Source organism: Rhodoferax sp. WC2427, assembly GCF_040822085.1.
In the GTDB taxonomy this organism is placed as follows: domain Bacteria; phylum Pseudomonadota; class Gammaproteobacteria; order Burkholderiales; family Burkholderiaceae_C; genus Rhodoferax_B.
On sequence record NZ_CP162006.1, the window covers coordinates 279,895 to 336,672 of the forward strand.

Sequence of the window (56,778 nt, forward strand, 5' to 3'; positions counted from 1 at the left end):
TCAAGCTCAAGCCCGAAGCCGCCAGCCCCCCGAAGGCGGCGGAGAAACCGGTGGAAAAACCCGCCGAAAAGGAAGAAGCCGCTGCCGCCGAGGCCCCCGCCGCGCCCGGCATCGTCGATCCACTCCAATGGTGGGGTTCGCTGACCGAGCAGTTCCAGCAGATCGCCGGTGCGGCACTCAAAGATGCCAACACCCAGGCCGCGCTGGAAAAGAGCAAAAACCTGGCCACCAACTTCGCCGCCGAAGCCATGAAGAGCGTGGGCGAAATCGCCAATGCCGCGCGCAAAACCGTGGTGCCATCGACCGCCCCCAAGGCCGGTGCCACCCCACCCGCTGCCAAAAAGACCCCTGCTAAAAAGGCCGCACCCAAGAAGGTGGCGGTCAAGAAGCACCCGGGATAAGCTCCCCCACCCATCCACGGAGGCCGCCATGCAACTTTTCCCCCACGGCCATGCCACGCACCCCGACTGGCGTATGGCGGCCGGGCTGGTGCTGGCCCAACTGCGCGCCCACATGGCGCTGCCCGACTACGCCAGCGCGCCCACCCTGGGCCTGCTCTACATCACCGACCACTACGCGGCCCAGGCGCAGGACATCCTGGACCACCTCAGCGGCGAGCTGCCCGAGGTGACCGACTGGACGGGTACGGTGGGCATCGGCATCTGCGCCAACAACGTCGAGTACTTTGACGAACCCGCCCTGGGCGTGATGCTGTGCGACCTGCCCGCCGACCAGTACCGCGTGTTCTCCGGCGTGGCCCCGCTGGGCCTGGGCTTCGAAGCCCACACCGCCCTGGTCCACGCCGATGCCAGCACCCCCGACCTGACCGAGCTGGTGCTCGAGATGGCCGCCCGCACCGACACCGGCTACCTGTTTGGCGGCCTGGCCTCCAGCCGCTCGCGCTCGGTGCAGTTTGCGGTAGGTGGCAACGGCAACATCAAAGGCCACGGCGCGGCGCGCGGCGTGTTCAGCGGCGGCCTGAGCGGCGTGGCGTTTGGCCCCGCCGTATCGCTGGTGTCGCGCGTCACCCAAGGCTGCCAGCCCATCACCGCCAACCGGGTGGTCACCGCGTCAGACGCCAACCTGGTGCTGGAGCTGGACGGTCAACCCGCGCTGGCCGTGCTGCTGGCCGACCTGGGCGTGGACCTGGAGCATCCGCAACAGGCACTGGGCCGGGTGCGCGCCACGCTGGCCGGCCTGACCCGCGCCACCGCGGGCGACGCACCGTTACGCACCGCCCATTTCGGCAGCGAGGTGGTGGTGCGCCATATCATCGGCCTGGACCCGACGCGCAAGGGCGTGGCGATTGGCGACCACGTGGCCGAAGGCACCCGGCTGGCGTTCTGCCAGCGCAATGTGGCCGCGGCCAAGGCCGACCTGGTGCGCATCTGCGCCGAAATCCGCGAAGAGCTGGAGCCCGAGGAACTGTCGGTCGAACTGGCCACCGCACTCGCTGCCCCCGAGGCCGAATCCGCCCCGCACCCGGCCCGGCGCATCGCGGGCGCCATCTACGTGAGCTGTACAGGACGGGGTGGCAACCACTTCGGCGGCCCCAGCGCCGAGCTGCAGATCGTGCGCCGCGCCCTGGGCGACGTGCCCTTGGTGGGCTTCTTCGCCGCCGGTGAAATCGCCCGGCAAAACCTGTACGGCTACACCGGCGTGCTGACGGTGTTTACCGACGCAGGGCGGTAGACACCGCAAACGCCCAGCGCCGCACGCCCAGCCACCAGGGTGTAGCTCTCGCGGGCGGCTTCGGCAACATCCAGCTTCAGTGCGCTGCAGATGGCATCCACCATGGACAAGGCATACCGCCCGTGGCCCGCATGTGCAAGACGCATGACGCAGGACCCGGCCACGCCCCCGGGACGGCCAGGTCGGCATAGAGGGAGGAATGCGCCGTGAACCGATTTGAACTGACTCTGCTGTGCGCCGTGGCGCTCTCCGCCGTAGCCGCAGCCTGCGGCCCCACTGTCGCCCAACAGGCGCACTACCACGGGTTTGCCGACCAGCGGGCCTGGGCGGGCCTGCCAAACGCGCTGGACGTGCTGAGCAACCTGCCGTTTGCCGTGGGCGGCCTGTGGGGGCTGCGGGCGGTGCAGCGCCAGCCGCCTGGCGTGCAACGCGGGCTGGCGGCCCTGTTTTTTGTGGGTTTGCTGGTGGCCGCGCTGTGCTCCGGCATCTACCACTGGCAGCCCGACGATGCCCGGCTGGCCCTGGACCGCTGCGGCATGGTGCCCGTGTTCGCCGGTCTGCTGGGCCTGGCCGTGGCCGACCGCAGCAGCGACCGGGCGGGGCTGTGGACCGCGGGCGCGGTGCTGCTGTGGGGGCCGTTGTCGGTGGCGGTGTGGTCGGCCACGGGCAACCTGTTGCCCTGGGCGGTGTTGCAAGGCGGCGGCATGGTGTTGGTATTGGGCCTGGCTCTGTACCCGCCGCGGCCCGGGGCCTGGGGCATCCGCCTGGGCGGAGTGGTTGCCGCGTACGCCCTGGCCAAGCTGCTGGAGCAGGGCGACCACAGCGTGTTTGCCTGGACCGGCGGCGTGGTGTCGGGCCACAGCCTGAAGCACGTGGTGGCTGCATTGGCCGCCTGGCCGGTGCTGGCGGCGATGGCATCGCGCACGGCAGTGGGCACGGCGAGACATACCGCTGTGGCAGACTAATCTCTAAATGCTCTATTTTTTATAGCTGCTTGCGCTTATAGAATCAGCGCAAGCGCCTTATTTGGTTCATAAAAATGCAAGCCCAACATCCTGACACTACCGCCCACCCCAACCAGTTCGCTCTGCTCAAACAGCGCCGCTTCGCGCCGTTTTTCTGGACGCAGTTTTCGGGGGCGGCCAACGACAACCTGTTCAAGTTCTCGTTCACCGTGATGGTGACCTACCAGCTCAGCGTCAGCTGGTTACCACCCGCGCTGGCGGGGCTGGTGATCGGGGCGTTGTTCATTTTGCCGTTTTTGCTGTTTTCGGCCACCAGCGGGCAACTGACCGACAAGTTCCCCAAGACCGCCATGATCCGCACGGTGAAGAACCTGGAGATCGGCATCATGCTGCTGGCCGCCTATGGTTTCCTGTCGACCAACCCGGCGGTGCAAATCCCGGTGTTGCTGGCCTGCGTGTTTCTGATGGGCCTGCACTCCACGCTGTTTGGCCCGGTCAAGTTCGCCTACCTGCCGCAGGTGCTCAATGATGCCGAGCTGACCGGCGGCAACGGCATGGTCGAGATGGGCACTTTTGTGGCCATCTTGCTGGGCAATATCGTTGGCGGGCTGTTGGTGACGATCCCTGAGGTGGGCCACACCGCGGTGGCCATCGGCTGCGTAGGCTTGGCGCTGGTGGGCCGCTGGGTGGCGCAGGCGATTCCGCAGCTGCCGGCCACCGACCCCGGTTTAAAGATCAATTGGAACCCGTTTACCGAGACTTGGCGCAATTTGCAGCTGGCGCACGGCAATCTGGTGGTGTTCCGCTCGTTGCTGGGGATCAGCTGGATGTGGTTTTTTGGCGCGGTGTTCCTGAGCCAGTTCCCCAGCTTTGCCAAAGAGGTGCTGCACGGCGACGAGCAGGTGGCCACGCTGCTGCTGGTGGTGTTTTCCATCGGTATCGGCACCGGTTCGCTGCTGTGCGAGGTGCTGAGCCGCCGCCACGTAGAGATCGGCCTGGTGCCGCTGGGCGCCATCGGCATGAGCGTGTTTGCGGTGGATTTGTACTTTGCCGCGCGCGGCCTGCCGCCCAGCGCGGTGATGGGCCTGGCCGCCTTTACCGCCCAGGCCGCGCACTGGCGGGTGATGGCCGACCTGGCGCTGTTGAGCCTGTTTGCCGGGCTCTACAGCGTGCCCATGTACGCGCTGATCCAGCTGCGCAGCCAGCCCACCCACCGCGCCCGCATCATCGCGGCCAACAACATCCTGAACGCGCTGTTCATGATCGCCAGTTCGGTGCTGGCCGGGGCGCTGCTCAGCGCAGGCTTCACCATTCCCCAGATCTTCCTGTTCACGGCAATAGCCAACGCGGTGGTGGCCTTTTATATCTTCATGCTGGTGCCCGAGTACCTGCTGCGCTTTGTGGCGTGGCTGCTGTCGCACTGCGCCTACCGCTTCAAGATCACGGGCGACGAGCACATCCCCATGGCGGGGCCGGCCATTCTGGCCTGCAACCACGTCAGCTTTGTCGATGCCGTGCTGCTGATGGCCGCCAGCCCGCGCCCCATCGTGTTCCTGATGGACCACCGCATCTTCCAGGTGCCGGTGCTGGGATGGCTGTTCCGCCTGGCCAAGGCCATCCCGATCGCGCCCCGTTCTGAGAACCCCGCCGCCTACGAAGCCGCCTTCGCCGCCGCCGCCAAGGTGTTGCAAGACGGTGATTTGCTGGGCATTTTTCCCGAAGGCGGCATCACCAAGGACGGCACGCTGCAGGAGTTCAAGGGCGGCATCATGAAAATTCTGGAAACCGCCCCGGTGCCAGTGGTTCCCATGGCGTTGACCCACCTGTGGGGCTCGTACTTCAGCCGGATCGAAGACGGCACCGCCATGGCCAAGCCGTTTCGCCGCGGGGTGTTGAACCGGGTGGGACTGAACGTGGGGCCTGCGATGGCGGCGGGTGCGGTGCAGCCGGAGGTATTGCGGTCGCGGGTGGCGGGGTTGGCTGGCACCATGCCATAAATTGGAAAATTGGCCATGTTCCAAGCCACCATTTGCCTTGACGGTGAAGTGATGGCCTGCGCCCCCCATCGGCGCCTGCGACCAGCTTATCGCTGGCATCGCCTTGGCGAACGACATGACCTTGGTGACCCGCAACATTCGGGAGTTCGAGCGTGTGCACGGCTTGCGCGTGGAGAATTGGTACGGCTAAACCGTCCCGGGCAATAGCGGCTACCCCGCCATCCGTAGCCTACGCGCCGCATCTTCTGCCTTCGCATCGTCAATTTCACGCATCACGCTGCCCATGTCGACCGCGCCGCGCTGCGGCTGGTAGTGGCCGGTGAGCACCACCTCGGTGGAAAGCAGGCCGCGCTGGTAGAGCTCCCACATCTCGGGACCAAACTGGGTGCTCAGCAGTTCGGGGGCGAACTGGCCGAAGAAATCGCGCAGGTTCACCACGTCGCGCAGCAGCATGCGCTGGGCGTGGTTGTTGCCCGCAGCGTCCACCGCCTGGGGCAGGTCGATGATGACCGGGCCGTCGGCAGCCAGCAGGATGTTGAACTCGGACAAATCGCCGTGCACCGTGCCCGCGCATAGCATGCGCACCACCTCGGCCAGCAGGGTGGCGTGGTGGTGGCGGGCATCTTCGGGGCTGAAGGCCACGTCGTTCAGGCGCGGGGCGGCATCGCCGTGGGCGTCGGTTACCAGCTCCATCAGCAGCACGCCTTCAAAGAAGTTGTAGGGCTTGGGTACGCGCACCCCGGCATCAGCCAGCTTGTACAGGGCATCCACCTCGGCGCTTTGCCACGCTGCCTCTTGGGATTCGCGGCCAAACTTGCTGCCCTTGGCCATGGCGCGGGCCTGGCGGCTATTTTTGACCTTGCGGTTTTCGGTGTAGTCCACCGCCTGGCGGAAGCTGCGGTTCGTGGCTTCCTTGTAGATCTTGGCGCACAGGGTGTGGTCGCCGCTGCGCACCACGTAGACCATGGCTTCCTTGCCGCTCATGAGCTGGCGGACCACGGTGTCGATCAGGCCTTCTTCGACCAAGGCTTGCAGTCTGGGGGGTGCTTTCATGGGGTGGATTGTGCCTGCGCGGCCCTAAAAAGATCGTAAACACGTTCTTACGCCCAGGATGGCGCACTCTCCCGGATGTGTGTGCGCGGCCGCCAGCCCAGGCCGAAAACCAAGTACTATATTTTCCATAGCTGGTGGTGTTTGCCTGGTAGGCGCTAGCGTCATGAAAGGATTGGAAGTGAGCAAAGCATTGCGGTTGTCAGAAAAGTGGTTCCAGCGCGGTCTGTGGCTGGTGGCCTTGGTCTTTGCCGGGTTTTTGATCGGCCTGGGCAGCAGCGTGGTGGGCGATCTGCCGCAGGTGGAGCAAACCGTGGGCCTGGAGGACTTCATCGACAAGCCCGCTGCCGCCCAGGTACGGGCCACCATCGCCACCGGACACAAGGCCGAAGAAGCGGCCGATGCCGCCCTGGAGCAGGCCAACCTCAAGCACCAGACGGCCCGCGCCAACAGCAGCGCCGCCCGCGAAACCTTCGACAACTGGCTGGCCACCCGGGGCGCCACGGGCCGCGCCGACCAGGACCCCGAGTTGATCCGCCGCACCCAGGCGCTGGATGCCCTGGCCACCGCCGAGCGCCAAGCCCAAAGCGCCATTGAACAGCAAGAGCAGGTGGCCCTGGATGCCCGCCAGTCGGTGCAGGCCGCGCAAACCCAGCTCGACGCCTTGGAGCGCGCGGCGGATGTGGGCTGGCAGCAGGCCCAGCGGGCCCAGGAGCTGCGGGTGTTCGGCTACCGGCTGGCGCTTACCCTGCCGCTGCTGGCCATCGCTGGTTGGCTGTTTGCCAAGAAGCGCAAAAGCACCTACTGGCCGTTTGTGTGGGGCTTCATTTTCTTTGCCTTGTTCGCCTTCTTTGTCGAACTGGTGCCTTACCTGCCAAGTTACGGCGGCTACGTACGCTATGTGGTGGGCATTGTGTTGACCGTGCTGGTCGGACGGCAAGCCATCGTGGCGCTGAACCGCTACCTGGAAAAGCAAAAGCTGGCCGAAGCCCTGCCCGATGCCCAGCGCCGCGAAGAGCTCAGCTACGACGTCGCCCTGGCCCGCCTGGCCAAAGGGGTGTGCCCCGGCTGCGAGCGGCCGGTGGACCTGAAAAACGACAGCATCGACTTCTGCCCGCACTGCGGCATTGGCCTGTTTGACCACTGCGCGCCGTGCCACACCCGCAAGAGCGCCTTTGCCAAGTTCTGCCATGCCTGCGGGGCATCGGCCACCGTGCTGCCGCCGGTGGCGGCCACTCCGCCGTCGGTTTAGCCGCAAATACGGGAACTTGGGGGAAATTGTGTAACGCTTGCACATAGTTTGGCGTGTGCATTTAAGATGCGGGTAAACCCCAGTGTCTTCGCTTCTGCTTCCCAAAGGTCGCCCACCATGAGCCTGCTCACCCATTTGCGCGCGCGCATCCCCCTGTTGGCCCTGACCGTGGGCGCTTTCGGCATCGGATCCACCGAATTCGTCATCATGGGCTTGCTGCCCGAGGTGGCGGCGGATCTGAACGTGTCCATCCCCTCGGCCGGTATGCTGGTCACCGGCTACGCCATGGGCGTGGTGGTGGGTGCCCCGCTGATGGCTGCCGCGCTGTCACGCGCACCACGCAAGGGCAGCCTGTTGGCGCTCATGGCCATCTTCATGCTGGGCAATCTGCTCTGTGCCGTGGCCCCCAGCTTCGGGTTGATGATGGCGGCGCGGGTGTTTACCGCGTTTGCCCACGCGGCCTTCTTTGGCATGGGCGCGGTGGTGGCCGCCGACCTGGTGCCACGCGACCAGCGCGCCAAAGCCATGGCGCTGATGTTTGCGGGCCTGACCCTGGCCAATGTGCTGGGCGTGCCTGGCGGTACGGCCTTGGGCCAGGCGCTGGGTTGGCGTTATACGTTTGCGGTGGTGGCGGCGATTGGCATGGTGGCCCTGGTCGGCATTGCTGCCGTGTTGCCGCGCATGCCTGCCTTGGCCAGCCCCGGCCTGGCGCAAGAGTTCCGGGTGCTGCGCGACCCGCGTGTGTTGCTGGGCATGGCCATGAGCGCGCTGTCGGCGGCCAGCCTCTTTGCGGTGTTCACCTACATCCGCCCCATCCTCAGCAATGTGACGATGGTGACCGATAGCGGCGTGAGCGCGTTTTTGCTGCTGTTTGGCGTGGGATTGACGATTGGCAACATTGCGGGCGGCCAGCTGGCCAACCACCGCCCGCTGCGCCTGATCCGCATCGTGTTCTTTTTGGTGGTGCTGGTGATGGCCGCCTTTACCTACACCAGCCACAGCTACTGGCCAGCCATGCTGACCCTGCCTTTGTGGGGTGCGCTGGTGTTTGCGGTGGTGCCTCCACTGCAGATGCGGGTGATCGACGCGGCGCACAACGCGCCCAACCTGGCCTCAACATTGAACCAGGGCGGCTTCAACATTGGCTGCGCCAGCGGGGCCTACCTGGGCGGCCTGGCCATCCAGTCCGGCGTGCCGTACAGCCAGCTACCCTGGGTGGGCGCAGCGCTGGCGCTGGCAGGTTTTGGCCTGAGCTTTGTCGCCCGCGCCCAAGACCGCAAGCATGGTCGTACGCAGGCGGCGCAGGCGCAGCGGGAAGCAGCGGTGTTTGCGCACTGACATTTTTATGGGCAAAAAAGGCACTTTGCGCTGATGCCATAAGCAGCACAAGCTCTCAAAATGAGAGCGTTTGTCTGCTGCCTACACCCCGCGTGCGCGTTCGGCCTTGAACTGCGCCCGGAACGCGCCAAACGCGCCTGCGTCCAGCGCCTCGCGCATCTCGCGCATCAGGTTCAGGAAGTAATGCAGGTTGTGGATGCTGGCCAGCATGGGGCCGAGCATTTCGGCGCAGCGGTCCAGGTGGTGCAGGTAGGCGCGGCTGAAGCCGTCGCGGCCGCCATCGGCATAGGCCACGCCGCTGGTGCCCGCGCAGGCGTGGCAGGTGCAGGTGACGTCCAATGGCTGCTCGTCGGTTTTATGGCGGGCGTTGCGGATCTTTAAGTCGCCAAAGCGGGTAAATAGCGTGCCGTTGCGTGCATTGCGGGTGGGCATGACGCAGTCAAACATGTCCACGCCGTCGGCCACACCCTGCACCAGGTCTTCGGGCGTGCCCACGCCCATCAGGTAGCGCGGCTTGTGGGCAGGCAGGCGGTGCGGGGTGTGGGCCATGATGCGCAGCATCTCGTCCTTGGGCTCGCCCACGCTGACACCGCCCACGGCGTAGCCGGGGAAGTCCATTTCCACCAGCTGCTCCAGCGATTCCTGGCGCAGGTTTTCAAACATGCCGCCCTGGACGATGCCGAACAGGGCGTTGGGGTTTTCCAGTTTGGCGAATTCGGCCTGGCAGCGCTTGGCCCAGCGCAGGCTGAGCTCCATGGAGACGCGGGCTTCGCGCTCGGTGGTGATGTGGCCCTTGGTGTCGTAGGGCGTGCACTCGTCGAACTGCATCACGATGTCGGAGTTCAGCGTGGTCTGGATTTGCATGCTGATCTCGGGCGTAAGAAACAGTTTGTCGCCGTTGACGGGCGATGAGAACTTCACGCCTTCTTCGCTGATCTTGCGCATTTCGCCCAGGCTCCACACCTGGAAGCCACCGCTGTCGGTCAGGATGGGCTTGCTCCACTTTTCGAACTGGTGCAGGCCGCCAAATTGGGCCATCACGTCCAGGCCGGGGCGCATCCACAGGTGGAAGGTGTTGCCCAGGATGATCTGCGCGCCCATTTCCTCCAGGCTGCGCGGCATGACGCCCTTGACCGTGCCGTAGGTGCCTACGGGCATGAAGATGGGGGTTTGCACCACACCGTGGTTCAGCGTCAGCGTGCCGCGGCGGGCGTGGCTGCCCGCGTAGTCGCCGCGGGGCTGGTCGGTGGCGAGAAGGTCAAATTGCAACATGGTCGGGGCTCGTTTTGGAAAGCAGCATGGCATCGCCATAGCTGAAAAAGCGGTACTGCTCGCGGATAGCGTGCTGGTACAAAGCCATGATTTTCCCGTATCCGGCAAACGCGCTCACCAACATCATCAGGGTGGACTTGGGCAGGTGGAAGTTGGTCACCAGCAAATCCACGTGCTGGAACACAAAACCGGGGGTGATGAAGATGCGGGTGTCGCCCGTGGCCTGGCCGGATTGGGCCCAGGACTCCAGCGTGCGCACGGTGGTGGTACCCACGGCAACAACCCGGCCGCCGCGCGCTTTGCAATCCGCAATCGCTTTCTGGGTGGCCTCGGGCACCTCATACCACTCGCTGTGCATTTGGTGTTCGGCCAGGTTTTCGGTTTTTACCGGCTGGAAGGTACCGGCACCCACGTGCAGGGTCACGCTGGCGCGCTGTACGCCCTGGGTTTCCAGCTGGGCCAGCAGCGCATCGTCAAAGTGCAGGGCGGCGGTGGGGGCGGCGATGGCACCGGGGCGACTAGCGAACACGGTCTGGTAGCGCAGCGCGTCTTCTTCCGAATCGGTATGGGTGATGTAGGGCGGCAGCGGGATGTGGCCATGGCGTTCCATCAGGGTGTAGGGGTCGTCGCCCGCGTTGTTGCTCAGCACGAAGCGGAACAGCGTGCCGTGGGCATCGGGCCAGCGGCCCAGCAGGGTGGCGCAAAAGCCACTTTCCCCGTCTTTGCCGACCAGGGCGATGGTGGTGCCCGGTTCGGGCTTCTTGCTGACCCGCATATGGGCCGCCACCTGGTTGCCAGTGAGCACACGTTCAACCAGCAGCTCCACCTTGCCGCCGCTGGGTTTTTCGCCGAACAGGCGGGCTTTGAGCACCTTGGTGTCGTTGAACACCAGCAGGTCACCGGCTTTGAGCAGCTGGGGAAGGGTGTGGAAGATGCGGTCAACGGGGGCCGGGCCCATGCCGTCGAGCAGGCGCGAGCCGCTGCGTTCGGCAGCAGGGTGCTGGGCGATCAGTTCGGCGGGCAGGACGAAGTCGAAGTCAGAGAGCGTGAAGCTGCGGCTGGCGGTGCCAGAGGGGGTGTCAGGAGTAAGCATGGTCCCGATTGGAACCCAGAAAAGCCGCGGTGTTTACCAGCTCGCCTGCGCCATGCCGGACCAGAGCTCGTTCAGGTCTTTGAAACGCCAGAATTCGGGGTCTTCGCGGCCGGTGATCTTTTCCTTGCAGCCCGGTGCAGACAGATCGACCACCTCGGGTGGTATCCGCATGTCGGAGTTGGTGGAATAGAACACCTTGACCACGGGTTTCAGCAGCGAGCTGGCACATTGCTCCATCACCACGCCCAGACGGCCAGAAGTCAGCCGCACCAGCGAGCCCGTGGGATAGATGCCCAGGCTCTTGACGAAGGCCTGGAATATTTGCGGGTCCAGGTGGCTGTTGGTCCATTCGGCCATTTTTTTCAGCGATTCGGAGGGGTCCCAGCCTTTTTTGTAGGGGCGGTTCGAGGTGATGGCGTCGTACACATCGCAAATGGCGCCCATCTTGGCAAACAGGCTGATGCTGTTGCCCTTTTGCCGGTCGGGGTAGCCTGTGCCGTCCATTTTTTCATGGTGGTGCAGCACCACATCCAGCACGATGTCGTCCACGGCCTGTTTGTCCGCCAACATGCGGTGGCCTTTTACGGGGTGGGACTGGATGATGCGGAACTCGGCATCGGTCAGCTTGCCCGGCTTGTTCAGCACCTCCATGGGCATCACCGCCTTGCCCAGGTCGTGCAGCAGGCCAGCCAGGCCGAGCGAGCGGGTTTGTGCTTCGTCCAGCTTGAGCTGGCGCGCCAGCGAAATCATCAAGGCGCAGACCGCCACCGAATGCATGTAGGTGTAGTCGTCTGCGTTCTTCAGCCGGGCCAGGCTGATCATGGCCTCGGGGTTGCGGATCACCGAGTCGGATACCTCGTTCACCAGGTTATGGGCCAACTCGGTATTTACCGTATTGCCCATGCGCGCTTCCTGGAACATGGCGATGACAGCCTGCTTCGATTTTGCGCAGATCTGCGCGGCCCGCGCGTACTCGACCGCGACCGAGGTGGGGGTGGTGTCTCGCGCAGGTGCTTCCGCCTGCAAAATTTCCTGCACCACGGCCTGGATGGTTTCCACCTGCATGACCGTTTCGGTGCCGGGGGGAACGTCCAGGCCTTTGCTGGTGTCGATCCACACGTCCCGGATGTCGCTGGCCAGCACCCGGTCAATATCGAGGGGATCTGTCAGCACAAAGTGGTTGCGCCAGAAAGGATGGTCCATCCACGGACCACAGAAGCCGTCGATATGCATCCCCAGAGTCAGTTCTTGGACGTTAATTCGTTTGAGCATAAAACGCTGCTCGGGTGCGAGGCAGGCAAAAAAGAGTACAAAACACGGTCAGGTTGCGTCAATTTGACGCACCTTGCAACAAGATGATACGTTTACTTTGCGGGAGGACGTGCGGCATCTCCGCCCAACCACCCTGGTATGCGCTGCCCACCACCGGGCCAGTGGATGCAACAGGGCAAAATCCGCCCCCATGGCCGCCCCTCCATCCCCGTTGAATCCCGCACAAAAAGCCCTGCTCAAAATGGGTTTGCGCCGCGACATCGACCTGGCCCTGCACCTGCCCCTGCGCTACGAGGACGAAACCCGCATCACCCGCCTGGCCGACGCCCGCGAGGGCGACACCGTGCAGATCGAGGCCACCGTCACCCACAGCGAAGTCAGCCTGCAGTCGCGCCGCCAGCTGCTGGTGACGGTGGATGACGGCAGCGACACCTGCACCCTGCGTTTCTTCAGCTTCTACCCCTCGCACCAGAAAACCCTGGCGGTGGGTGCGCGGCTGCGGGTGCGTGGCGAGGTCAAAGGTGGCTTTCTGGGCAAGCAGATGCTGCACCCGGTGTTCAAATTGGCTGGGGGCGAGCTGCCCACCGCGCTCACCCCGGTCTACCCCAGCGTGGCCGGGTTGCCACAGGCCTACCTGCGCCGGGCCGTGCTGGGCGGCTTGAAGCGCGCCAACCTGTCCGAAACCCTGCCGCCGGACGGCCCGGACTACAACCCCCAGTATTTAAGCCAAACAGGCCTCCAGCGCCATTGCAGCCTGCGTGAGGCGCTATTGTTTTTGCACCATCCCGCGCCCGACGTGTCGCTGGCCGCGCTGGAAGACCGCAGCCACCCCGCCTGGCAGCGCCTGAAGGCCGAGGAGCTGCTGGCCCAGCAGCTCTCGCAGCTGCAGGCCAAGCGTGCGCGCGATCTGCTGCGGGCCCCGCCACTGGTACCGCTGGACGGTGCCCGTCTATTGCATGGTTTGCGCGCCGCGCTGCCCTTTGCCCTCACCACCGCCCAGCAGCGCGTGGGGGCCGAGATCGCTGCCGACCTGGCCCGGCCCGTGCCCATGAACCGCCTGCTGCAAGGCGATGTGGGTTCCGGCAAAACCGTGGTCGCCGCGCTGGCCGCCTGCACCGCCATGGACGCGGGCTGGCAGTGCGCGCTGATGGCCCCCACCGAAATCCTGGCCGACCAGCATTTCCGCAAGCTTGTCGCCTGGCTGGAGCCGCTGCTGGCCCCCTTGGGCAAATGTGTGGCCTGGCTCACCGGCAGCCAAAAAACCAAGCAGCGCCGCGAAATGCTGGCAAAAATCGCCAGCGGCGAGGCCGCCCTGGTGGTGGGCACCCATGCCGTGATCCAGGAAAAAGTGGTCTTTCACAACCTGGCCCTGGCGCTGATCGACGAGCAGCACCGCTTTGGCGTGGCCCAGCGCCTGGCCCTGCGCAGCAAGATGGTCGACGGCGCGCTGGAGCCGCACCTGCTGATGATGACCGCCACCCCCATCCCGCGCACCCTGGCCATGAGCTACTACGCCGACCTGGACGTGTCCACCATCGACGAACTGCCGCCCGGGCGCACGCCCATCGTCACCAAGGTGGTCAACGACGCCCGCCGCGACGAGGTGGTGGACCGCATCCGTGCCCAGATCGCCCAGGGCCGCCAGATCTACTGGGTCTGCCCGCTGATCGAGGAAAGTGAGGCGCTGGACCTGCGCAACGCCACCGAAACCCATGCAGCGCTGAGCGAAGCCCTGCCCGGCGTCATGGTCGGCCTGCTGCACTCGCGCATGCCGGTGGCCGAGAAGAAGGCGGTGATGGCGCTGTTCACCGAAGGCAGCATGGGCCTGCTGGTCAGCACCACCGTGATCGAGGTCGGTGTGGACGTGCCCAATGCGTCGCTGATGGTCATCGAGCACGCCGAGCGCTTCGGCCTGAGCCAGTTGCACCAGCTGCGTGGCCGGGTCGGGCGCGGCGCGGCGGCCTCGGCCTGTGTGCTGCTGTATTCCACCGGTGACGCGCCGCGCCTGGGTCAGATCGCCCGCGCCCGCCTGCAGGCCATGGCCGAGACCAACGACGGCTTCGAGATCGCCCGCCGCGACCTGGAAATCCGCGGCCCCGGCGAATTCCTCGGGGCCCGCCAGTCGGGTGCACCGCTGTTGCGCTTTGCCGACCTGGAAACCGATGCCGACCTGCTCGAATGGGCCCGTGCCCTGGCCCCGCACATGCTGGACCGCCACCCGCACCTGGCCGAACAGCACGTGCTGCGCTGGTTGGGCGGCAAGGCCGAGTATCTGAAGGCCTGACCCGACGCCTAAGCGAACGGCCCCAGCCCCGACCACAACGTGTTCAGGTCCTGGAAGCGCCAGTACGCCGGATCTTCGCGCCCGGCGATCTTGTCGGTGCAGTCGGGTGCCGACAGGTCTATCACCACCGGCAGGATGCGCATGTCGGACTTGGTGGAAAAGAACGCCTTGACGATGGGTTTGAGCAGGGAATTGGCGCTTTGCCCGGTCACCACCGCTATGCGCCCGCTGGCCAGCCGCACCAGCGACCCCGTGGGGTAGATGCCCAGGCTTTTGACGAAGGCGTGGAACACCTGGGTGTCGAGATGGCCGTTGGTCCATTCGGCCATTTTCTTCAGCGATTCGGACGGATCCCAGCCCTTCTTGTAGGGCCGGTCGGAGGTGATCGCGTCGTACACATCGCACACCGCGCCCATCTTGGCCAGCTGGCTGATGGCATCGGCCTTGTGCCCATTGGGGTAGCCGCTGCCATCCACCTTTTCGTGGTGGTGCAGCACGATGTCGAGCACCGCCGGGTCGTCCGTCAGGCATTCGACCAGCAGTTTGTGGCCCTGGGTGGGGTGGGCCTGGACGACCGCGAACTCGGCGGGCGTGAGCTTGCCGGGCTTATTCAGTACCTCCAGCGGCACCAGCGCCTTGCCCAGGTCATGCAGCAGCCCGCCCATGCCGGCCGAGCGGATCTGGGCCGCGTCCAGCTTGAGCTGCAGCGCCAGCCCCACCATCAGCGCGCACACCGCCACCGAATGCATGTAGGTGTAGTCGTCCACCGTCTTGATGCGCGCCAGGCTGACCAGGGCGCTGGGGTTGCGCATCACCGAGTCGCTGATCTCCTGCACCAGATGCTCGGCCAGCTCGGTCTGCACCATCTGGCCCAGCCGCGCCTCCTGGAACATGGTGGTGACGGCCAGCTTGGCTTTGGCGCAGATCCGGGCAGCCCGCGCGTACTCCTCGGCGGCCGTGGTGGGGGCGGTGTCGCGCGCAGGCGCGGGGGCTGGCGTCGCGTGGGGGGCGGCTTCGGGCAGGGCCTGCGCTGCCACCTCGGGTGCCACGTCCAGGCCCTTGCCGGTGTCGATCCACACTTCTTGCACGCTGCTGGCGCGCACCCGGGCGATGTCTTGCGGGTCGGTCAGCACAAAGTGGTTGCGCCAGAACGGGTGCTCCATCCACGGCGCACAAAACCCGTCGATATGCATACCGAGGGCCAGGTGGCGAACGCTGATCCGTTTGAGCATGGTGCGCAGCGGTAATCCGTGTGGGGGGCAGCAGGGTGGGCGTGCCACCAGTATGGCGCAGTATGCAGTTTTTCATGCACAAATTGGCAACACGTCGTCCCCACTATTGGGGATGAAAATGACCGCTTGTGCTTGTCTGTTAAGCGCCAGTAGCTACTTTTTTTGAAGTGGGCGGTCGGTGGTGCTGGCGGGCGCTCTAAGATGCAGCTTTTCTGGAGAAAGCGCGAGGGTGGGCTATGCGAGTCTGGGTATTGGGGATGTGTGTGGCGCTGGCCTGCAGTGGCTGCGCCGTGATCGCGGTGGCCGACGCGGTGGTGACCACCGGCGCAGTCATTGTCAAAACCGGGGTCAAGGCCACCGGGGCGGTGGTGGGCGCGGTGCTGCCGGATTAACCTTCGGCTGCCTTGTCCCTACGGCGGTGGCGGGTGGACAATAGCGCCCATGACCCTCACCGAACTCAAATACATCGTGGCTGTGGCCCGTGAGCGGCACTTTGGCAAGGCGGCCGAAGCCTGCTTCGTGTCCCAGCCTACGCTGTCGGTGGCGATCAAGAAGCTCGAAGAAGAGCTGGACGTCAAGCTCTTCGAGCGCAGCGCCAACGAGGTCACCATCACCCCGCTGGGCGAAGAAATCGTGCGCCAGGCGCAAAGCGTGCTGGAGCAGGCCGCCGCCATCAAGGAAATTGCCCAGCGCGGCAAAGACCCGCTGGGCGGCGCGCTGCGCCTGGGCATCATCTACACCATCGCCCCTTACCTGCTGCCCGACCTGGTGCGCCAGGTGATCCAGCGCACGCCGCAGATGCCGTTGATGCTGCAGGAGAACTTCACCGTCAAGCTGCTGGAGATGCTGCGCATGGGCGAGATCGACTGCGCCATCATGGCCGAGCCCTTCCCCGATACCGGCCTGGCCGTGGCCGCCCTGTACGACGAGCCCTTCATGGTCGCCGTGCCCACCCACCATGCGCTGGCCGCGCAGACCAGCGTCACCTCCGAGCAGCTCAAGGCCGAGACCCTGCTGCTGCTGGGCAGCGGCCATTGCTTCCGCGACCACGTGCTCGAGGTGTGCCCCGAGTTCGCCCGCTTCTCCAGCGGGGCCGAGGGCATCCGCAAGAGCTTTGAGGGCTCGTCGCTGGAGACCATCAAGCACATGGTCGCCGCGGGCATGGGCATCACCCTGGTGCCGCGCCTGAGCGTGCCCAAGGCCGCCCTGGTGGCCAAGCCCAAACGCACCCGCAAGGACGACGGGGGCGACCCGTTTGTGCGCTACCTGCCGTTTGACGGTGACCCGCCCATGCGCCGCGTGGTGCTGGCCTGGCGGCGCAGCTTTACCCGCTACGAGGCGATTGCCGCCCTGCGCAACGCCATCTACGCCTGTGAACTACCCGGCGTGAAACGCCTGTCCTGAAACCCGAAAACCCCTGTGGAGAGCCTTGTGAAGTTTGCGCAACCCGGCATTTTGGAACCCGTGCTCGCCCATGGGCGTTACCTGTTTTTGTCGCCCGCGGCCGGGGCTACGCCCGCCGCCCTGGGTGCGGCCTTGCAAGCCCTGGCGGCCCTGGCCGACGGCCGGTCGGTGGTGGTCGGCATCGGTGCCAAGCTGGCGGATGCGCTGGGGGCCGAAGTGCCCGGCCTGCGCGCCATGCCCGACTTTTCCGGTCACGGCGTGCAGGTGCCCAGCACCCCGGTGGCCCTGTGGTGCTGGGTGCGCGGCGCGGCGCAGGGCGAGGTGGTGCTACACGCCCGCCGCCTTGAGAAAGCCCTGGCCCCGGCCTTCCACCTGGACCGCGTGCTCGACGGCTTCCGCCACGGCGACTCGGAGTCCAACGACCGCGACCTCACCGGCTTCGAAGACGGCACCGAAAACCCCGAAGGCGAGGCCGCCGAGGCCGCCGCCTTGGTGCACGGCGCACCCGAGGGCATGGCCGGCTCCAGCTTCGCCGCCCTCCAGCAATGGGTGCACAACCTGGACGCCTTCGACGCGCTGGGCACCGCGGGCCAGGACAACGCCATGGGCCGCCGCAGGGCCGACAACGCAGAGCTGGACGATGCGCCCGCCTCCGCCCACGTGAAACGCACCGCGCAAGAAAGCTTCAGCCCCGAAGCCTTTGTGCTGCGCCGCTCCATGCCCTGGGCCGTGGGCCACCAGTGTGGCCTGTTTTTTGTGGCCTTTGGGGCCAGCCTGTACGCCTTCGAAGCCCAGATGCGCCGCATGGCCGGGCAGGAAGACGGCATCGTGGACGCCACCTTTACCTACTCCAAACCCGTCACCGGGGCCTACCTGTGGTGCCCGCCCGTGCGCGACGGCAGGCTGGACTTGCGCCAGTTGGGTCTGTAAATCATTTGCTATCTAAATAGTAGCTGCTTGCGCTGATTAGATAAGCGCTAGCGGCCATTTTTATTATGAATTCTCCCCGCCTCTACTTACAACTTATCCGCTGGGACCGCCCCGCGGGCTGGCTGCTGCTGCTATGGCCGACGCTCAGCGCGCTGTGGATCGCCGCGGGCGGCTTTCCCGGCTGGCACCTGCTGCTGGTCTTCACCCTGGGCACCATCCTGATGCGCAGCGCGGGCTGCTGCCTGAACGACGTGGCCGACCGCGAGTTCGACAAGCACGTCAAACGCACCGCCCAGCGCCCGGTCACCAGTGGCGCGCTATCGGTGGGGGCCGCGCTGGGCTTTGGCGCGCTGCTGGCCCTGGCCGCGTTTGCGCTGGTGCTGACCACCAATGCCGCCACCGTGGTCTGGTCTTTCGCCGCCCTGGCCGTGGCCGTGGTCTACCCGTATGCCAAGCGCTATGTGTCCATGCCGCAGGCGGTGCTGGGCGTGGCCTTCAGCTTCGGTATCCCCATGGCCTTCGCCGCCGTGCAGGGCGGGCCACCGTGGCAGGTGCTGTCGGCTGCGGGCTGGGCCGATTTTTCGCTGGCCAAGCTGGGGGCCAGCGTGCCACCGGTGGCCTGGGTGCTGCTGCTGGGCAACCTGTTCTGGGTGCTGGCCTACGACACCGAATACGCCATGGTGGACCGCGACGACGACCTCAAGATCGGCATGAAAACCTCGGCCATCACCCTGGGCCGCTGGGACGTGGCGGGCGTCATGGCCTTCTACGCCACCTTTATGCTTATTTGGGTGCTGGCGCTCATGCCGTATGCGCTAGGCGCTATTTTTTACATAGCAATTGGCGTGGCCGCCCTGCAAGCCCTGTGGCACTGGACCCTGGTCCGCCACCGCACCCGCGACGGCTGTTTCAAAGCCTTCCGGCTGAACCACTGGGTGGGCTGCGCAGTGTTTGCGGGGGTGGCGGGCAGCTACGCCTTGGGCCGCGCCTTGGCCTGAGCCTTGGGTTTTTTCGGCTTCGGCTCGGGCAGCGCCCCGGCCGTGGCCTGCACCAGCTGGCACAGCCAGGCGGCGTCTTCCCACTGGTCGGCGGTGACGCACCAGTGCGGTTTGGCTCCGGGGTAGGGGAAGCCTTCCACGGGCTGGGGCATTACGGCCTTGCCTGCGTCGGTGGGCTTCAGAAACAGCTGGTTGTCGCACACAAAACCCACCGGCTTGCCCGCCAGGTACAGGCAGTATTCGCCAAACATGCGGCGCACCGACACGCTGCCGGTGGCGGCCAATTGGTCGAGCAAAAATTCTGCGGTGCTGGGGTGGGTGGACATGGGAATTCCTAGGGAGGTGCAGTGTCGCCCAGTTCCGTCTGGCCGTCTTGGCGTTTGGCCCGCCACTGCTGCGGCGTGGCGCCGAACTGCTGGCGGAAGGTCTGGATGAAGTAGCTGGGGGTGGCAAAGCCGCAGGCCCAGGCCACCTCTTTGCCCGCCATGTCGGTCTCGGCCAGCAGATGGGCGGCGCGGTCCATGCGCTGGCGGTTGATGTGGGCAATCAGGTGGCCGCCGGTGGTCTGGCTGAACACGTGCGACAAATATTCGGGCGTGCACCCGGCCTGCGCGGCCAGGGCGGTGACGTTGAGGCTGTGGTCGCCCAGCTGGTTGTTGACCCACATGCGCACCCGCGCCACCAGCGGCGGCTCGGGCTGGGTGCGGGGCGCGGCATCGTCCAGCACCCGCAGCACACCGGCGCAGGCACTGGCCAGCAGGGCGCGCACCTGCAGGCGGGCATCGGCATCTTCCACCGCGCCGCCCAGCGCAGCGGCATCGGCCAGCCAGTCGTGGATGCGGGCGGCGTGCGGGTGCTGGCGCGACTCCAGGTGGTCAATGCCGGGGCGGCCCGGCGAGGTCTCGGTGGCGAGGTGGCAGGTGAGGGCGGTGCCGTCGGCGTAGACCACGATGTTGCTGAAGTCGCTGCCCACGGTGGTTTCGGCATGCAGCATGCGCGGCGGCATCAGCAGGGCCTCGCCCGCGCGCAACGCCAGCGGCCCGTGCGGCAGGGTGAAGCAGGTGCTGCCGCCGGTCTGCAAAAACAACTCGGGCACCAGGTGGAAGTGGCCTTCGCCGCGCAAATCGCCCACCCGCGGCCCGCCGCAGGGGCGCACCGGCAGGCTGTCGGCCAGCAGCCCGGCCATGCTGTGGCGCAGCTGCTGGCGCATCCACAGTGCTTTGTCGGCGCTGTTGCGGGCGGTTTCTGCCTCTAGGGATTTGAGGCCGCGGCGCTCTGGTTTTTGTTGCATAGGTATGCCATTAAATCCAGAGTGCCAGTGCAGCGCCAGAGGCAGGAGTCCGTATTTACCCTTGGATACGGCTTATTGCCCATCCAGGTTTTGTGGCATTGCTTGCAGTTTTCTGGCAGTGGATTCGCTGGTGGCGGGCGGGTCGGGCTCCTAAACTTTCGGCCACACAACCAGGAGTATTCATGGCCCAGCCGTGGTGGAAAAGCAGCGTCGCATACCAGATCTACCCCCGCAGTTTTTGCGACAGCAATGGCGACGGCGTGGGCGATCTGCCCGGCATCACCTCCAAGCTGGACTACCTGCACACGCTGGGTATCGATGTGGTGTGGCTGTCGCCCATCTACCCCTCGCCCAACGACGACGGCGGCTACGACATCAGCGACTACCGCGCCATCGCCCCCGAATACGGCAGCATGGCCGACTTCGACCAGATGCTGGCGCAGATGCACCAGCGCGGCATCCGGCTGATGCTGGACCTGGTGGTCAACCACACCTCGGACGAGCACCCCTGGTTTACCGAAGCCTGCCAATCCAAAGACAACCCCTACCGCAATTACTACATCTGGCGTGCCCCGGCCGCCGATGGCGGGCCGCCCAACAACTGGGAAGCCGCGTTTTCCGGCTCGGCCTGGGAGTTCCATGCGCCCACCGGCGAGTACTACCTGCACATGTTCTCCAAAAAGCAGCCCGAGCTGTATTGGGAAAACGCGCTGGTGCGCGCCGAGGTGTATGCGCTGATGCGCTTTTGGCTGGACAAGGGTGTGGACGGCTTCCGCATGGACGTGATCAACATGGTGTCCAAAACCTACGCGGCGGATGGCAGCCTGCCTAACGCCCCGGTGGTGCGGCCCGGCTTTTTGCAGCCCGCGTTCACCCTGGTCACCAACGGCCCGCGCCTGGTGGAATACCTGCAGGAAATGCGGCGCGAGGTGCTGGACCACTATGACACCATCACCGTGGGCGAAGCACCCAACGCCACGCTGCGCCAGGGCGTGGAAATCACCCACCCCGAGACCGGTGCCTTGGGCATGCTGTTCCAGTTTGAGCACATGGATCTGGACTCGGTGCCCGGCCATGGCGAAGGCAAATGGGCGCTGCGCAAGCTGCCGCTGGGCGAGCTCAAAACCAGCCTGTCGCGCTGGCAGGACGGCCTGGCGGGCCGGGGCTGGAACAGCCTGTACCTCAGCAACCACGACCAGCCCCGGCCGGTGTCGCGCTTCGGTGACGACGGCGCGTACCGCGTGCAGTCCGCCAAGATGCTGGCCACGCTGCTGCACGGCATGCAGGGCACGCCCTACGTGTACCAGGGCGAAGAGCTGGGCATGACCAACAAGCCCTACGCCTCGGTGGCCGATTGCTACGACCTGGAGTCGCGCAACATGTTTCGCACCGCCACGCAAGAGCGCGGCGTAGACCCCGAGGTAGCCCTGCAGGCCATCCGCACCAAGGGCCGCGACAACGCCCGCACTCCCATGCAGTGGAACGCCACCACCCACGCCGGTTTCACCACCGGTACGCCCTGGCAGCCGGTCAACCCCAATTACCCCGCCATCCACAGCGAGGCGGCGCTGGCCGACGCGGACTCGGTCTTCCACTACTACCGCGCCCTGATCGCCCTGCGCAAGGCGCACCCGGTGCTGGTCGACGGCCGCTACAAGTTGCTGCTGGCCGAGCACCTCGAGATCTACGCCTACCTGCGCACCCTGGGCAAGAAGCGCTGGCTGGTGGTGTGCAACTTCTACGGCGGCACGCCGGTGCTGTCCCTGCCGTACCGCGCGGCGCAGCGGGTGATTGGCAACTACCCCGCAGCGGGCATGGATCTGCAGAGCATGGTTTTGCGGCCCTATGAGGCGGCGATTTTTCGGTTGGAGTGAGTGTTTTTTTAACTTTGAAGGAGACAAGAATGAAGATGCAAAAAATGGTGTGGATGGGGGCTTTGGCCCTGGGCGCGGCAGGTGCGCAGGCGGCGGGCGTGACGCTCACCATGACCTGCGGCTCGGCTGAGCAGGACGTGCAGTACTGCAAAAAAATCGCCACCGAGTGGGGCGCCAAGACCGGCAACACGCTGGAGCTGTTGAGCGTTCCCCAGTCGTCCAGCGACATCCTGGGGCTGTTTCGCCAGATGTTTGCCGCCCGCTCCGACAAACTCGATGTGATGCAGATCGACGTGGTCTGGCCCGGCATCCTGAAAGACCAGTTGCTCGACCTCAAGCCCTACACCAAGGGCATCGAGAAGACCCATTTCCCCGCCATGGTGGCCAACAACACCGTCAACGGCAAGCTGCTGGCCATGCCCTGGCTGACCGATGCGGGCGTGATGTTCTACCGCAAGGACCTGCTGGCCAAATACGGCGAGAAGCCGCCCACCACCTGGGCCGAGCTCACCACCACCGCCAAAAAAGTCATGGACGGCGAGCGCAAGGCGGGCAACGCCGCCATGCAGGGCTTTGTGTTCCAGGCCAAGGCCTACGAGGGCCTGACCTGCACCGGCCTGGAATGGGTGGCCAGCTTTGGTGGCGGCACCATCATCGACCGCGCGGGCAAAACCACCATCAACAACCCCCAGGCGGCCAAGGCGCTGGACTTGGCCGCCAGCTGGATCGGCACCATCGCCCCCACCGGCGTGCTCAACTACGCCGAAGAAGAAGCCCGCGGCGTGTTCCAGAACGGCAACGCCGTCTTCATGCGCAACTGGCCCTATGCCTGGGCACTGGGCAACGGGTCTGACAGCAGCATCAAGGGCAAGATCGGGGTGATGGTGGGCATGCCCAAAGGCGACGGCCCCAACAGCACCGGGGCTGCTGCGCTGGGCGGTTGGCAAATGGCGGTCAGCAAATACACCAAGCACCCCAAGGAGTCCGCGGACCTGGTGCTCTACATGACCAGCGAGGCGGTGCAAAAAGAGCGCTCCATCACCCTGGCCTCCAACCCCACCATCCCCGCGCTGTACCAGGACAAAGACATCCTGGCCGCCAACCCGTTCTACGGCGATTTGTTTGAAACCCTCAAGGTCGCCGTGCCGCGCCCGGCCACCGTCACCGGCATGAAGTACAACGAGGTGTCCGCCGCCTTCTGGAACGCCACCCACGAAGTGCTGTCCGGCAAGGCCACCGGCGCCGAGAGCGTGAAGAAGCTCGAAGGCAAGATCGACGGCATCCGCCGCGGCCCGAGCTGGTAAAAAGTGCTGCTATCGTTTTAGCCTGATTTTTCAGGCATAAAAAAAGCTGCCCGTGCTGATTCAACCAGCACGGGCAGCTATCAAAAAGTAAGCAATTTTGCCTCGCTTTGGAGCATCAGCGGCGGTGGCCCACGCTACACCGCCCGGTAGATGCGGTAGTGCGCATGCGCCTGCACCAGGCGCAAAAAGGGGGCCTGGTCCAGCGGGCCGTGGGCGTAGGGGTGGGTGTAGCAAACCCACAGGTCGCGCGGCTGGGCGGCCAGGGAGGCCTGGATGTGTTGCAGGATGGCCGCCAGCACCACCTCGCTGAAGGGGTTGTAGAAATACGCCACGCAAGGGGTGTGGGGCAGCACGAACTGGGTGGCATCCTGGTGCACCGACTGCAGATGGCGGCAGCGCTGGCCGGGGTGGCGAAAGCTGGCGATGTTGCGCAGTGCCACGGCGTGCAGCGCCTGCGCAAACTCCACCCCCCACACGGCCTGGAACGGCCACAGCGAGGCCAGCAGCATCGCCTTGCCCTTGCCCGAGCCGTAGTCTATGAAGCTGTACTGCGCGTGGTCTATGGGCAGCTGCTCCATCTGGCGCTGGAACACCTGCGGGTCGGTGCCGTGGTAGTAGTGCCCCAGGTCGCGGTGCTGGCCCACCACGGCCAGGTCGCTGAGCTGCGTGATGCCTGCGGTGTCGACCTGGTAGTCGCGGTCAAACTGCTGCTGCACGCGCAGGGCGTCGGCTTCCCACCGCCTGCGCTGCGGGTCCAGGCGGCGCACCAGATAGCGGGCGAACTCGGGCACATAGGCCAGCGTGCCCCACAGGCCCCGGTGGGCAAAGGACCGGCGGACTTTGGCGCGCACACTGCGCAGGCTGGAGGCGAATCCCATGGTGGTGGACGGTAGGAGGGGTTGGATGGAATGGGCCGTTCACGCCCATCCAGCCAGTATAAGGTGCTATCAAAATAACAAATCCTCCCCTGCGCACGCACCACCCGTGGGCTGTTACAAGCCGATCACACCACCGTCGTTCTTGGTGATCATCACCGTGGCCGAGCGGGGGCGGGCGCTGCTGCCGCCGGGGCCGTAGGCGGCCACACCGGCACCGTTGCCGGGCCAGTGGCTTTCAAACTTGGTCGGGTCGCCGATGTTGGCGGCGGCGGTGTTTTCACCCGGGTGCTGGATGTTGACGAACAGGGCTTTGCCGTCGGGCGACTCGGCCACGCCGGTCACCTCGGCACCCAGCGGCGCGGTCAGGAAGCGGCGGAAGATGGTGTCGTTCATCTTTTTGCCCGCATAGGTGTCTACCACCACCGGGGCGGTGCCTGCGGTGCCGGGCTTGCCGTTGGCCTGGTTGGTCACGGTGATCTTGCCGCCGTCGCCGTAGCTGCCGGGTACGGCGGCCAACAGCATGCAGTTGGTGACGTCGGTGTAGGCGTTGTCGTCGGTTTCGATCCACAGGATGCCGCTGGCCTTGGAGAACCAGCAGCCGTCGGGCTTGGACAGGTCGTTCACCGAGGTCAGGCCCGAGAGGTTGACGTTGTTCTGGTAGTTGACGTTGTCCAGCCCGATGTCGGCCGCGGCCTGGCTGGCGAACAGGTAGATGTCCCAGTTGAACGTGGTGGCCGATGCCAGGTTGCCGGTTTCGCGCATGCGCATGACCTGGCCGTTGACATTGCCCTTTTGGGCGGTTGCACCCTTGTTGTCCAGCCAGTAGCGGGGGAAGGCCGGGTCCACATCGGGGTTGGGCACGTTGTTGCCGCTGGTGCTGCCCACGTTGCCGCGGTCGGGGTTCTCGGTCATGGTGATGTAGATCTCGCCATTGCGCGGGTTCACCGCCGTCCACTCGGGGCGGTCGCACTTGGTGGCCCCGGCGGCATCTGCAGCCAGGCGGGCGTTGACCAGCAGGTCGGCCAGGTCGGCAAAGGCGTAGGCGCTGTTGCCGCTGATGGCGGGGTTGCCCAGGTCCAGCTTGAGCCAGGTGCCCGAGCCGTCGGCGTTGAACTTGGCGGCAAACAGCGTGCCGTTGTCCAGGTACTTGGCACCCGTGGCCAGGCGGTCGGTGGGGTTGGCATCGGCGGCGCTCCATACGGCGTTGGACACGTATTTGTAGACGTATTCGCTGCGCGAGTCGTCGCCCATGTAGAAGGCCAGCGGCTGGCCGACCACCGGGTTGCTGGGCCAGGCGCCTTCGTGCGCAAAGCGGCCCAGGGCGGTGTGCTTGACCGGGGTGGACGTGGGGTTGTAGGGGTCGATCTCGACCACCCAGCCAAAGGTGTTGTGGCTGTTGCGGAAGTCGTCGCTGCCGTCGGTGGAGGTGCCGAGCTTGCTGGCGTCCCAGCGGGCGTATTCGGTGTTGCTGCTGTCCGCGGGCACCACGGTGGCCCAGCGTTGGCCGCCGCCTGCGCCCTGGGCCAGGCCGATGCGTTTGAAGGCGGTGCGTTCCTTGGCGCTGCGCAGTGCGTCGTCGGCGCTGCCGCGGCGGAAGAAACCGGCAAAGTTTTCTTCGCAGGTCAGGTAGGTGCCCCAGGGCGTGTAGCCGCTGGCGCAGTTGCCGATCATGCCGCGGGTGGCGGTGCCGTCGGGCGAGTATTTGGTTTTCAGCAGGGCGGAGCCTTTGGCCGGGCCGCTAAACACCATGGGGGTGCGGGGGGTGACGCGGCGGTTGAAGGTCGAGGCTTTGGCTACGCCAAAAATACCTGCCGTCTTGCTGATTTCAATGATCGACGCGCCGTGGGCTTCAACTTCTTTCAGTGCTTCGGCTTCGGGGCGTGGGCCTGCGCTGGAGGCGATGTTGGTCTGGCCGTTGGGGTGCATGAAGGGCACCGTGCCGTTGACGGCTTCGTGGTTGATGGCCATCAGCGCGCGGCTGTTGCTGGTCTGCGAGGGCTTGCCGTCGGTGGTCAGGCCAAAGTAGTGCATGCCGTCGTGGTGGTCACCGCTGCGGCGGGCAAAGTTGCCGTCGGTACCGTTGTTTTGGTAGTCGCCCACGGTAGGGTCGATGGAGTCGCCAGTGGCATAGACCACGGTGGCGGTGTAGCCCGCAGGCACGGTGACGGCATCGGCCAGGCTTTTGGCCACAGCGGTAAAGCCCAGTACCGGTGGCAGCAGCGGGGCGGCCACGGCATCGTCGCCGCCGCCGCAGGCCGCCAGGCCCAGACCGCCCAGGCTGGCCGTGGCCAGCGCGCCCACGCCGGAACGCAGCACCTGGCGGCGGCCCAGCGGGGTGGCCATCACGTCTTGCAAGTGGCGGTTGGCACTGGGGTTGTTGTCGAGGTCGTCGGGGTCGGTGAAGGCGTGGACAGGAGTGTTCATCGGGGGTTTCTGTGTGAAGAAGAGGTAAAGCGCTAGCCTATCCACGCCGTATGACAGGTCTGTGAATCACCGGTGCGCTGCCGCGGGGCTGTCATCGCCCTGACACACCGCCGCCCTAGAGTGCGGGCTTTTGCCTAGGGGTGTGTCCATGTTGGTTCGAAGTCTTGCGTCCGTGCTGGCCGCGCTCAGTCTGGTGTCTTGTGCGTCTGTGGGGCCGCAGGCCACCCCGGGTTTTGCGTTTGGCCTGTGGGGCGACATGCCCTACCAAAAGGCGGGCGACGGCAGCAAGCTCCCGGCGGTGCTGCGCAGCATCAACCAGTCGGACATCGCGTTTTCACTGTACGACGGCGACATCAAGGACGGCAGCTCCCAGTGCACCGACAGCATCTACCAGGATGCCTTGGCGATGTTTGGCAGCATGGCCAAGCCCGTGGTCTATGTGCCCGGCGACAACGAGTGGACCGACTGCCACCGCCTGAACAACGGCGGCTATGACACGCTGGAGCGCCTGGCCTACCTGCGCCGCGTGATGTACCCCACCCTGAACAGCCTGGGCCAGACCCAGATGCCGCTGGAGCACCAGGGCCAATTGGGTGAAAAGTACGTGGAAAACACCCGCTTCAGCCATGGCGGCGTGGTGTTTGTGGGCCTGAATGTGCCCGGCAGCAACAACAACCTGGTGCTCAGCGCCAAGGAATGCAGTGCCAAGAGCGCACGCAAGACCGCGCAGTGCGATGCCGCCAGCGCCGAATACCTGGAGCGCGACAGCGCCAACGTGGCCTGGCTGGCCGCCTCGTTTGCCCAGGCCAAGGCCCAAAAGGCGCGCGGCATCGTGCTGGTGCTGCAGGCCGACCCCGGCTTTGACCTGCCGGAAACCGAAGACGTCGACGAGAGCACCGCAGCGGGCTATGTGGGCTACCGCAACTTCATGGACGCAGTCGTCAAGGAGACCGAGCAGTTCCCGGGCCAGGTGCTGTTTGTGCACGGCGACACGCACTTCTTCAAGCTCGACAAGCCCCTGTACAGCCCCACCAGGATGCTGCCCAACCTGACCCGCCTGCAAACCTTTGGCAGCCCGTCGCTGCACTGGGTGCGGGTCACGGTGGATGTGGCTTCAGACAACGTGTTCACCGTGCAGCCGGTGGTGGTGCGCCAGCCTTGAGCGGGTTGTCTCGCCCGTAAAAAAGGCCTCTACCGCACAGCGTGTGTGCGGTAGAGGCCCTAACCCGGCACTGCCTACCCAGCCTTTGGGGACTCGGTATGCGTTCGGGACACAGGAAGTGGAATTGCGCAACGTCCGGCCAGAGGGCCGCAAACCTGCCAACCAGGCGCTGCGCAATTCCTGGGGTGGCACCCGCTGCGCCAAAGGCCAGAAGCCCAAGCGCAGTGCGGTGCCGCCCTACAGGACTTACTCGTTGTTGTCGGTCGAGAAAGTGTGCACGGCGCTGTAGGCGTTGGTCACGCCGGGCACGGTGCTGGCGATGTAGCGGGCCTTGGCTTCTTCGACGGGGCCTTGGGCCCAGCCGTGCAGGGTCACGGTGCCGTTGCTGGCGGTGACGGTCAGGTCCTTGGCTTCATCGCCCAGCTGGGTGCTGATGGCAGATTGCACCGAATTGGCCAGGTCGGCATCGTTGCCTGCGGCGTGGGCGGGGAGGAAAGCGCCTGCAGCCAGGGCGAACAGGGCGGAAGCTGCAACGCGGTTGAAAGAGCGGGTCATGGTAGTGTCCTTTGGGTGGTTGTCCGCTTGGCGGTGTTATTCAATGGAGTGATGGTCCCAAACCAGGGCTAACGGTGTGTGTCGGATCCGCTGGTTTGTGTTGCATCTGTCATCGAATGGCACCGGGGCCAAGAGGCTTAGTCGTTGGTGTCGGTCGAGAAGGTGCGCACGGTGCTGTAGGCATTGGCCACACCCGGCACGGTGCTGGCGATGTAGCGAGCCTTGGCGTCTTCTTGCGGGCCCTGTGCCCAGCCGTGCAGGGTCACGGTGCCGTTGCTGGCGGTGACGGTCAGGTCCTTGGCATCGCTACCCAGCTGCGTGCTGATGGCGGACTGGACCGAGTTGGCCAGGTCTGCGTCGTTGGTGGCAGCGTGGGCGGGGAGGAAAGCGCCAGCGGTCAGGGCGAACAGGGCAGAAGCAGCGATGCGGTTAAAAGAGCGGGTCATGGTGGAATCCTTTGGGGTTGTTGCAGTGTTTTGCGATGGGGTGATCTTCCCAAGCGGCGGCGGCTTGTGTGTGTCGGCAAGCCGCAGGCTGTGTTGCAACTGCAATCTAGGGTGAAACCCTAGGGTTTGGATTTGCTATGGTTTCTAGAGCTGCTTGCGCTGATGGAATCAGCGTAGAGCGGCGAAAAGGCTATAAACCTTGGCAAGAAAGCTCCCTCCGCTACGGTGGGGCCGTCCGGGAAGCCACCGGGACCTGAAGTTGGTATTTGTGCCTTGTTTTTAAAGGCCAAAATGGCTGTTTACGCTTACCCCATCAGCGGAAGAAGCTATCAAAAACAAAGCAAACGCGCCCTCACCCCAAATGCCCTAGCGGCAACACCCCGCTCCCTTTCACCTCGCCCAGTGAAAAGCTGGTGTGCAAATCCTTCACATTCGGCAGGTTCATCAGCACCTGCCGGGCAAACTGGCTGAAGGTGTTCAGGTCGCGCGACACCACCTGCAGCTCGAAGGTGCCGGTGCCGCTGATGTAGTGGCAAGACACCACCTCGGGGATGTTGCGGATGGCGTCTTCCAGGCCTTGCAGTGCGGGGCCGCTGTTTTGCACCGCGTCGATGCGCACAAAGGCCAGCACGTCCAGGCCGATCTTGTGCCGGTCGATCTCAGCGCGGTAGCCGCGGATGTAGCCAGCCTCTTCCAGCGCCCGCACGCGCCGCCAGCAGGGGGCGGCAGACAGGCCGACGCGCTGGGCCAGTTCGGCGTTGGTCAGGCGGGCGTTGGCCTGCAGGGCATCGAGTATCAAAAGGTCAAATTTATCGAGCATGGTGGTTTTTAAGCAAGGTTCTTTCGCATAGTAGGCGAATGCGGGCAAAGAACGCAAAGACTTTTCAGGGGTACAGGCATACACTTTTCCGACAAAGCGCAGCCCACTGCGCAGGAGACAACAACGATGAATGCACCTCTACCGGAAGCGCTGCGCAAAGCCCTTGAATCCGCGTCGCTGGACGACAAATACAGCCTGGACTACGGCCCGGCCTTCATGAGCGGGGTGCAGGCCCTGGTCAAGCTGCCCATGCTGCAGCGCCAGCGCGATGCGCGGCAGGGGCGCAACACGGCGGGCTTCATCAGCGGCTACCGGGGCTCGCCGCTGGGCACCTACGACCAGGCGCTGTGGAAGGCCGAAAAATACCTCAAGGCGCAGCACATCGTGTTCCAGCCGGGGGTGAACGAGGAGCTGGCCGCCACGGCGGTGTGGGGCACCCAGCAACTGGGCTTTTCGCCTCCGGGCACCAACAAGTTCGACGGCGTGTTTGGCATCTGGTACGGCAAGGGGCCGGGGGTGGACCGCTGCTCGGATGTGTTCAAACACGCCAACATGGCGGGCACCACCGAGTTTGGCGGCGTGATTGCGGTGGCGGGCGACGACCACATCAGCAAAAGCTCCACCGCCGCGCACCAGAGCGACCACATCTTCAAGGCCTGCGGGCTGCCGGTGTTCTTTCCGGCCAATGTGCAGGAGATTCTGGACCTGGGGCTGCACGCCTTTGCCATGAGCCGCTTCTCGGGCGTGTGGGCGGGCATGAAGACCATCCAGGAAATTGTGGAGTCCAGCGCCACGGTGATGGTGGACCCGGAGCGGGTCGTGGTCAAAATCCCCACCGACTTTGTGATGCCGCCCGGCGGCCTGCACATCCGCTGGCCCGACCACGCGCTGGAGCAAGAGGCGCGCCTCATGCACTACAAGTGGTATGCCGCGCTGGCCTACATCCGCGCGAACCGGCTGAACTACAACGCCATCGAGGGCCCGAACGATAGGTTCGGCGTGATCGCCAGCGGCAAGGCCTACAACGACACCCGCCAGGCCCTGCTGGACCTGGGCCTGGATGACGCCACCTGCCGCCGCATCGGCCTGCGCCTGCATAAGGTGGGCGTGGTCTGGCCGCTGGAGGCGCAGCTCACCCGCGAATTTGCCACCGGCCTGCAAGAGATCCTGGTGGTGGAAGAAAAGCGCCAGGTCATCGAATACCAGCTCAAAGAAGAGCTGTACAACTGGCGCGCCGACGTGCGGCCCAATGTGCTGGGCAAGTTCAACGAGCCCGAGGGCGACCTCAGCGGCGGCGAATGGTCCATGGCCAACCCCACGGCCAACACCTTGCTGCGCGCCAACGCCGACCTGTCGCCCGCGCTGGTGGCCCGGGCCATCGCCCAGCGCCTGCACAAGCTGGGCATGCCCGAGGACGTGGCCGCCCGGATCGACGCGCACATCGCCCTGCTCGATGCCACCGACCGCGCCATGGTGCTGCTGGATGCCAGCCCGGCCCAGGCGCGCCCGCCGTGGTTTTGCAGCGGCTGCCCGCACAACACCAGCACCGTGGTGCCCGACGGTTCGCGCGCCATGGGCGGCATTGGCTGCCATTTCATGGCCACCTGGATGGACCGCAGCACGGTGGGCTTTACCCAGATGGGCGGCGAGGGCGTGCCCTGGGTGGGCCAGCAGCCCTTTACCACCGACCAGCATATTTTTGCCAACCTGGGCGATGGAACCTATTTCCACAGCGGCCTGCTGGCCATCCGCCAGGCGATTGCGGCGGGGGTCAACATCACCTACAAGATTTTGTACAACGACGCAGTGGCCATGACCGGCGGCCAGCAGATCGGCGAACGCCCCGAAGGGCATTCGGTGGTGCAGATAGCCCAGTCGGTACGGGCGGAAGGTGCTATTAAAACCGTAGTGGTGACGGACGAGCCGGAAAAGTATGACGGTATCGCACTGGCCGACGGCGTGGAGGTCAAGCACCGCGACCTGCTGGACGAGATCCAGCGCGAGTTCCGGCAGATCAAGGGCACCACCATCATCATCTACGACCAGACTTGCGCCACCGAAAAGCGCCGCCGCCGCAAGCGCGGCACCGCGGTGGACCCGGCCACCCGGGTGGTGATCAACCCGCTGGTCTGCGAGGGCTGCGGCGACTGCGGCGAGCAAAGCAACTGCCTGAGCGTGGAACCGCTGGAAACGCCTTTTGGCCGCAAGCGCCAGATCAACCAGTCCAGCTGCAACAAGGACATGTCCTGCGTCAAAGGCTTCTGCCCCAGCTTCGTCACCGTGCAGGGCGGGCAGCTGCGCAAGAAAAAGCCTGCACAGGCCCTGTCGCCTTTCACCGGCAGCCCGCTGCCCGAACCCACGCTGCCCCGCATCGACGGTGTCTGGGGCATTGTGGTGGCGGGTGTGGGCGGCACCGGGGTCATCACCCTGGGCCAGCTGCTGGGCGTGGCCGCGCACCTGGAGGGCCGGGGCATCGTCACGCAAGACGCGGCAGGCCTGGCGCAAAAGGGCGGGGCCACCTGGAGCCACGTGCTGCTGGCCGACACGCAGGATGCCATCCGCACCACCCGGGTCGGCGCGGGCGCGGCGGATTTGATTTTGGGCTGCGACCCGGTGGTGGCCGCGGGCAAGGAAACCCTGGTGCGCATGCGCCCGGGCCGCACCCACGTGGCGCTGAACACCCACACCGCGCCCACAGCCGCCTTTGTGCACAACGCCGACTGGCAAGACCCCACGGCGGCCTGCACCGCCGAGATCGTGCGCGCCGCAGGGCAGGGCGGCATCGCCAGCTTCGATGCCGATGCCGCCGCCCAGCGCCTGATGGGCGACAGCCTGTACGCCAACCCCATGCTGCTGGGCTACGCCTGGCAAAAGGGCTGGGTGCCGCTGCGGCTGGACTCGCTGCTGCGCGCCATCGAGCTCAACAACATGGCGGTCGAGGCCAACAAGACCGCCTTCGCCTGGGGCCGCCGCGCGGCGGTGGACCCGGCCAGCGTGGCCACCCCGGCCCAGACCATCCAGTGGCATGCCCGCGATCGCGAGTCGCTCGATGCCATGCTGCAGCGCCGCGTGGCGTTTTTGACCGGCTACCAGAACGCGGCCTATGCGGCCACCTACAGCGCCTTCGTGGCCCAGGTGCGGCAGGCCGAGCAGCCGCTGGACGCCCGCCTGCCGCTGACCGAGGCGGTGGCCCGCTACCTGTTCAAGCTGATGGCTTACAAGGACGAATACGAGGTGGCCCGGCTGCACACCGACCCGGCCTTCCTGGCCGACATCCAGGCCCAGTTCGAGGGCGACTTCCAGTTGCACTACCACCTGGCCCCGCCGCTGCTGGCCAAAAAGAACGCCCAGGGCCAGCTGCAAAAGCGCAAGTTTGGCCCGGGCGTGCGCTTTGCATTCCAGCTGCTGGCCCGGCTCAAGGGCCTGCGCGGCACGCCGTTCGACCCGTTTGGCTACCAGGCCGAGCGGCGCACCGAGCGGGCGCTGGTGGGCGAGTACCAGGACAGCATCGCCGCGCTGTTGCCCCGGCTCACCCCGGCCAACCACGCGGCCGCCATCGACGTGGCGCGCATCCCGGAGCACATCCGTGGCTACGGGCACGTCAAGGCGCGGCACCTGGCGGCTGCGCGCCTGCAGTGGACCGGTGCTTTGGCGGCTTTCGAGATCAGCACAAAATAGGCCTCCAGCGCTTATTCAATCAGCATGGGTAGCTACATAAAAAGTAGCAACCCTGCGTTGCCAAGCCTATGGCAAGCCCCGATTCCGGATGGCGAACAGGGCGGCATACAATTGGTTCTACCCCCGCCCAGTCGCATGGCACCTGCCGTGCTGTGTCTGCGGGTTTATTTTTGCCATTTGTCGTTGGAGTCTCCTGTGTTCATTTCCTCTGCTTTTGCCCAGACCGCCCCCGCTGCTGCTGCCTCCGGTGGCGACATGATGTCGTCGCTGACCGGCATGCTGCCCCTGGTTTTGATGTTTGTGGTGCTGTATTTCGTGATGATCCGCCCCCAGATGAAGAAGCAAAAAGAGCACCGCACCATGCTTGAAGCGCTGGCCAAGGGCGACGAAGTCGCCACTGCAGGCGGCCTGATCGGCAAGGTCACCAAGATCGGTGACGGCTTCCTGAGCCTGGAAATCGCCAATGGCGTGGAAGTGCAACTGCAGCGCAGCGCCGTCGTCCAGGTCATGCCTAAAGGTACCGTCAAGTAATTCCAGCACCGTCAAGTAACTAGAAAGTATTAAGCGCGACCATGAATCGATACCCGGTATGGAAGTACGTGATCCTCCTGGTCGCGCTACTGGTGGGGGCCATTTACACCCTGCCCAATTTCTTTGGTGAAGCCCCGGCGGTGCAGGTCTCGGCCGCCCGCGCGTCGGTCAAGATCGACGACACCACGCGGGCCAAAGTGCAAGAAGCACTCCAGGCCGCCAACCTCACGCCCGACCTGATCGGCATCGAAGGCAACTCGGTCAAGGCCCGTTTTGGCAATACCGATGACCAGCTCAAGGCCAAGGATGTGGTGCAAAAGGCCTTGGTGCCCGATGCCAACGATGCCAGCTACGTGGTGGCGTTGAACCTGTTGTCGCGCTCGCCCTCCTGGCTGACCGCCTTGCACGCCTTCCCCATGTACCTGGGGCTGGACTTGCGCGGTGGCGTGCACTTCATGTTGCAGGTCGACATGCAGGCTGCGCTGACCAAAAAGGCCGAGTCCCTGGCGGGTGACCTGCGCACCAGCCTGCGCGACAAGAACGTGCGCCACAGCGGCATCGCCCGCAACGGCCAGACGATTGAACTGCGCTTGCGCGACAGCGACACCCTGGCCGCGGCCAAGGCCGTGGTGCAGGACCAGTTCCCCGACCTGGTCACCACCGACGCGCCCGACGGCACCGAGTACAAGCTCACCGCCAGCATCCGCCCCGAGGCTGCCCGCCGTGTGCAAGACCAGGCACTGAAGCAAAACATCACCACCCTGCACAACCGCATCAACGAACTCGGCGTGTCCGAGCCGGTGATTCAGCAGCAGGGCCTGGACCGCATCGTGGTGCAGCTGCCCGGCGTGCAAGATACCGCCAAGGCCAAGGACATCCTGGGCCGCACCGCCACGCTGGAAGTGCGCCTGGTCGACGAAAGCACCGAAGCCGGTGCCGCCGCGGCCGGTGCCGGTGCCGTGCCGTTTGGCGACGAACGCTACCTGGAACGCAGTGGCCAGCCGGTCATCGTGAAGAAGCAGGTGGTGCTGACCGGTGAAAACCTCACCGACGCCCAGCCCGGCTTCGACAGCCAGACCCAGGAGCCCACCGTCAACCTGACGCTGGATGCCAAGGGCTCGCGCATCTTCAAGGACATCACGCGCGAAAACATCGGCAAGCGCATGGCCATCATCCTGTTTGAAAAGGGCAAGGGCGAAGTCGTCACCGCGCCGGTGATCCGCAGCGAAATCGCCGGGGGCCGGGTGCAGATCTCGGGCCGCATGACCACCCAGGAAGCCAACGACACCTCGCTGCTGCTGCGCGCCGGGTCACTGGCCGCGCCCATGGAAATCATCGAAGAACGCACCATCGGCCCCAGCCTGGGTGCCGAGAACATCTCCAAGGGCTTCCACAGCGTGATGTGGGGCTTCTTGACCGTGGCCGCCTTCATGTGCTGCTACTACATGCTGTTTGGCGTGTTCTCCAGCATTGCGCTGGCCTTCAATCTGCTGCTGCTGGTGGCGGTGCTGTCCATGCTGCAGGCCACCCTGACCCTGCCCGGCATGGCCGCCATGGCCCTGGTGCTGGGTATGGCCATCGACTCGAACGTGCTGATCAATGAGCGCGTGCGCGAAGAGCTGCGCGCTGGTGCCTCGCCGCAAGCGGCCATCCACGCAGGTTTCGACCGCGCCTGGGCCACCATTCTGGACTCCAACATCACCAGCGCCATCGTCGGTATCGCTTTGTTGGCTTTTGGCTCGGGCCCTGTCCGCGGATTTGCCGTGGTGCACGTTCTGGGTATTGCGACCAGTATTTTTTCGAGCGTGTTCTTCTCGCGCGGCTTGGTCAACCTCTGGTATGGCCGCACCAAGAAGCTCAAATCCGTGTCCATCGGCACCGTGTGGCGGCCCGATGCCGCTATTGAAACCAAAGCCAAGTAAGGACGCGCAAGATGGAGTTTTTCAAGATCCACCGCGACATTCCGTTCATGCGGAATGCCCTGGTGTTCAACATTGTTTCGTTTGTTACCTTTTTGGCGGCCGTGTTCTTTTTGTTCTCGCGCGGCCTGCATTTGTCGGTGGAATTCACCGGCGGCACCCTGATGGAGGTGAGCTATTCGCAGCCCGCCGACCTGAACCGCGTGCGCACCGTGGTGGCGGGCCTGGGCCTGCAGGACGTGCAGGTGCAGAACTTCGGCACCTCGCAAGACGTGCTGATCCGCATGCCGGTGCAAAAAGGCGTTACGTCGGCCCAGCAAAGCGACCAGGTGCTGGCCGCTTTGAAGACCGCCGATGCGTCGGTGCAGCTCAAGCGCACTGAATTCGTCGGCCCGCAGGTGGGCGACGAGCTGGCGGTGGACGGCCTGAAAGCCCTGGCCTTTGTGGTGGCGGGCATCATGCTGTACCTGGCCATCCGCTTTGAATGGAAGTTTGCCGTGGCGGCCATCATCGCCAACCTGCACGACGTGGTCATCATTCTGGGCTTCTTTGCTTTCTTCCAGTGGGAGTTTTCGCTGCCGGTGCTGGCGGCGGTGCTGGCGGTGCTGGGTTATTCGGTGAACGAGTCGGTGGTGATCTTTGACCGGATCCGGGAGAACTTCCGGCGTTTCCGCAAAATGAACTCGATGCAGGTGATTGACAACGCCATCACCTCGACCATCAGCCGCACTATCATTACGCATGGCTCCACCCAGATCATGGTTTTGTCGATGCTGGTATTTGGTGGCCCGACCTTGCATTACTTTGCGTTGGCCCTCACTATCGGTATCTGTTTCGGCATTTACTCTTCGGTGTTTGTGGCTGCCGCCATTGCCATGTGGTTGGGAATCCAACGCGAAGATCTGGTTAAAGCCTCCAACAACAAGAAAGACGAAGACCCCAACGACCCCAACGCAGGCGCAACCGTGTGACCTGCGCCTGAAATATGGCATCTAACGCCCCCTCCCACCCTGGCCTGCAACTCGCTCGCAACGCGCGCGAGAGCTTGGTCACGGAAGTGGGGCAGGCGCTGGGGGATGTCAGCCGTGCGGTCGCTGCTCGCTTGACGGTATTGCTCGAAGAAGCCCACAGCACCCGCGAAATGCACGAACGCCAGGACGCCTGGACCGCCTTTCAACGCCAAAGCCACGCCTGGGAGCAGGCCACTGCAGCGGCTTGGCGCCAGGCCTTGCATCCCAGCACCCATGGCGGTGCGGTGCGCGACGTTGGCCTGCAGTTCGAGCTGATGGGCGACGAAGTCGTTGAAAACAAGATTCTGGCCTCGCGCCTGGCGGTCGCCATTCTGGACAAGCTGGGCGAGGCCTATGGCAACCTGTGCGCCCGCATCCAATTGCTGGAGTCCACCAGCGAGCTGGCCAGCCACGATCCGATCCGCCCCGAGGTGCTGATGCTGGCCTTGGTCGAGCAGTGGACGGCGGTGGGCCTGGCCCGCAACATGCTGCCGCTGGTCAGCGATGCCTTGCAGCGTGAGCTGGCCGCGCACTTTGTGCTTGCCTTCGAGACCTGCAACGAGCTGCTGCTGTCGCGCGGCGTGATCCCCACGGTCGATTTGCGTTCCCGTGTGAAGCGCAGCGACGCGGCAGGGGCCTCTACCGCCATGCCGCGCACCGGCCATGGAGCCACCACCCGGCCTGGCGGCATGGAAACCGATTGGAACGCGACCCGCTTTGAACCATCCAACCTGCCCACCGGCCGGCCGGGCCCGGCAGGCAGTGGTGGTGGGGACGGGATGCAGGCGCAAGGGCATGGCGGCGGTGGCAGCACGCCTGCGGCCCTCGGGCCACGCCATGCGGCCGATGAAACCCGCATGATGACGGCGGTGTCGCCCCTGGCCCGGGCCCGGCGGCGCGCCCAGGGGGTCATGGGCCACCTCAAGCGCATGCTGAACGACCACGTCAGCGATTTTGACCGTACCGAGCAGCATCCGGTCTCGCCCGCGCTGGCGCAGGCGATTGCCCGCAAACGCGATGGCGGTGACACCGACCCCATGTCCGACGGCATGGTGGTGCAAACCGACCGCTACGAATACGGCGTGGCCGATGTGTCCCATGCTGCGTCGGCCCTGCGCGAGCGCTCCAACGTCCTCAAGCAAAAGGCGGCCACGCAGGCTGAAAAAGCCACCATCGAAGTGGTCGCGTTGATGTTCCAGAGCATCCTGGCCGAAGAGCGGATTCCGCCGTCGGTACGGGTGTGGTTTGCGCGCCTGCAACTGCCGGTGCTGCGCGTGGCCCTGGCCGAGCCGGAGTTTTTCAGCACCGTAGACCACCCGGCGCGCCAGCTGATCGACCGCATGGGCTCCTGCGTCATGGGCTTTGATGCCCGGGCCATCAACGGCAGCGCCCTGGAGACCGAGATCCGGCGCGTGGTGCAGGTCATCGAGCAGTACCCGGAAACCGGGCGGCGCGTGTTCCAGCTGGTGTTTGACGAGTTCGTGCTGTTCCTGTCGAAGTTCCTGACCGAAAAAGGCAGCACCCAGCGCCTGGTCAGCCTGGCGCAACAGGTCGAGCAAAAAGAGACCCTGGCCATCCAGTACACCATTGAGCTGCGCAACATGCTCAAGGACATGCCGGTACGTGAGGAGATCCGCGCCTACCTGTTCAAGGTCTGGGCCGAGGTGCTGGCCATGGCGGCGGTGCGCAACGGCCCGCAGCACGTTGACACCATTGCCTTGAAAAAGGCGGCCTCCGAGCTGGTCTGGTCGGCCAGCGCCAAGCCCAACCGGGCCGATCGGGCCAAGGTCATCCAGAGCTTGCCGACCCTGCTGCAGCGTCTGCGCCAGGGCATGGGCCTGCTGGGGCTGGACACGCCAGCCCAAGAGGCGCACATCAAGACCATCAGTGACACGCTGGCCGATGCCTTCATGTCCAAGACCGAGGCGATTCCCCAGGCACGCATCGACTCGATGGCTGCGCACCTGGCCAACCTGGAAGATTTCTTCAGCGACGAAGCCACCGGCGACTTGCCGTTGGACCCGGAAAGCATCGAGATGATGCTGGGCATGGACGCGTCCACCATCGACGTGATCGCCGATGGCGGCTCCAAGCCCTCGGATGCCATGCTGGCCTGGGCGCAAGAGCTGCAGCTCGGCCACTGGTTCATGCTGGACCACAACCGCCAGATCAACCGGGTGCAGTTCGCCTGGCGCAGCGACCGCAAGCAACTGCATTTGTTTGCCGCCATGGATGGCCGCAGCTACCTGATCCAGGCGCGCCGTCTGGCTGCCTATTTGCAAGCCGGTTTGCTGGTGCCACAGGAAGAAGAAGCCCTGACCCTGCGCGCTACCCGCGACGCGCTGGCCAAGCTGGACGCCAACCCCGAGCGCCTGCTGGCCTAATTGCTGCGTTTTTTGTAGCTACTCACGCCCATGGGGTGAGCACAGGCGGCCTGAAAACCTTTAATGCGCGACTCTGTCGGACGCGTCGTCGCAGAGTTCGTCGAGCACCAGGGCATCGGGCTCTTCGCCAAAACTCCAGTACACCATCAGGATGATGATTTTCAGGTCGTCCAGGGTCACGGGGTTGCCGCTGGCGGCCATGGCACGGTCGAGCACGATTTCGCGCATCACCGGCGCCAGCACCCCGGCGGTTTCCAGAAAGCTCACAAAGCCCAGGCATTCGGCGCCCAGATGGTCTTGCTCGGCCACCGAATAGACGCGCAGGCTGTCGGTGGCGGGGAAGTCCATGGCCTCGATCGCCAATGGGGACGGGGTCAGGATGGGGCTGTGCGAAGCGATGTGCAGGCCGTCGAGCCAGCGCAGCGCCTCCGCGATTTCATCGGCTTCGAAGCCGACGGCCGTCAATTTGCGGCCAAGTTGTTGCGACTCGGGACAGGCATCGCCCCGCCAGTAGTTTTCATAAACGAACACGAGTACTTCAAACATGGGCCCAATATAGCGCAGAACCTTGGCGCGGGTGGGCAACGCTTTTCAACTGTGGGCAATGCGCTGAAAAAGCCCTCCGGGCAGGCGCGCCACCTGGTTGTCCAGCTCCAGTTCCAGCAGCTGCACCTGCAGTTGGGACGTGGCAATGCCGGTGCGGGCAACCAGCGCGTCCAGGCCGACGGGGTCGTAGCCCAGGGCTGTCAGAAGCGGGTTTTCAGTGTCTTTTGGGCCGCTGGCGCTTATTGCATCAGCATGGGCAGCTATCGAATCAGGAGTGCTGGAGAGTTTCAGTTCGTCCAGCACGTCCTGGATGGTTTCCACCAGTTTGGCGCCTTGGCGGATCAGCGCATGGCAGCCCCGGGCCTGGGCAGAGTGGATGGAGCCCGGGATGGCAAACACCTCTTTGCCCTGCTCCGAGGCCAGGCGCGCGGTGATCAGCGAGCCCGATTGCAGTGCCGCCTCCACCACCAGCGTGCCCTGGGCCAGCCCGGCGATCAGCCGGTTGCGTTTGGGAAAGTTGGCGGCCAGCGGCGGCGTGCCCAGCGGGTACTCGCTCAGCAGCAGGCCGTGCTGGGCGATCCGGTGGGCCAGGGCCAGGTTGCGCCGGGGATAGACGCGGTCCAGCCCGGTGCCCACCACGGCGATGGTTGCCAGCCGGTCATCCGCCTCTGCAGCGCCCTCCAGCGCGCCCAGGTGGGCCGCGCTGTCCACCCCCAGGGCCAGGCCCGAGACCACGGTCAGCCCGGCCTGGGCGCAGGCTTTGCCGAACTGGCGCGCATTGGCCTCGCCCTGCGGCGTGGGGTTGCGGCTGCCGACGATGGCGATGTTGCGGCTGCTGGCCGGACGCCACAGGTCGGTGCGGCCCAGCGCGTACAGCAGCAGCGGCGGGTCTTCCATGGCCAGCAGGGCGGCGGGGTAGCGGTCGTCGCCCAGGGTGATGAGGCTGCGCGGGGCGGCACCGGCGGTTGCCAGCCATTGCAGGGTGCTGTCCAGCTGGGTTTCCAGTTCGGGCGGCACCTGCTGCAGGGCCTGGGCTTGCTGCGGCAGGACGACTTCGCGCAGGCGGGTGGGCGACTGCGCAAACACATCCGTCGGCAGACCAAAGGCGGCCATCAACCGGCGCGCAGTGGTATTGCCGATGCCGGGCGTCAGGAGCAGACGCAGCCAGCCTGCCAGCTCGTCCCGGTCCATGGCGTCAGTTGGGGGTGGTCAGCCGGTCGCCGATTTTCACGCTGGTCTTGATTTCCAGGATCAGGCCGTAAGACACCCGTTCGAACGGGCGGAACACCATCAGCAGGCCGTTGCGCTCATCGGGGAGCTTGATCAGGGCCTTGTCCGGGTCGGTGGGGTCGCGCAGCCGGGCCCCATCGGACAGCAGTGCCAGCACGTGGCCGCGCTCGACGCCGTCACGGGTGCCCTTGTTGATCACCACGATCTGGTTTTGCGCGGCATTGGCCACCGCGGCGCTGCCATACACCGACACGATGCGGCCTTCGATGTTCTTGGACGGGGCGCGGGGCACGAAGTTGAGCAGCTCGCGCTCGGGTTCGGGCAGCAGGCGGTCGCCGACGCGGATTTCTTCCTTGGCCGAGACGATGTCCAGGCTGGCGGGAACGATGTCGAGGAAGGGCTTGCCGTCGCGGTCCAGGTCGCGGGACGGGCGCTGGACTTCGCTGCCGGCCAGGCTGGCCTTGCCGACGTACTGGGTTTCATAGCCCAGGATTTCACCGGTGCCGGGGTCCTTGAGCGGGGTGGCGTTGCGCATCACGCGGAAGGTCTGCACCTTGCCCTTGCCGTCGATCAGTGGCGCGCTGGCCGGACCCCGGGCGTAGGCGCGGTCGCCCTGGCTCAGCATCACATGGTCTTCCTGGGTGGCCACGATGCGCGGCGCCAGTGCCAGGGTGTTTTCGTCCACCACCAGCGGCTCGGCCAAAAACGGCTCGATCAAATGGGTTTGCAGCGGGGGCAAGGCGTTGTCGGCCAGGTTCTCGATGCGGGTGCGCGGCGACAGGCGCACCGTGCGCATGCCGTCGCCCGATACCGCCTGGCCCGCCTGCAGCATGGCGCGGCCGTCTTTTTTGAACAGAAACAACTGCTGGCCGGGATAAATGCGGTGCGGGTTGCGGATGTCTTGCTGGTTCATGCCCCACAGCTCGGGCCAGCGCCACGGCGTGGCCAGGAACAAGCCGGAAATGGCCCACAGTGTGTCGCCGGATTTGACCGTGTAGTGGTCGGGGGCATTCGGGGCCAGCGCGGCCAGGGGCACGCCGTCATGGGCTACCTGGCTGGCGGTGGCTTGCTGTGCGGGGGTGATGGGATAGTCTTGCGCCTGCGCCAGAGGGCTCCACAGGCTGGCCGACAAGGCCGTCAACACCATGGCGGCTGCGGCTGCAGCCCTACCCGATTCCACTCCCGCTTTTTTGTATTTCATATTTGGTAGCACCACAAATGCCCATCGGTGCCGCTATTGGCGTGGTCTGCATATAGACGCAAATCCGACGGAAAACTAACGACAAATTACGCGCGATTCTGCGCCCAAGCCCCTAGCAGGGCAACGAATATTGGCGCGCCTTGGTTGGGCCGGGTCCAAAAGTAGCGAAAATAGCGACATACGGCTGGCCGCCTCGCGCCCAGTTTCCGCAATTTCGGCGAGATCCCATGGCCCTACTTTCCATTCTCCAATACCCAGACCCCAAGCTGCACACCTTAGCACGACCCGTGCAGGCGGTGGACGCACGCATCCAGGCCCTGATCGCCGACATGATCGAGACCATGTACGACGCCAACGGCATCGGCCTGGCGGCGACCCAGGTGGACGTGCACGAGCGCCTGGTGGTGATCGACGTGTCCGACGAGCGCACCGAACCCCTGGTGCTGATCAACCCCGAAATCCTCTGGGCCAGCGAAGAGCGGGTGCTGAACGAAGAAGGCTGCCTGTCGGTGCCCGGCATTTACGACGGCGTGGAGCGCGCCACCCAGGTGCGGGTGCAGGCGCTGGACGGCGCGGGCCAGCTGCGTACCCTGGAGGCCGAGGGCCTGCTGGCGGTGTGCATCCAGCACGAGATGGACCACCTGCTGGGCAAGGTGTTCGTGGAATACCTGTCGCCGCTGAAACGCAACCGGATCAAGAGCAAGATGCTCAAGACCCGCCGCGCGCTGGGCCGCGCGGACGCGGCCTGATGCGCATCATCTTCGCGGGCACGCCGGAGTTTGCCCAGGTCGCGCTGGCCCAACTGCAGGCCGCAGGCCACGAGATCGTGCTGGTCCTCACCCAGCCTGACCGCCCCGCCGGGCGCGGCATGAAGCTGCAGGCATCCCCGGTCAAACAGCACGCGCTGGCCCACGGCATCCCCGTGGCCCAGCCGCGCAGCCTGCGGCTGGACGGCAAATACCCCGATGAGGCCGCCGCCGCCCAGGCCCTGCTGCAAGCCGCCCAGGCCGATGTGATGGTGGTCGTGGCCTACGGCCTGATCCTGCCGCAGTGGGTGCTGGACCTGCCGCGCCGCGGTTGCCTGAACATCCACGCCAGCCTGCTGCCGCGATGGCGCGGTGCGGCCCCCATCCACCGCGCCATCGAGGCGGGCGACACACACACCGGCGTGGCCATCATGCAGATGGATGCCGGGCTGGACACCGGCGCCATGCTGCTGGTCGAGTCGCTGCCCATCGCCCCTACCGATACCACCGGCAGTCTGCACGACAGGCTGGCCGATCTGGGCGGCAAGATGGTGGTGCAGGCCCTGGCGCAGCTGGACACCCTGGTGCCCGTGCCCCAGCCCAGCGAGGGCATCAGCTACGCCCACAAGATCGAAAAGCGCGAGGCGGCCATCGACTGGACGCAAACCGCCGACACCATCGTCCGCCGTATCCGCGCCTTCAACCCCTTCCCCGGCGCGGCCACGCTGCTGGCGGGCGAGAGCCTGAAAGTCTGGGCTGCCACGGTGTCGGACGCGGCCTTGCCCGCAGGCACAGTTTATGGATCAATTGTGGCTGTAACGCCCGAATCGATAGCGGTAGCAGCTATGGATTCGATAGTAAACATCACCCAGGTGCAGCGCCCGGGCGGCAAACGTCTGGCGGTGGCCGACTTCCTGCGCGGCTGCGATGTGCAACCCGGCATGGTGTTTGAAAACGCGCCCGATGTTCCTCAAGCGCGCTAACCGCGGCCACCCCGAGTTCCGCGTCGGCGCGTCCGAGATGTGGCCCCAAGCCCCCGGCATGGTCGCCTGGGGCCTGATGACCGGCGTGGCCATGGCCAAGTCGGGCATGAGCCTGTTCGAGTCGCTGCTGATGACCCTGACCGTGTTTGCCGGCAGCTCCCAGCTGGCCGCCGCGCCCCTGCTCACCGTGGACGCACCGGCCTGGGTGATTCTGGCCACCGGCTTTTGCGTCAACCTGCGCTTCGTGGTGTTCAGCCTGCACTTGCGTCCCTACCTGATGCACCTGCCCTGGCTGGAGCGCATCAGCCACGGCTACCTGACCACCGACATGACGTACGTGATGTTCACCCGGCGCTTTGCCCACCCCGGCGGCACGCCCGAGGCCCAGAACGCCCAAGAGGCCTACCTGGCGGGCAGCAACAGCGCCTGCTGGATCAGCTGGATGCCCGCCAGCGTGGCCGGTGTGGTGCTGGCCAACTTCATCCCCACCACCTGGGGCCTGGGGTTTGCGGGCATCTTGTGCCTGATCGGCATTCTGTGTTCGCTGGCCAGCACCCGGCTGCGCATCGTCTCGGCGGTGGTGGCGGCCATGGTGGCCATCACGGCCTACCAGCTGCCGTTCAAGCTCAACATCGTGGTGGCGATTGCCATGGCCGTGCTGGCCTGCATGTCGATCGAAAAAATGCGGCGCAGGGCGGTGGCATGAACGGCTCCACCACCTGGCAGACGGTCGCCATCATCCTTGGGCTGGCGGCCATCACCGTCATCACCCGCTGCTTCTTCTTTCTGACCCGCAAGTCCGCCAGCCTGCCGCACTGGGCCCAGCGCGGCCTGCAGTACGCGCCGATTGCCGCCCTGTCCGCCGTGGTGCTGCCCGAGGTGCTGATGACCCAGGGCCACCTGCTGGCCACCTGGATGGACGCCCGGTTGTTTGGCGCCGCCGCCGGGGTGCTGGTGTACTTCTGGCGGCGCGACGTGCTGCTGACCATCGTGGCGGGCATGGCCGTGTATTTGCCGCTGCATCTTGGACTAGGCTGGTAACTTTTCCTTCGGTGGCACTCCTAAAATGGCAGGCTGAGTTTTTTATCCTCCAACCTACCGAGACACCGCCATGAACGTCATCCGCTTCTCCGATCTGTGCGCCCAGGGCAAAGCCGCAGGCCAACGTGTTTTCATCCGCGCCGAACTGAACGTGCCGCAGGACGACAGCGGTGCCATCACCGAAGACACCCGCATCCGCGCCTCGGTACCGTGCATCCAGATGGCGCTGGACGCTGGCGCGGCGGTGATGGTGACATCGCACCTGGGCCGCCCCACCGAGGGTGCCTTCAAACCCGAAGATTCGCTGGCCCCGGTGGCCAAGCGCCTGGGCGAGCTGCTGGGCCGCGATGTGCCGCTGGTGTCCAACTGGGTCGACGGCGTGACGGTCGCCCCCGGCCAGGTCGTGCTGCTGGAGAACTGCCGCGTCAACGTCGGTGAAAAGAAAAACAGCCCCGAGCTGGCCCGAAAAATGGCCGCGCTGTGCGACATCTTCGTGAACGATGCCTTCGGCACCGCCCACCGCGCCGAAGGCACCACCTACGGCATCGCCGAATACGCCAAGGTCGCCTGTGCAGGCCCTTTGCTGGCGGCCGAGATCGACGCCATCACCAAGGCTCTGGCCCATCCCCAGCGCCCGCTGGTGGCCATCGTGGCGGGCTCCAAGGTGTCCACCAAGCTGACCATCCTGAAAGCCTTGTCCGAAAAAGTGGACGGGCTCATCGTGGGCGGCGGCATTGCCAATACCTTCATGCTGGCCGCCGGTTTGAAGATCGGCAAGAGCCTGGCCGAGCCCGACCTGGTCGACCAGGCCAAAGCCGTGATCGAGGCGATGAAAGCCCGCGGTGCCGCCGTGCCCATCCCCACCGATGTGGTCACCGCCAAAACCTTTGCCGCCGATGCCGTAGCCACCGTCAAGGCCGCTTCTGAGGTGGCCGACGACGACCTGATCCTCGACATCGGCCCGCAAACCGCCGCCGCGCTGGCGCTGCAGCTCAAGTCCGCAGGCACCATCGTCTGGAACGGCCCGGTCGGCGTGTTCGAGTTCGACGCCTTCGCCCATGGCACCGAAACCATCGCCCGCGCGATTGCCGACAGTGCTGCGTTTTCGATCGCTGGTGGTGGCGACACACTGGCGGCGATTGCCAAATACGGCATTGAAAAACAGGTGGGTTACATCTCCACCGGCGGCGGCGCTTTCCTGGAAATTCTGGAAGGCAAAACCCTGCCTGCGTTCGAAATTCTGCAAAAGCGCGCTGCCTAGGCCAGTGGGTACACACCGCAGACATATAGCGGTGTTCCACTCGCGGCCTGGGCCGCGCTTCCAGCGGTAGTGTGAGGTCGCGCCGGGGGTTCCTCCCATCGCATTTCGGGAGGATCACCATGTTCGAGTTGCGCAACCCCCAGGCGCGGAGCAGCCGCCTGCTGGGTAAAACGCCCAACCGCTGGGACCTGGCCCTGCTGCCGCTGGTACTGGCGGTGCTGGTGGCCCTGGCGTTTGGCGCAGCGCAGATGGCCCGCCCGTTTGCCATGGGCGAGACGCTGGAGATATCGCTCTCTCCCGCCTACCTGCCGTACTACCTGCTGCGCACCATTTTGCGCATGTTCATTGCGCTGGCCTGTTCGCTGTTGTTCAGCTTTGTGTTTGCGGCCATCGCCGCCAAATACCGGGCGGCCGAGAAGGCCATGATCCCCATCCTGGACGTGCTGCAGTCGGTGCCCATCCTGGGCTTCCAGGCGATTGCCATCGCGCCCTTCATCGCGCTGTTTCCGGGCAGCCTGCTGGGCGTGGAATGCGCGGCCATCTTCGCCATCTTCACCTCGCAGGCCTGGAACATGGCGTTCAGCCTGTACCAGTCGATCCGCAACGTGCCCGACGAGTTGAACGAGGCGGCGCGGGTGTTCCGCCTGTCGGGCTGGCAGCGCTTTTGGCGGCTGGAGCTGCCGTTTGCCATGCCAGGGCTGCTGTGGAACATGATGATGTCGATGTCGGGCGGCTGGTTCTTTCTGGTGGCGGCGGAAGCCATTTCGGTGGCCAACCAGGACATCAAGCTGCCGGGCATCGGCTCCTACATTGCCGTGGCCATCGAGGCCAAGGACGGCTGGGCCATTGGCTACGCGATTGCGGCCATGCTGGCGGGCATTTTGTTGTACGACCAGCTGTTCTTCCGGCCGCTGCTGGCCTGGGCCGACAAGTTCCGGTTCGAAGAGTCGCAGGGTGACATGGCGCAGCAGTCCTGGCTGCTGGACTGGATGGGCCGCAGCCACTGGATGCGTGGCCTGAGCGCCCACTTCTGGACGCTGATGCGCGGTGCGCTGGGCTGGTTCAGCGTGCGCGGTGGTGCTGCTGTGCGCGATGCGCGCCCCGAGCCCGCCCACCCGCTGTGGGAACGCGTGTGGGATGGCGTGCTGGTGCTGGCCGCCGTGGCAGCGCTGGCCTGGCTGGTGCTGTTTGTGCACACCGTGGTCGGCTGGGGCGAGGCCGCGCATGTGGGTTTTCTGGGCCTGATCACCCTGGCCCGGGTGCTGCTGCTGATCGCCCTGGCCTCGCTGGTGTGGGTGCCGGTGGCGGTGTGGATCGGGCTGCGGCCCGCGTACTCGCAGCGGGTGCAGGCGGTGGCGCAGTTTTTGGCGGCGTTTCCGGTCAACCTGATGTTTCCGCTGGTGGTCTACCTGCTGGTGACCTGGCGGTTGAACCCAAATATCTGGCTCAGCCCGCTGATGGTGTTCGGCACCCAGTGGTACATCCTGTTCAACGTGGTGGCCGGGGCTGCCACCATCCCGAACGAGCTGCGCCTGGCCGCCGACAACCTGGGTGTGACAGGCTGGCTCAAGTGGAAGCGCGTCTACCTGCCTGCGGTGTTCCCCAGCTACATCACCGGGGCCATTACCGCCAGCGGCGGCTCGTGGAACGCCAGCATCGTGGCCGAGTACGTCACCTGGGGCAAAACCACCCTGGTGGCTGACGGCCTGGGCAGCTACATCAAGCAAATGACCGATGCAGGCGACTTCCACCGCATCGCGCTGGGCATTGGCGTGATGTGTATTTTTGTGATGCTGCTGAACCGCTTCTTCTGGCGCAAGCTGTACGTGCTGGCCGAAGACCGCAGCCGCTGACGCGGCGCTGGAGAACCCCTATGAATCTGATCGAACTGCAAGGTGTGGCCAAGTCTTTCCGCGCCGCCGACGGCACCGCCCGCAGCGTGCTGGAGTCGGTGGATTTCCACCTGGCCGATGGCGAAATCGTGGCCCTGCTGGGCAAGTCGGGCTCGGGCAAGTCCACCCTGCTGCGCATCATGGCCGGGCTGATTCCGGCCGACCACGGCAAGGTGGAATACCGCCAGCGGGCCATCCACGCGCCGGTGGCGGGCATCGCCATGGTGTTCCAGTCGTTTGCCTTGTTCCCCTGGCTGACGGTGCAGCAGAACGTGGAGCTGGGCCTGGAAGCCCAGGGCGTGCCCGCCGCAGAGCGCCAGACCCGCGCCGATGCGGTGCTGGAGATGATTGGCCTGGCCGGGTTTGGCGGCGCCTTGCCGCGCGAGCTGTCGGGCGGCATGAAGCAGCGGGTGGGCATTGCCCGCGCCCTGGTCACCAACCCCGATATTTTGCTGATGGACGAGGCGTTTTCGGCGCTGGACGTGCTGACCGGCGAAACCCTGCGCAACGACATGCTGGAGCTGTGGGATGGCGACCAGATCCCCACCAAGGGCATCCTGATCGTCTCGCACAACATCGAAGAGGCGGTGATGATGGCCGACCGCATCATCATCCTGGCCAGCGACCCGGGCCGCATCCGCGACGAGGTGCTGATCGACCTGCCGCGCCCGCGCGACGCAGATGCCGTCGAGGTGCGGGCGCTGATCGACGAGGTCTATGCCTTGATGACGCAGCGTCCCGCGCAGGAGGCGACCGCTGGGGAGCCGGTCACCGCCCACTTGGGCTACCGGTTGCCGCCCACCGATGTCAGCCACATCGAAGGCGTGCTGGAACTGCTGGCCGATGCGCCGTTCGACGGGCATGCCGACCTGCCGCAACTGGCCGAAGAGTCCGAGCTGGCCGACGAAGAGCTGTTCCCCACCTACGAGGCGCTGGGCCTGCTGGGCCTGGCCCATGTGGACAAGGGTGACATCCACCTGACTCCGCTGGGCCAGCACTACGTGGATGCCGACCAGGCGCGGCGGCAGGAGATTTTTGGCCAGCAGCTGCTGACCCACGTGCCCTTGGCAGCGCACATCCGGCGCAACCTGGAATCCGAGCCCAACGGCACCCTGTCCGAAAAGCGCTTTCTGGACTTGCTGGAGGAGTTCATGGACGCGGTGGAGGCCCAGCGCGTGCTGCAGGTGGCCATTGAGTGGGGCCGCTATGGCGAGGTCTATGGCTACGACTACCACACCGGGCGGCTCACGCTGCCCGAGGAATCGGAAACCTGAGATGCTATTGAATTAAGAGCTGCTCACGCCGATTCCATAAGCATGGAGCGCCGATTTCCTATAAATCGGTGTGGCTTAGAACTTCCAGCCCAGGCCGATGCCAAACAGCACCGGGTCGACCTTGAAGGTGCCCAGCTTGGTGCCACCGGCGGCAACGTCGGTGCGGATGTAGACCTTCTTCAGGTCGAAGTTCAGCACCATGTTCTTGGCCACCGGAATGTCCACACCCACTTGCAGGGCGGGACCAAAGCTGTTGCGGTCCACCGTCACGCCTGCGGGCAGGTTCACCGAGCTCAGGCGGGTGTAGTTCAGGCCCGCGCCCACGTAGGGCGTGAAGTTGCCCTGGGGCGCGTGGTACTGCAGCGTCAGTGTGGGGGGCAGGTGCTTGAAGCTGCCGATGGCGGTGCCGCCTGCGCTCAGCGTTTGTTTTTGCGGCACGGTCAGCACCAGCTCGGCGGCGAAGTTGGGCGTGAAGAAGTAGCTGATGTCCAGCTCGGGCATCCACTTGTTGTTGATGGACAGCGAGAGCGGGGTGGTGTCGCCATTGGCGCTGTCCAGGTGCACGGCGCGGGCGCGAACCAGCCAGGGACCGGGGGCGCTGGACTGGGCCAGGGCGGCGGTGGACAGCAGGGCGCAGAGTGCGGCGGCGAATACGGTTTTTTGCATGGTCTTCTTTCAATCAGGTTGCGGGAACATCCCACCCCTTGATTACAGAAGACCGGGCCCTTGGGGACTTTGCGCCGCATCAAACCGTGTGTACACCGGGTTTGCGCCAGATCAAACGTCCACCAGGTTCACCCGGTTGAAGGACGCTTTATGGGCGAGCCGGACTGGTTGCCTGGCCCTGGAAGTCGGTCCAGCAGTGGCGCGTGAAGTCGTACAGCTTGCAGGCGCGTGCGGTGTCAAAGTACCAGCGCCATGAGAACGGCTGCACCACGATGCGCCCGGGCAGCAGCTCTTCCAGCTTGGCCTGTGCCACCTTGAGCTTGTACAGCGGGATGCTCATGTCCACGTGGTGGGCGGTGTGCTCCATGATGTGGTGCACCAGCGCGCCGATCTGCAGCGGGAAGGTCAGGTGCACCGTGGTGGACACAAACGGCTGGGCCCGCAGCCACACCGCGCGGTCGTCGTGCCACGACACCTTGACGTGCGTGTGGTGGCCGTAGATCACAAAGCCCATCATGTTGAACCAGAAGAACATCGGCACCGCAAAGCCCAGCAACAGCAGCAGTGCCACCGATTGGCCGGTGGCCAGCGCGGCGGCGGCCAGCGCGGCGATCCAGAGCAGGGCAAAGGCACTGACCAGAAGGCAATCCCAGGTGAAGACGGCACGGTGGGTGTTGCCCATTTGCGACTTCCCGGGAAACACCATCTTTTTCCACCAGATCTCCACCATGTAGTACAGGCCCGGCCCCCAGCCGCTGCGGTAGATGCGCTGCAGCACCCGGCCCACCGGCGACAGGGCCTGGTATTCCTGCTGCGTCAGCGGGGCCCAGACAAAATCCACGCCCTTGAGGTTGGTGAAGCCGTGGTGCACCACGTTGTGGCCTACATCCCACAGGCTATAGGCCGTGAGCGACGGCAAAAAGGCGATGCGGCCCAGCCATTTGTTCAGGCCGCGGTGCGGTGTCAGGCTTTGGTGGCAGCCGTCGTGGCCGATGACGAACAACCGCCCCACCACGAAACCTGCGGCCAGTCCGCACAGCAGCTTGGCCCACACAGATGCCAGCAACACGGTGCCGGTCAGCAGGGTGCCCAGCACGGCGTAGTCCAGTGCCAGCAGCCACAGGGCGCGCAGCGTGGTGCGCTGTGACAGGGGAATCAGCCAGGAACGGATCACCTTGCGGTGCGGCAGCGGTACGCCGGGTGCCAGGGGTACGGGTGGGAGGGTGGAAGTGTGGTTTTCAGTCGAAGATGACATGGCAAAACACGGTCAACGTGTATTTCAGGTGGGTGATTTGCCTAGCGAAGCCGGTGGCCGCGCATGGGTACGCAAATCAGCTGCCGCGATCCTATGCGCGCTGGGCGGCAGCCGTACTGACCCAGATCAAAGCATTTGCAGGGCGTGGCACCATGGTAACTTTGTACCAAGGCCCCGTGCCCGTGGCGCAACTAGGGTTTTCATGGTTGTTCTGTAACCTTTTAGTAACTACTTTCGTGTGAAAATGGAAACTAAATTACACCGGAGACTTTCGCATGCCCCGCCTCGCCACCAAAATTGTTGCCACCCTCGGCCCTGCTTCCAATTCGCCAGAAATTCTGGAACAGCTGATCCGAGCGGGTGTGAATGTGGTGCGGCTGAACTTCAGCCATGGCAAGGCGCAGGACCACATCGACCGCGCCATGATGGTGCGCGAAGCCGCTCGCCGTGCGGGCGTCGAAGTGGCCATCATGGCCGATCTGCAGGGCCCCAAGATCCGTGTGGCCAAGTTTGCCGAAGGCAAGGTCATGCTGGAGCCCGGCCAGAAATTTGTGCTGGATGCCGCCCGCACCGAACCCGGCGACATCTACGGCGTGGGCCTGGACTACAAAGAACTGCCGCGTGAAGTCAAGCCCGGCGACGTGTTGCTGCTCAACGACGGCCTGATCGTCATGACCGTCGAAGCCGTGCACGGCGAGGCGGTGCACACCATCGTCAAGCTCGGCGGCGAACTGTCCAACAACAAGGGCATCAACAAAAAGGGCGGTGGCCTGACCGCCCCGGCGCTGACCAGCAAAGACATGGACGACATCAAGACCGCCATGTCCTTCCAGGCCGACTACGTGGCCGTGAGCTTCCCCAAGAACGCCACCGACATGGAAATGGCCCGCCAGCTGTGCAACGTGGCTGCCGCCGAATTCCGCCACAAGCCCGGCATGATCGCCAAGATCGAGCGCGCCGAAGCCATTCCGCACCTGCAGTCCATTCTGGATGCCAGCGACGGCATCATGGTGGCGCGTGGTGACCTGGCGGTCGAAGTCGGCAATGCCGCCGTGCCCGCCCTGCAAAAACGCATGATCCGCATGGCCCGCGCCAGCGATAAGGTGGTCATCACCGCCACCCAGATGATGGAGAGCATGATCACCAACCCGGTGCCCACCCGCGCCGAGGTCAGCGACGTGGCTAATGCCGTGCTGGACGGTACCGACGCAGTGATGCTCAGCGCCGAAACCGCTGCCGGCAAGTTCCCCCTGGAAACCGTGCTGGAAATGGCCAATATCTGCCGCGAAGCCGAAAAGGCCGAGTTTGGCGAGCTGGAAGCCGACTTCAAGGGCAAGATCTTCAGCCGCATCGACCAGTCCATCGCCATGGGCGCGCTGTTCACCGCGCAGCACCTGGGTGCCAAGGCCATCGTGGCCATGACCGACAGCGGCTCCACCGCCTTGTGGATGAGCCGCCACAGCATCCACGTACCCATCTACGCCCTGACCCCGCGCCTGGCCACCCAGCGCAAGATGGCGCTGTACCGCAACGTGTTGCCTCTGTTGATGGACGCCAGCACCGACCGCGACACTGCGCTGGGACAGGCCGAGAGCCATCTCCTCAACCGCGGCATCGTGCAGCGCGGCGATGTGTACGCCATCACCTGCGGCGAGCCCATGGGTGCCCCCGGCGGCACCAATATGCTGAAGATCTGCCAGGTCAGCTGATGTTCCTGGAGGGCTGCCTAGCGCAGCCCTCGCTTCTTCCGGTGGCCCATGCAACGTGGGTCTTGCAGGCCCGCATGGCGGCCTGCACGGGCCGGTTTTCCTTGGATACGGGTGCCCAGGGCACGCGCCAACAAATAGTTACAAAGCTGTATCCGCCGGGTGGCGCGGCTTTTGCCTGCACGCCGTTGTTGGCACAACGCTAGAATTGGCAGAGTTACCAAGCGGTTACCAAAACGGCGGATACCACTCCGCGGCCTGGTTTTGGCCCGCTTTGCCCCCGTTTTTTTACTCTCTGGAACCACCACCATGGCACTCGTTTCTATGCGCGAACTGCTGGACCATGCCGCCGTCAACGGCTATGGCATCCCGGCCTTCAATGTCAACAACCTGGAGCAGGTCCAGGCTGTCATGCAAGCCGCCGACGAGGTGGGTGCACCCGTCATCCTGCAGGCCAGCGCCGGTGCGCGCAAGTACGCGGGCGAGCCCTTCATCAAACATTTGATCCAGGCCGCGATCGAGACCTGGCCCCACATCCCGCTGGTCATGCACCAGGACCACGGCCAAAGCCCCGAAGTCTGCCAGGGCGCGATCAACCTGGGCTTTAGCTCGGTGATGATGGACGGCTCCCTGCAGTCCGACGGCAAAACCATCGCCAGCTTTGACTACAACGTTGAAGTCACCCGCAAAGTGGTCGAGCTGGCGCACCGCGTCGGTGTGACGGTGGAGGGCGAACTCGGCTGCCTGGGCTCGCTGGAAACCATGCAGGGCGACAAAGAAGACGGCCACGGCACCGACGACGTGATGACCATGGCGCAGATGCTGACCGACCCCGAGCAGGCCGCCGAATTCGTGCAGCGCACCCAGATCGATGCGCTGGCCATCGCCATCGGCACCAGCCATGGCGCCTATAAGTTCACCCGCAAGCCCACCAGCGACATCCTGGCCATCCAGCGCATCAAGGAAATCCACCTGCGCATCCCCAGCACCCACCTGGTGCTGCACGGTAGCTCCAGCGTGCCGCAAGAGCTGCTGGCCATCATCCGCGAGCACGGCGGCGACATGAAGGAAACCTACGGCGTGCCGATCGAAGAGATCCAGGAAGCCATCAAGCACGGCGTGCGCAAGATCAACATCGACACCGATGTGCGTCTGGCCATGACCGGCGCGATCCGCAAGTTCTTCATCGAAAACCCCGAAAAGTTCGACCCCCGCGACTACCTCAAGCCCGCCCGTGAAGCCGCCAAAAAGCTGTGCAAACAGCGCTTTTTGGAGTTCGGTTGCGAAGGCCAGGCGGCCGGCGTCAAGGGCCACACCTTACAGGTGGTGGCGGGCCACTACGCCGACGGCCTGCTGGCCCAGGTCATCCACTAATTCGAAGGATTGGTAAGGTTCAGCCGAAACTCTCGGCCAGAACGGATGCCCGCCAGAAACACCGCAGAACTGGCTTTGCCAGGCTGCTGGTGTGGCCCCCTGCAAGGGGGTTGGATGCCACATGCGTACTCGGCTTTGCAAGCCGATTCCGGGGCAGTGGGCAAGCCTGGGGGTGTGCCTATCTTGGCCTGATCAGGCCGCAGCCGACCAGCCCGGCGGCGTTCAGCCGGTCGGCCATCAGCAGGGCCCCAGACAGGGCGGCAAACAGCGTCTCGCTCGACAAAATGGTGGCCGCGTGGCTGGCGTTGGCATGGCGCTGGCCCCGCACCTACTGCGTGTAGCCCAGGCCCGCAGCGGGGTGACCGGCAGGTACAGCGCGGTCAGCACCCCGGCGTTGGTCACGTGGGTCTGGCCAATGCCGATCTGCTGCATCACCACGCCCGCAAAAATCAGAAATCCCAACCCGGCCACCGGCAGCAGATGGCCTGCCAAGCGGGAGGGTGTGCAGGGTGGGTCTTGCCAGAGTGTGCAGATTGTCACGTATCCAATTTGACTTTTAGATGGTAGACAATGTGCGGTCAACCTGTGGGTTGTACCCGGCGTTGCGGGTGGCTGCAGCGTATTTTTTTCTCCACTTACCAAGGAAACACCATGGGCTTACTCGACTCGGTACTCGGCGCAGTTTTGAACAATGGCCAACAGCAGGCGCAACCCCAGGGTGGCCTGGGCGGTGGTTTGGGCGGCATCATCGGCATGCTGGCCAGCAACCCCCAGCTCATTCAGGTGGTGACGGGCATGCTGAGCAACAACGGCGAGCACGGTGGCCTGGGCGGCCTGGCGGCCAAGTTTGGCCAGGCCGGCATGGGCGATGTGCTGAATTCGTGGATTGGTGGCGGCCAGAACCAGCCCATCTCGGGCGACCAACTCGGCAATGTGCTGGGTTCGGACGCGCTGGCGGGTATTGCCGCCCAACTGGGCCTGGAGCCCGGTGAAGCTGCGGGCCAGCTGGCCCAGGTGCTGCCGGGTCTGGTAGACCACCTGACCCCGCAAGGCCAGGCCCCCCAAGGCGGCCTGGGCGACAGCGGCGACCTGTTCGGCATGCTGGGCGGTTTGCTGCAAAAATAGTAGCTAGTTACGCTTATTCCATAAGCGTAAAAGCCACTTTTCAGGAATGAAAAGTGGCTTTTTTACTTTCAAGCCGCGTCGGCCTGCAGCGGAAAACTGGCAATCACCTGCGCCACCGCGGCGGTGAGCTTCTTGGCGTAGGGCACGTGCAAAAACTCGTTCGGGCCGTGGGCGTTGCTCTTGGGGCCGAGCACACCGCACACCATCATCTGCGCCTTCGGGAAGCCCTGCGACAGCATGTTCATCAGTGGAATGGTGCCGCCCTGGCCGATGTAGCCGCAGGGCGCGCCAAATTGCGCCTGTGATGCGGCGTGCAGCGCGGTTTCGAACCACGGCGCAGTGCTCGGGGCGTTCCAGCCGGTGGCGGCACCGTCGGGCTGGAAGGTCACGCGGGCCTGGTAGGGGGCGTTGTCTTCCAGCAGGGTCTTGAGTTCTTGCACCGCCAGGGCTGCATCTACCAGCGGCGGCAAGCGCAGCGACAGTTTGAAGGCGGTGTAGGGGCGCAGCACGGCCCCGGCGTTTTTCAGCTCCGGCAGGCCCTCGGCCCCGGTGACGCTGAGCGTGGGGGCCCAGGTGCGGTTCAGCAGCGCCTGCACCGGCTCGGTGGTGGTGGGCAGGCACAGGGTGCTGGCACCGCCGCAGTCGTAATGTGCCCACGGGAAGCGCTTGTAGATTTCATCACCCAGAATGGCCGCCGTGGCCCGGGCCTGCAGCAGGCGGTCGGCCGGCACTTCGCAGTGGAAGCTGGCGGGCAGCAGGCGGCCGGTGGCGCTGTCTTCCAGCCGGTCCAGCACCTGGCGCATGATGCGAAAGCTCGACGGCACCAGGCCGCTGGCGTCGCCCGAGTGCACGCCCTCGGTCAGCACCTCCACCTTCAACACGCCATTGGCCAGGCCGCGCAGGCTGTTGGTCAGCCACAGCTGGTCGTAGTTGCCCGCGCCGGAATCCATGCAGACCACCAGCGCCACTTCGCCGAGTTGTGCGCGCATGGCATCCACGTACGGCAGCAGGTCGTAGGAGCCGCTTTCTTCGCAGGTTTCGATCAGTCCGACGATGCGCGGGTGCGGCAGGTTCTGCGCCTTGAGGGCCTGCACGGCGGTGATGCTGGCGTAGACGGCATAGCCGTCGTCGGCACCGCCCCGACCATAGAGCTTGCCGTCCTCGTACTTGGGGGTCCAGGGGCCGAGGTCGTTGCGCCAGCCGGTGAATTCGGGCTGTTTGTCCAGGTGGCCGTACATCAGCACGGTGTCGGTGCAGGCGGTCTGGCTGGCGGGCACCTCAAAGTACAGCACCGGGGTGCGGCCCTCCAGGCGGATCACTTCCAGCGTCAAGCCTTCGACCTTTTGCGCCTCGACCCAGGCCGCCGCGTTGCGCATGACCGTGTCGATGTAGCCGTGTTCAGACCAGGCCACGTCGTAGGCGG

At 65.1% G+C, this 56,778-nt stretch carries 49 protein-coding genes and 1 pseudogene (2 of these 50 cut by a window edge); 30 read left to right on the forward strand and 20 right to left on the reverse strand.

All coding sequences use genetic code 11. The features are described from left to right. Positions 1-401 carry the 3' portion of a PhaM family polyhydroxyalkanoate granule multifunctional regulatory protein gene (locus AB3G31_RS01320; protein ID WP_367848439.1) on the forward strand. The gene continues 292 nt to the left of window position 1, outside the view, so the window shows 401 of its 693 coding nt (coding positions 293-693); its start codon lies off the left edge, out of view; its stop codon occupies positions 399-401. A gap of 28 nt (positions 402-429) precedes the next feature. Then, positions 430-1,692, forward strand: a complete 1,263-nt coding sequence (locus AB3G31_RS01325) for an FIST N-terminal domain-containing protein (protein ID WP_367848440.1) — start codon at positions 430-432, stop codon at positions 1,690-1,692. Here AB3G31_RS01325 and AB3G31_RS01330 read toward each other — a convergent pair. Then, positions 1,650-1,838: a hypothetical protein gene (locus AB3G31_RS01330; RefSeq protein ID WP_367848441.1), complete on the reverse strand. Its 189-nt coding sequence runs from the start codon at positions 1,836-1,838 to the stop codon at positions 1,650-1,652. The two genes, AB3G31_RS01325 and AB3G31_RS01330, sit on opposite strands and share 43 nt — an antisense overlap. A 60-nt stretch (positions 1,839-1,898) precedes the next feature. On the opposite strand from AB3G31_RS01330, the gene AB3G31_RS01335 reads away from it, so the two are divergent. The 3 genes and pseudogenes from AB3G31_RS01335 to AB3G31_RS01345 form a co-directional block, all read left to right on the forward strand. Beyond that, the gene (locus tag AB3G31_RS01335; RefSeq protein ID WP_367848442.1) at positions 1,899-2,657 is read left to right on the forward strand and encodes a hypothetical protein; all 759 of its coding nucleotides are present in this window, start codon (positions 1,899-1,901) and stop codon (positions 2,655-2,657) included. 74 nt (positions 2,658-2,731) lie between these two features. Beyond that, positions 2,732-4,654 carry an MFS transporter gene (locus AB3G31_RS01340; RefSeq protein ID WP_367848443.1) on the forward strand — a complete coding sequence of 641 codons (1,923 nt, stop codon included), beginning with the start codon at positions 2,732-2,734 and terminating at the stop codon, positions 4,652-4,654. A gap of 64 nt (positions 4,655-4,718) precedes the next feature. Further along, a pseudogene (locus AB3G31_RS01345) lies at positions 4,719-4,844 on the forward strand (VapC toxin family PIN domain ribonuclease); the annotation flags it as partial. Between the two features lie 20 nt (positions 4,845-4,864). On the opposite strand, the gene AB3G31_RS01350 reads toward AB3G31_RS01345, so the two are convergent. Next, on the reverse strand, positions 4,865-5,707 hold the full coding sequence (locus tag AB3G31_RS01350) for a PA4780 family RIO1-like protein kinase (RefSeq protein ID WP_367848444.1): 843 nt from the start codon (positions 5,705-5,707) through the stop codon (positions 4,865-4,867). Positions 5,708-5,885: 178 nt separating this feature from the next. On the opposite strand from AB3G31_RS01350, the gene AB3G31_RS01355 reads away from it, so the two are divergent. Continuing rightward, entirely contained in the window at positions 5,886-6,956 is a 1,071-nt protein-coding gene (locus AB3G31_RS01355) for a serine endopeptidase (RefSeq protein WP_367848445.1), read from the forward strand. A gap of 117 nt (positions 6,957-7,073) precedes the next feature. Further along, the gene (locus AB3G31_RS01360; RefSeq protein ID WP_367848446.1) at positions 7,074-8,294 is read left to right on the forward strand and encodes an MFS transporter; all 1,221 of its coding nucleotides are present in this window, start codon (positions 7,074-7,076) and stop codon (positions 8,292-8,294) included. Between the two features lie 81 nt (positions 8,295-8,375). On the opposite strand, the gene tgt is transcribed toward AB3G31_RS01360, so the two are convergent. Genes tgt through AB3G31_RS01375 form a run of 3 tightly spaced genes read right to left on the reverse strand, consistent with a single transcriptional unit; the run spans position 8,376 to position 11,931 of the window. Continuing rightward, positions 8,376-9,566: a tRNA guanosine(34) transglycosylase Tgt gene (tgt, locus tag AB3G31_RS01365; RefSeq protein WP_367848447.1), complete on the reverse strand. Its 1,191-nt coding sequence runs from the start codon at positions 9,564-9,566 to the stop codon at positions 8,376-8,378. Beyond that, positions 9,553-10,659 (reverse strand): tRNA preQ1(34) S-adenosylmethionine ribosyltransferase-isomerase QueA, encoded by a 1,107-nt coding sequence (queA, locus tag AB3G31_RS01370; protein ID WP_367848448.1) that lies wholly within the window; start codon positions 10,657-10,659, stop codon positions 9,553-9,555. The genes tgt and queA overlap by 14 nt, the downstream gene beginning before the upstream one ends. A gap of 33 nt (positions 10,660-10,692) precedes the next feature. Then, positions 10,693-11,931: an HD-GYP domain-containing protein gene (locus AB3G31_RS01375; RefSeq protein WP_367848449.1), complete on the reverse strand. Its 1,239-nt coding sequence runs from the start codon at positions 11,929-11,931 to the stop codon at positions 10,693-10,695. Between the two features lie 190 nt (positions 11,932-12,121). Between AB3G31_RS01375 and recG the strand changes: the two genes are divergently transcribed. Continuing rightward, the gene (recG, locus tag AB3G31_RS01380) at positions 12,122-14,215 is read left to right on the forward strand and encodes an ATP-dependent DNA helicase RecG (protein ID WP_367848450.1); all 2,094 of its coding nucleotides are present in this window, start codon (positions 12,122-12,124) and stop codon (positions 14,213-14,215) included. A gap of 8 nt (positions 14,216-14,223) precedes the next feature. On the opposite strand, the gene AB3G31_RS01385 is transcribed toward recG, so the two are convergent. Then, a complete protein-coding gene (locus tag AB3G31_RS01385) occupies positions 14,224-15,447 on the reverse strand; it encodes an HD-GYP domain-containing protein (RefSeq protein WP_367848451.1) in 1,224 nt (407 codons plus the stop codon). A gap of 236 nt (positions 15,448-15,683) precedes the next feature. On the opposite strand from AB3G31_RS01385, the gene AB3G31_RS01390 reads away from it, so the two are divergent. The 4 genes from AB3G31_RS01390 to ubiA all read left to right on the forward strand — a co-directional run bounded on the left by AB3G31_RS01390 (position 15,684) and on the right by ubiA (position 18,779). Next, the gene (locus AB3G31_RS01390) at positions 15,684-15,839 is read left to right on the forward strand and encodes a hypothetical protein (protein WP_367848452.1); all 156 of its coding nucleotides are present in this window, start codon (positions 15,684-15,686) and stop codon (positions 15,837-15,839) included. A gap of 49 nt (positions 15,840-15,888) precedes the next feature. Continuing rightward, positions 15,889-16,851: a LysR substrate-binding domain-containing protein gene (locus AB3G31_RS01395; RefSeq protein WP_367848453.1), complete on the forward strand. Its 963-nt coding sequence runs from the start codon at positions 15,889-15,891 to the stop codon at positions 16,849-16,851. A gap of 27 nt (positions 16,852-16,878) precedes the next feature. Further along, complete coding sequence (locus tag AB3G31_RS01400) at positions 16,879-17,781, forward strand: Dyp-type peroxidase (protein WP_367848454.1); 903 nt, start codon at positions 16,879-16,881, stop codon at positions 17,779-17,781. Positions 17,782-17,846: 65 nt separating this feature from the next. After that, complete coding sequence (ubiA, locus tag AB3G31_RS01405) at positions 17,847-18,779, forward strand: 4-hydroxybenzoate octaprenyltransferase (protein WP_367848455.1); 933 nt, start codon at positions 17,847-17,849, stop codon at positions 18,777-18,779. On the opposite strand, the gene AB3G31_RS01410 is transcribed toward ubiA, so the two are convergent. Together AB3G31_RS01410 and AB3G31_RS01415 are read right to left on the reverse strand one after the other, a co-directional pair. After that, the gene (locus AB3G31_RS01410; RefSeq protein WP_367848456.1) at positions 18,752-19,105 is read right to left on the reverse strand and encodes a TfoX/Sxy family protein; all 354 of its coding nucleotides are present in this window, start codon (positions 19,103-19,105) and stop codon (positions 18,752-18,754) included. The genes ubiA and AB3G31_RS01410 overlap by 28 nt on opposite strands. 8 nt (positions 19,106-19,113) lie before the next feature. Next, on the reverse strand, positions 19,114-20,070 hold the full coding sequence (locus AB3G31_RS01415) for a helix-turn-helix transcriptional regulator (protein WP_367848457.1): 957 nt from the start codon (positions 20,068-20,070) through the stop codon (positions 19,114-19,116). Between the two features lie 182 nt (positions 20,071-20,252). Between AB3G31_RS01415 and AB3G31_RS01420 the strand changes: the two genes are divergently transcribed. After that, the gene (locus AB3G31_RS01420) at positions 20,253-21,944 is read left to right on the forward strand and encodes an alpha-glucosidase (protein WP_367848458.1); all 1,692 of its coding nucleotides are present in this window, start codon (positions 20,253-20,255) and stop codon (positions 21,942-21,944) included. A gap of 29 nt (positions 21,945-21,973) precedes the next feature. Further along, the gene (locus AB3G31_RS01425; RefSeq protein WP_367848459.1) at positions 21,974-23,248 is read left to right on the forward strand and encodes an ABC transporter substrate-binding protein; all 1,275 of its coding nucleotides are present in this window, start codon (positions 21,974-21,976) and stop codon (positions 23,246-23,248) included. 134 nt (positions 23,249-23,382) lie between these two features. Here the strand turns inward: AB3G31_RS01425 and AB3G31_RS01430 are convergent, their stop codons facing one another. Next, positions 23,383-24,126, reverse strand: a complete 744-nt coding sequence (locus tag AB3G31_RS01430) for a hypothetical protein (protein WP_367848460.1) — start codon at positions 24,124-24,126, stop codon at positions 23,383-23,385. Between the two features lie 114 nt (positions 24,127-24,240). Next, positions 24,241-26,550 (reverse strand): PhoX family phosphatase, encoded by a 2,310-nt coding sequence (locus AB3G31_RS01435; protein WP_367848461.1) that lies wholly within the window; start codon positions 26,548-26,550, stop codon positions 24,241-24,243. A gap of 148 nt (positions 26,551-26,698) precedes the next feature. Between AB3G31_RS01435 and AB3G31_RS01440 the strand changes: the two genes are divergently transcribed. Then, positions 26,699-27,712, forward strand: a complete 1,014-nt coding sequence (locus AB3G31_RS01440) for a hypothetical protein (protein ID WP_367848462.1) — start codon at positions 26,699-26,701, stop codon at positions 27,710-27,712. 246 nt (positions 27,713-27,958) lie between these two features. On the opposite strand, the gene AB3G31_RS01445 is transcribed toward AB3G31_RS01440, so the two are convergent. The 3 genes from AB3G31_RS01445 to AB3G31_RS01455 all read right to left on the reverse strand — a co-directional run bounded on the left by AB3G31_RS01445 (position 27,959) and on the right by AB3G31_RS01455 (position 29,533). Further along, positions 27,959-28,267 carry a BON domain-containing protein gene (locus AB3G31_RS01445; RefSeq protein ID WP_367848463.1) on the reverse strand — a complete coding sequence of 103 codons (309 nt, stop codon included), beginning with the start codon at positions 28,265-28,267 and terminating at the stop codon, positions 27,959-27,961. Between the two features lie 137 nt (positions 28,268-28,404). Further along, entirely contained in the window at positions 28,405-28,713 is a 309-nt protein-coding gene (locus AB3G31_RS01450) for a BON domain-containing protein (RefSeq protein ID WP_367848464.1), read from the reverse strand. A 352-nt stretch (positions 28,714-29,065) separates the two neighbouring features. Further along, the gene (locus AB3G31_RS01455; protein ID WP_315188850.1) at positions 29,066-29,533 is read right to left on the reverse strand and encodes an Lrp/AsnC family transcriptional regulator; all 468 of its coding nucleotides are present in this window, start codon (positions 29,531-29,533) and stop codon (positions 29,066-29,068) included. Between the two features lie 126 nt (positions 29,534-29,659). Between AB3G31_RS01455 and AB3G31_RS01460 the strand changes: the two genes are divergently transcribed. From AB3G31_RS01460 to AB3G31_RS01480, 5 genes are all read left to right on the forward strand, one after another. After that, the gene (locus tag AB3G31_RS01460) at positions 29,660-33,211 is read left to right on the forward strand and encodes an indolepyruvate ferredoxin oxidoreductase family protein (protein ID WP_367848465.1); all 3,552 of its coding nucleotides are present in this window, start codon (positions 29,660-29,662) and stop codon (positions 33,209-33,211) included. A 195-nt stretch (positions 33,212-33,406) separates the two neighbouring features. After that, positions 33,407-33,742, forward strand: coding sequence for a preprotein translocase subunit YajC (gene yajC / locus AB3G31_RS01465; protein ID WP_367848466.1), 336 nt, complete (start codon positions 33,407-33,409; stop codon positions 33,740-33,742). Between the two features lie 41 nt (positions 33,743-33,783). Continuing rightward, positions 33,784-35,664, forward strand: a complete 1,881-nt coding sequence (gene secD / locus AB3G31_RS01470; protein ID WP_367848467.1) for a protein translocase subunit SecD — start codon at positions 33,784-33,786, stop codon at positions 35,662-35,664. Positions 35,665-35,675: 11 nt separating this feature from the next. Then, positions 35,676-36,632 carry a protein translocase subunit SecF gene (gene secF / locus AB3G31_RS01475; protein WP_367848468.1) on the forward strand — a complete coding sequence of 319 codons (957 nt, stop codon included), beginning with the start codon at positions 35,676-35,678 and terminating at the stop codon, positions 36,630-36,632. Positions 36,633-36,646: 14 nt separating this feature from the next. Continuing rightward, positions 36,647-39,055, forward strand: coding sequence for a DUF1631 family protein (locus AB3G31_RS01480; protein ID WP_367848469.1), 2,409 nt, complete (start codon positions 36,647-36,649; stop codon positions 39,053-39,055). Positions 39,056-39,115: 60 nt separating this feature from the next. Here the strand turns inward: AB3G31_RS01480 and AB3G31_RS01485 are convergent, their stop codons facing one another. From AB3G31_RS01485 to AB3G31_RS01495, 3 genes are read right to left on the reverse strand one after another with little or no spacing between them, the layout of a single operon-like run. Then, entirely contained in the window at positions 39,116-39,601 is a 486-nt protein-coding gene (locus AB3G31_RS01485; protein WP_367848470.1) for a DUF494 family protein, read from the reverse strand. Positions 39,602-39,646: 45 nt separating this feature from the next. After that, positions 39,647-40,792, reverse strand: a complete 1,146-nt coding sequence (dprA, locus tag AB3G31_RS01490) for a DNA-processing protein DprA (protein WP_367848471.1) — start codon at positions 40,790-40,792, stop codon at positions 39,647-39,649. A gap of 4 nt (positions 40,793-40,796) precedes the next feature. Further along, positions 40,797-41,978 (reverse strand): LysM peptidoglycan-binding domain-containing protein, encoded by a 1,182-nt coding sequence (locus AB3G31_RS01495; protein ID WP_367850272.1) that lies wholly within the window; start codon positions 41,976-41,978, stop codon positions 40,797-40,799. A gap of 281 nt (positions 41,979-42,259) precedes the next feature. On the opposite strand from AB3G31_RS01495, the gene def reads away from it, so the two are divergent. The 7 genes from def to AB3G31_RS01530 all read left to right on the forward strand — a co-directional run bounded on the left by def (position 42,260) and on the right by AB3G31_RS01530 (position 49,229). Beyond that, a complete protein-coding gene (def, locus tag AB3G31_RS01500) occupies positions 42,260-42,781 on the forward strand; it encodes a peptide deformylase (protein ID WP_367848472.1) in 522 nt (173 codons plus the stop codon). Continuing rightward, the gene (gene fmt, locus AB3G31_RS01505) at positions 42,781-43,761 is read left to right on the forward strand and encodes a methionyl-tRNA formyltransferase (RefSeq protein WP_367848473.1); all 981 of its coding nucleotides are present in this window, start codon (positions 42,781-42,783) and stop codon (positions 43,759-43,761) included. The genes def and fmt overlap by 1 nt, the downstream gene beginning before the upstream one ends. Next, a complete protein-coding gene (locus AB3G31_RS01510) occupies positions 43,742-44,467 on the forward strand; it encodes an AzlC family ABC transporter permease (protein WP_367850273.1) in 726 nt (241 codons plus the stop codon). The genes fmt and AB3G31_RS01510 overlap by 20 nt, the downstream gene beginning before the upstream one ends. Next, a complete protein-coding gene (locus tag AB3G31_RS01515) occupies positions 44,464-44,802 on the forward strand; it encodes an AzlD domain-containing protein (protein ID WP_367848474.1) in 339 nt (112 codons plus the stop codon). Before AB3G31_RS01510 ends, AB3G31_RS01515 begins: the two co-directional genes overlap by 4 nt. A gap of 70 nt (positions 44,803-44,872) precedes the next feature. Further along, a complete protein-coding gene (locus AB3G31_RS01520; protein WP_367848475.1) occupies positions 44,873-46,063 on the forward strand; it encodes a phosphoglycerate kinase in 1,191 nt (396 codons plus the stop codon). A gap of 119 nt (positions 46,064-46,182) precedes the next feature. After that, a complete protein-coding gene (locus AB3G31_RS01525; protein WP_367848476.1) occupies positions 46,183-47,916 on the forward strand; it encodes an ABC transporter permease in 1,734 nt (577 codons plus the stop codon). Between the two features lie 20 nt (positions 47,917-47,936). Then, complete coding sequence (locus AB3G31_RS01530; RefSeq protein ID WP_367848477.1) at positions 47,937-49,229, forward strand: AAA-associated domain-containing protein; 1,293 nt, start codon at positions 47,937-47,939, stop codon at positions 49,227-49,229. 75 nt (positions 49,230-49,304) lie between these two features. Here the strand turns inward: AB3G31_RS01530 and AB3G31_RS01535 are convergent, their stop codons facing one another. Both AB3G31_RS01535 and AB3G31_RS01540 read right to left on the reverse strand, forming a co-directional pair. After that, positions 49,305-49,895, reverse strand: coding sequence for an OmpW family protein (locus AB3G31_RS01535; RefSeq protein ID WP_367848478.1), 591 nt, complete (start codon positions 49,893-49,895; stop codon positions 49,305-49,307). Between the two features lie 148 nt (positions 49,896-50,043). Then, a complete protein-coding gene (locus tag AB3G31_RS01540) occupies positions 50,044-51,150 on the reverse strand; it encodes a fatty acid desaturase (protein WP_367848479.1) in 1,107 nt (368 codons plus the stop codon). A gap of 275 nt (positions 51,151-51,425) precedes the next feature. Between AB3G31_RS01540 and pyk the strand changes: the two genes are divergently transcribed. Then, complete coding sequence (gene pyk / locus AB3G31_RS01545; protein WP_367848480.1) at positions 51,426-52,859, forward strand: pyruvate kinase; 1,434 nt, start codon at positions 51,426-51,428, stop codon at positions 52,857-52,859. A 306-nt stretch (positions 52,860-53,165) separates the two neighbouring features. Further along, positions 53,166-54,230, forward strand: coding sequence for a class II fructose-bisphosphate aldolase (fba, locus tag AB3G31_RS01550; RefSeq protein ID WP_367848481.1), 1,065 nt, complete (start codon positions 53,166-53,168; stop codon positions 54,228-54,230). A gap of 178 nt (positions 54,231-54,408) precedes the next feature. Here fba and AB3G31_RS01555 read toward each other — a convergent pair whose 3' ends face one another. Beyond that, entirely contained in the window at positions 54,409-54,558 is a 150-nt protein-coding gene (locus tag AB3G31_RS01555) for a hypothetical protein (protein WP_367848482.1), read from the reverse strand. A gap of 323 nt (positions 54,559-54,881) precedes the next feature. On the opposite strand from AB3G31_RS01555, the gene AB3G31_RS01560 reads away from it, so the two are divergent. Then, positions 54,882-55,355, forward strand: coding sequence for a YidB family protein (locus tag AB3G31_RS01560; protein ID WP_367848483.1), 474 nt, complete (start codon positions 54,882-54,884; stop codon positions 55,353-55,355). Positions 55,356-55,423: 68 nt separating this feature from the next. Here AB3G31_RS01560 and AB3G31_RS01565 read toward each other — a convergent pair whose 3' ends face one another. Continuing rightward, a protein-coding gene (locus tag AB3G31_RS01565; protein WP_367848484.1) for a M20 family metallopeptidase crosses the window boundary here: on the reverse strand, positions 55,424-56,778 show its 3' portion. 124 nt of this gene lie beyond the right edge of the window; 1,355 of the gene's 1,479 nt are visible here — the last part of the coding sequence; its start codon lies beyond the right edge, outside the window — the gene reads right to left on this strand; it ends in the stop codon at positions 55,424-55,426.

Coding starts and splice junctions, on each gene's coding strand:
- secD (WP_367848467.1), top strand. CDS start 33,784: ATGAATCGATACCCGGTATGGAAGTACGTGATCCTCCTGGTCGCGCTA.
- AB3G31_RS01460 (WP_367848465.1), top strand. CDS start 29,660: ATGAATGCACCTCTACCGGAAGCGCTGCGCAAAGCCCTTGAATCCGCG.
- AB3G31_RS01435 (WP_367848461.1), bottom strand. CDS start 26,550: ATGAACACTCCTGTCCACGCCTTCACCGACCCCGACGACCTCGACAAC.
- AB3G31_RS01440 (WP_367848462.1), top strand. CDS start 26,699: ATGTTGGTTCGAAGTCTTGCGTCCGTGCTGGCCGCGCTCAGTCTGGTG.
- pyk (WP_367848480.1), top strand. CDS start 51,426: ATGCCCCGCCTCGCCACCAAAATTGTTGCCACCCTCGGCCCTGCTTCC.
- fmt (WP_367848473.1), top strand. CDS start 42,781: ATGCGCATCATCTTCGCGGGCACGCCGGAGTTTGCCCAGGTCGCGCTG.
- AB3G31_RS01530 (WP_367848477.1), top strand. CDS start 47,937: ATGAATCTGATCGAACTGCAAGGTGTGGCCAAGTCTTTCCGCGCCGCC.
- fba (WP_367848481.1), top strand. CDS start 53,166: ATGGCACTCGTTTCTATGCGCGAACTGCTGGACCATGCCGCCGTCAAC.
- ubiA (WP_367848455.1), top strand. CDS start 17,847: ATGAATTCTCCCCGCCTCTACTTACAACTTATCCGCTGGGACCGCCCC.
- AB3G31_RS01420 (WP_367848458.1), top strand. CDS start 20,253: ATGGCCCAGCCGTGGTGGAAAAGCAGCGTCGCATACCAGATCTACCCC.
- AB3G31_RS01560 (WP_367848483.1), top strand. CDS start 54,882: ATGGGCTTACTCGACTCGGTACTCGGCGCAGTTTTGAACAATGGCCAA.
- AB3G31_RS01350 (WP_367848444.1), bottom strand. CDS start 5,707: ATGAAAGCACCCCCCAGACTGCAAGCCTTGGTCGAAGAAGGCCTGATC.
- AB3G31_RS01540 (WP_367848479.1), bottom strand. CDS start 51,150: ATGTCATCTTCGACTGAAAACCACACTTCCACCCTCCCACCCGTACCC.
- AB3G31_RS01455 (WP_315188850.1), bottom strand. CDS start 29,533: ATGCTCGATAAATTTGACCTTTTGATACTCGATGCCCTGCAGGCCAAC.
- AB3G31_RS01360 (WP_367848446.1), top strand. CDS start 7,074: ATGAGCCTGCTCACCCATTTGCGCGCGCGCATCCCCCTGTTGGCCCTG.
- AB3G31_RS01510 (WP_367850273.1), top strand. CDS start 43,742: ATGTTCCTCAAGCGCGCTAACCGCGGCCACCCCGAGTTCCGCGTCGGC.
- AB3G31_RS01425 (WP_367848459.1), top strand. CDS start 21,974: ATGAAGATGCAAAAAATGGTGTGGATGGGGGCTTTGGCCCTGGGCGCG.
- AB3G31_RS01325 (WP_367848440.1), top strand. CDS start 430: ATGCAACTTTTCCCCCACGGCCATGCCACGCACCCCGACTGGCGTATG.
- AB3G31_RS01480 (WP_367848469.1), top strand. CDS start 36,647: ATGGCATCTAACGCCCCCTCCCACCCTGGCCTGCAACTCGCTCGCAAC.
- AB3G31_RS01445 (WP_367848463.1), bottom strand. CDS start 28,267: ATGACCCGCTCTTTCAACCGCGTTGCAGCTTCCGCCCTGTTCGCCCTG.
- AB3G31_RS01515 (WP_367848474.1), top strand. CDS start 44,464: ATGAACGGCTCCACCACCTGGCAGACGGTCGCCATCATCCTTGGGCTG.
- AB3G31_RS01395 (WP_367848453.1), top strand. CDS start 15,889: ATGACCCTCACCGAACTCAAATACATCGTGGCTGTGGCCCGTGAGCGG.
- AB3G31_RS01495 (WP_367850272.1), bottom strand. CDS start 41,978: ATGGTGTTGACGGCCTTGTCGGCCAGCCTGTGGAGCCCTCTGGCGCAG.
- AB3G31_RS01415 (WP_367848457.1), bottom strand. CDS start 20,070: ATGCAACAAAAACCAGAGCGCCGCGGCCTCAAATCCCTAGAGGCAGAA.
- tgt (WP_367848447.1), bottom strand. CDS start 9,566: ATGTTGCAATTTGACCTTCTCGCCACCGACCAGCCCCGCGGCGACTAC.
- AB3G31_RS01430 (WP_367848460.1), bottom strand. CDS start 24,126: ATGGGATTCGCCTCCAGCCTGCGCAGTGTGCGCGCCAAAGTCCGCCGG.
- AB3G31_RS01340 (WP_367848443.1), top strand. CDS start 2,732: ATGCAAGCCCAACATCCTGACACTACCGCCCACCCCAACCAGTTCGCT.
- AB3G31_RS01385 (WP_367848451.1), bottom strand. CDS start 15,447: ATGCTCAAACGGATCAGCGTTCGCCACCTGGCCCTCGGTATGCATATC.
- AB3G31_RS01375 (WP_367848449.1), bottom strand. CDS start 11,931: ATGCTCAAACGAATTAACGTCCAAGAACTGACTCTGGGGATGCATATC.
- queA (WP_367848448.1), bottom strand. CDS start 10,659: ATGCTTACTCCTGACACCCCCTCTGGCACCGCCAGCCGCAGCTTCACG.
- recG (WP_367848450.1), top strand. CDS start 12,122: ATGGCCGCCCCTCCATCCCCGTTGAATCCCGCACAAAAAGCCCTGCTC.
- AB3G31_RS01525 (WP_367848476.1), top strand. CDS start 46,183: ATGTTCGAGTTGCGCAACCCCCAGGCGCGGAGCAGCCGCCTGCTGGGT.
- AB3G31_RS01450 (WP_367848464.1), bottom strand. CDS start 28,713: ATGACCCGCTCTTTTAACCGCATCGCTGCTTCTGCCCTGTTCGCCCTG.
- AB3G31_RS01485 (WP_367848470.1), bottom strand. CDS start 39,601: ATGTTTGAAGTACTCGTGTTCGTTTATGAAAACTACTGGCGGGGCGAT.
- AB3G31_RS01520 (WP_367848475.1), top strand. CDS start 44,873: ATGAACGTCATCCGCTTCTCCGATCTGTGCGCCCAGGGCAAAGCCGCA.
- AB3G31_RS01410 (WP_367848456.1), bottom strand. CDS start 19,105: ATGTCCACCCACCCCAGCACCGCAGAATTTTTGCTCGACCAATTGGCC.
- def (WP_367848472.1), top strand. CDS start 42,260: ATGGCCCTACTTTCCATTCTCCAATACCCAGACCCCAAGCTGCACACC.
- AB3G31_RS01535 (WP_367848478.1), bottom strand. CDS start 49,895: ATGCAAAAAACCGTATTCGCCGCCGCACTCTGCGCCCTGCTGTCCACC.
- dprA (WP_367848471.1), bottom strand. CDS start 40,792: ATGGACCGGGACGAGCTGGCAGGCTGGCTGCGTCTGCTCCTGACGCCC.
- AB3G31_RS01390 (WP_367848452.1), top strand. CDS start 15,684: ATGCGAGTCTGGGTATTGGGGATGTGTGTGGCGCTGGCCTGCAGTGGC.
- AB3G31_RS01330 (WP_367848441.1), bottom strand. CDS start 1,838: ATGCGTCTTGCACATGCGGGCCACGGGCGGTATGCCTTGTCCATGGTG.
- secF (WP_367848468.1), top strand. CDS start 35,676: ATGGAGTTTTTCAAGATCCACCGCGACATTCCGTTCATGCGGAATGCC.